Consider the following 55,931-nt stretch of genomic DNA (forward strand, 5'->3'; position numbering starts at 1 on the left):
GCCGCCAGGATCGCGGAGCCGGTCAGGAGTTCGAGCGTGTTGGAGGCCAGAAGCGGCGGCTGGGCCGTGCCGGCGTACATGTAATGCGGCTCTCCCTGCCAGAGCACGCGCGTCTCCAGAGGAGGGACCCGGATCGCGGTCAGGACGACGCACCCGTCACGCGTGGTGCACTCGGTGCGATGGGCGATCCGGTCGTGGACAGGGGGCCGGACGGCGCTCAGGCGCGGGCGGTGTGCCGCCGCCGGGCTCGCGATCACGACCTTGCCCTGGTCGTCGACGAGCTGGATGAGATCGATCCGGGGCGTCTTGGTTCGGATGGGCGTCGCGGGCGCGGAGCCGGGCCGCAGGGACCCGATCCACTCGGTGGCGACCGTTTCGGTCTCCTTGAAGATGGCGTTCTCGATCCGGTTGCGTACGGCCAGGTCGGCGCCGCCGCCGATGATCATGAAAGCCAACAGGGAGATGAATCCGGCGACCAGTGTGAAGCGCGCCTGGATCGAGCGCGCGCACAGATGCGGTAACACCGGTTGCCTCCTGTCGTGGTCGCTGAATCCGGCCGCTCCCTGAAGAGAACGACCAGCGGCACCCGGGTTCATGGCGCGCATGATGCCCAGGACCGAAAAACAGCCACAAAAACGAGAAATGCATGACCATTGCATTACCTTGCGCCCGTGAAACGACGAAAACGTGCAAATGTGATCTACCGCCCCGAGGAGGGCGTGCTGTTCGGTTCCTCTCCTCTCATGTGCGAAGGTAATCGGTTCGACACCGCGCTATTGCGAAGGCATCCGGGTATTGAGGCCTGAATCTGCGAGCGTATGGTGATTACGTGACGGTTCAGCGAGGAGTCACACCGCCGGGGTGCGCACGCCACCGCACCGGCCCGGTGGGCCTGAGACGGGCGGGGCGCGCGTGAACGCTCCGCCGGCGCACAACGCGATCTGCCTGGGCGGTCCCTGCCATGGCATGCTCACCCACATCGACCAGGACATCGGGGTGCTGGCGGTTCCGGTCCCACGGCGCTCGCCCGACGATCCCGAGGCCGTCGCGTCCTACCGGGTGACCCGTGAACGCGTGCACCACCCGTCCTGCTCCGATCCGTTCATCGCTCTGCACTGGGCGGACCAGGCCGCCCAGGTCTGCCCGTGCGGGTGTGAACGGTCGCTGCCCCGCTAACCCCGCGCCCACCTGGCCCGGCCGGCCACACATCGGGGCTCGAACGCCCCTGCCGCATGTGCGCGGGCGACCGATCTCGGTCCCGGGAATCTCATCCGCGGCGACGCCCGTTCATTCACGGCCCGCCGACGTGAAACTCATGTCGGCGTACCTGTCACCGGCGACCTGGGCGGCGAGCGGGTCGAGCCGCGCCAGTTCGTCGGCGGTGAGCATGACGAGCGCGCCGGCCGCGTTCTCGATCACCCGGTCGCGGCTGCGGGTGCCGGGGATCGGAACCACGGGCAGGCCGAACACGTCCTGCCGCGTGTGCAGCCACGCAAGGGCGATCTGCGCGGACGTCGCCTCGTGCGCGGCCGCGATCTCGCGCAGCGGGGCGAGCAGGTCGTGGTTGGCGCGGTCGTTCCCGCCGGCGAAACGCGGCATGGCGTGGCGGACGTCGCCGGCCTCCAGCCCCTGGAGGGTGGGGACGGCGCCGGTGAGGACGCCCCGGCCCAGCGGCGAGTACGGCACCAGCGCGGTCCCGAGCGCGGCGGCGGCAGGGACGACGTTGGTCTCGATGTCCCGGCTGAACAGCGACCATTCGGACTGCACCGCCGCGATCGGGTGAACGGCGTGCGCCGCCCGCAGTTCGTCGGCCGTGACCTCGCTGAGGCCCAGACGCAGCACCTTGCCGGCCGCCACGAGTTCCGCCATGACGCCGACGGTCTCCTCGATCGGTACGCTCACGTCGCGCCGGTGCATGTAGTACAGGTCGATGTGATCCACGCCCAGCCGCCGCAGGCTGCGTTCGGCGGCGGCGCGGATGTAGGCGGGATCGTTGAAGATCCCCGGCTTCTCGTTGTCCAGGCCGAACTTGGTGGCGATCGTCACGTCATCGCGGTGGGCGGCGAGGAACGGGGCGAGGAACTCCTCGTTGGCGCCGTTGCCGTACGCGTCGGCCGTGTCGAACAGGGTGATCCCGAGGCTGAGGGCCTGTTCCAGCGTGGCCCGGGCCTCGGACGCGTCGGTGCGGCCGTAGTAGGCGGTGTTGATGCCCATGGCGCCGAAACCCTGCCGCCCCACCAGCGGGCCGCCGGCGCCGAGCCGTACCTTGTCGAGCTTGAATTCGTTCATGTCCCCCACGCTGTCGCCGGCCGGGGCCGGCAGCCAGGGTCACGTTCAACATAGGCCTGGCAGAACCACGTCGGCCGCGGGAATCGCGCCTAGACTCGACGGATGAATGCCCAGCTCAGCGACTTTCTCCGGTCGCGGCGCGCTCGTCTCAGCCCGCAGGACGTCGGTCTCGCCGGCTACGGCAGGCGCCGCGTCCCCGGCCTGCGCCGCGAAGAGGTCGCGCAACTGGCCGGGGTCAGCACCGACTACTACATCCGCCTGGAACAGGGACGCGGCCGGCAGGTGTCCGACGCGGTGCTCGACGCGGTCAGCCGGGCGCTGCGCCTGGATCCCACGGAGCACGCCTACCTGCACGACCTGGCGCGGCCGCACCGCGCCACCGGCAGGGGCCGGCAGCCCATCCGCCGCAGCGTGCGGCATCTGCTGGAGAGCATGCGCGACACACCCGCGATCGTCGTGGACCACCGGATGGTCATCGTGACCGCGAACGCGCTCGGCGTCGCCGTGTTCGGCCTCACCGACGACCTCCGTTCCCGCGACAGGGCCCGCCAGTTCTTCCTCGACCCGAAATCCCGTGCGTTCTTCCCCGATTGGGCGGCCGACGCCGAATCCGTCGCCGCCGAGTTGCGCCTGCAGGCCGCCAGGCGTCCCGACGATCAGCGGCTCACCGCGCTGATCGGCGAGCTGTGCATCAAAAGCGCGGAATTCCGCACCCTGTGGGCGGACCACAAGGTCAGGGAGAAGACCCAGGGCCGCAAACGCATCAACCACCCGACCGTCGGCGAACTCGTCTTCACCTTCGAACGGCTCGCGCTGGCCGACGACGACGAGCAGACCCTGATCGTCTACACGGTCGAGCCCGGTTCCCCGACCGCGGAACGTCTCGCCGTGCTGGCGAGCTGGACCGCGGCCCATGACGCGGGCGCGGAGGCCGAATGGCGGAAGGACAACGACACGGCGGCGCACTGACCGGCGTCCGTGCGCCGGCCGCTCCTGATCGCCGTGATGAGACGGGGAGCCAGGCCGGCGGCCTGCGTGCGGATCTCCGGGATCGCCGTGGTCTCGTACCGGGTGCCCCGCAGTGTCGGACCCAGGGTGAAGATCCTGTCGCTGGGCCGCCCTCCGGCGTCCAGTACCGCGCCGGCGTCGTCGGCGTCCAGGCCGAGCCCCAGCGGATCCGGCCGGCCGAGACCGGCGGCGAAGAGGCCGGACAGGAAGGGATCGCGGGTCACGTCGGAAGAGGGCCCCGTGCCGTTGACCACCCAGCCGACGCGGAGGTCGCGAGGCGTCCCCTCCGCGTCGACGTGGGCGATCACCTCGCCGTCGGCGGACGTGGTCCCGGTGAGGCGGCCGCGGACGACCTCCAGGTGGCCCGTCACCCGCAGCCGGGCGATCAGGGAGGCAGTGGAAGGAGGGATCCGGTGCCGGTGGACCTCCCAGTAACGGGCCACCAGACCGAGGAAGCGGCGGCGGTCGTCGAGGCCGAGCCGTCCCCACAACGCGGGGACATGCGGGCGCAGGCCGTCGATCACCGCGTGCCAGTCGCCGTCGCCCGCCTTGACGGCGGCCCGTACGGCGGCCAGCAGATCGGCGAGCCGTGTCGCGTCGTCGGGTATCGACATCGGGATGGGCGGGCCGGCGGGACATCGATGCGCCCGGGGGAGCAGGCCGTGCCGGGACAACGCGTACACCGTCGTGTCCGGCCGTGACCGGGTCACGGTGATCGCCACATCGATCATGGTCAGGCCGGTTCCCACCACCAGGACCGGAGCCCCGTCCCCGATCTCGGCGAGCGCGCCCGGTGCCCAGGGGTCGTCGACGTAACGGGCCTGGACGTCCCGCACCACCTGGTGCAGGGGCGCGGGCCTGGAGTTCCCCGTGGCCAGGACGACGGCGTCGGCGTCGATCCGCCCGCCACCGGACAGGTGGACCACGGGGGCGCCGGAAGGCAACGACCGCGTGATGGCGGAGACCTCCGCGGTCACGCGCGTCACGTGGGCGTCGTGGGACGCCTGGCTCTCGGCGGCGGCCAGGACATCGCGCAGATAGCGTCCGTAGACCCTGCGCGGCAGGAAGTCGGAGCCCGCGATGTCCAGTCCGTCCCTCCGCGCCCACCTCAGGAGATGGCCGGGGTCGTCGGCGATCGCGCTCATCTTGTCCGCGCAGGCGTTGAGGAGATGACCGGGATCGTCGGTCGCGTAGGCCTGCCCCAGCCCGTGACGCCCGTACCGGTCGACCAGCACCACCCGCAGCGATGTGCGGGAGGTCACCGCCTGGCGAAGCAGGTGCACCGCGGCGAGGGTGCCGCTCGCACCGCCTCCCACGATCGCGACCACGGGGATACGGCCTTGAGGAGTTGAGGAATCCACCACACGTCCACAGTAACCCTCAATTCCTATGGGCTAAATAGGTAATTGCTGTGAGGTGCGGAAAGCTTTGACAGAGCAGTCCCTGAGAACAGAATCGACATGGCGGCGCTTCGGCCGCGGGCGCGCCGCGAGGTGGGTGCGCCGGCGCCCCGGCCTCCAGGGGCCTCGGCGCCAGGTCGAGCCCGATTGGCGCCCAAAGGGGGCAATGCCGCACCCAGGTAATGCCACACCCAGGCAAAACGCACCCTGGTGGTGCCGGGCCGCGCGGATGAACATGGGGGTACGGCCACTGATGTGAAGACACCAGGGCGTCGATGGGAGACAGCCAGATGTATGTGTACGGAATCGCGACCAGCGAGGAGGAAGTTCTCTTCCTCCTCCTCACTGTCCTGTTCTGGGTGGCCGTCGTCGGCGGCGTCGGGGCCGCGCTCCGGTCCAAGGCCAGGGGCCGCCGGGCGAGGACTCCCGAGGACGTCCTCTTCCAGAGGTTCGTCGCCGGAGAGATCGACGATGACGAGTACCGTCACGATCGGGAAGTCCTCCGCGGCGTGCCCCACCTCTGCGGCCGCGACGGCTCGTGACCCGCGGCGCGGGCCGTGCCGTCACTCGGGCCAGGGCGAGTTCTGGATGATCTCGACGAAGTCGCCGCGGGTGAACCCGGGAACGAAGTGCTGGAGGACGTCCGCCTTCACGTTCCCGAAGGTGGTCGCCGGCCTGGGAGCGATGCCCTCGGTGAACGCCTCGAGGATGCGCCGCTTGAACTGCGGCCGCGGGTGCAGCGCGACGATCTCGGCCCTGCTCTCCTCGGTGATGTCCGCATAGCCGATCCCCAGCACGTCGTACTCCACGCCGGCGGTGACCAGGGCGACCTCCGGCTCCATGAACTCGGGGATGCCTGGCGTGGTGTGCAGCGCGATCGACGTCCACACCCGCCGGATGCTGTCCTCGGGGACGCCGCGGCTCTGGAGGAAGCGACGGGCCTCGTCGGCGCCGTCGACCTCGAAACGGCGTCCACTCCCGCGGAACTCCTCGCCGAGACCCAGGTCGTGGAACATCGCCCCGATGTAGAGGAGTTCCGGGTCGAAGCTCAGCCTCCGGTTGCGGCCCTGCAGACTGCCGAACCAGTAGACGCGGCGGGAGTGGTGGTAGATCAGGTCGCCGGCGGCGTCGCGCACGAACTCGGTCGCCTCGGCGGCGAGCCTGGTGTCCGGGACGAACACTCCTGCGACGGCATGCTCCTGAACCTTCATGGTGAACTCCTGCTCTGGAGAGGAAGGCCGTCTCCGGCCTCGGTCCATGTCTCCACCCTGCCGGTCGGCCGGAGCCCCCGGCCATGTCTTCCGGGACCGAAACCCCACAGATAGGGACACGGCCTCAGGAGGCGGCGGATCCCCGCCGTACCCTGGGGAAATGCACGACCGACTCGGCGAACGCCGCCCGCACCGGGTGATCGTCTTCGCCTTCGACGGGGTGCGGCTGATGGACGTCGCCGCTCCGCTGGAGGTCTTCGCCACCGCTTCCGGCGGCGCCCGCGCGTACACCGTCGAGGTCTGCACCCCCGACGGGCGGGACGTCACCACCTCCACCGGCCTGCGCATATCGGCGGACCTGCCGTCCGCGCGAGTGGATCACGCGGGCACGCTCGTGGTTCCCGGCCCCGCCGACCTCGGCGCGCTCGAGGAGCGTCCCGCCCTCGTCGATCAGGTGAGACTGCTGGCGGGCAGGGCTCAGCGGGTGGCGGCGGTGTGCACGGGGGCGTTCGCTCTCGCGGCGGCGGGCCTGCTCCGCGGACGCCGCGCCACGACCCACTGGGAGCACGCCGCGGACCTCGCCCGGCGTCATCCGGACACCACCGTCACCCCGGACGCGATCTTCGTGCAGGACGGGCCGATCCTCACCTCGGCGGGAGTCACGGCGGGAATCGATGTGTGCCTGGCCCTGGTGGAGCAGGACCAGGGGCCGGAGGCGGCCCGCAGGGTCGCGCGTGACCTGGTCGTCTTCCTCCAGCGGCCCGGGGGTCAGTCGCAGTTCTCCGTGGCCTCCCGCACCTCCGCGACGGCACACCCGATCCTGCGCCCGCTCCTCGACGCGATCGCGGCCGACCCGGCGGCCGACCACAGCCCGCGCGCCCTGGCGAGGAACGCCGGTGTGAGCCCCCGCCACCTGTCCCGGCTCTTCCGGGAGCAGGCGGACACGACCCCGGCGGCCTATGTGGAGACCATGCGCCTGGAGGCCGCCCGGATCATGCTGGAACGCGGCGAGAGCGTGACCGCCACGGCCCGGCGCAGCGGGCTGGGCAGCGACGAGACCCTGCGACGGGTCTTCGCGCGCCACCTGAGCACCACCCCGTCGGCGTACGCGGCCCGCTTCCGCACGACCGGTACGGCGCACGCCGGCGTCTGATGGCCGTGGTCATCGCCCGGACGAACCGGCCGCTTCGCTGACGAACAGGCGGATGACGTACCCGTGGACGCGGGTCCGGGCCTCCTGGCGGTAGTCGTCGCGCAACAGCCGGAGTTTCGCCAGATCCTGCGGTGTGCTCAGGTGGGAGTCCTTGATGCGGGAGCGCTGGATCGCCCATACGCGCGGCACGCCGTCCAGCGCGGCCGCGACCTCGCGCGCCGGGATCTCCTGCGAGATCAGGGCACCCACCTGCGCGGCGGTGCGGGTCAGGGCGACCTCGCGGACCGCGGTGAAGTCCTCCGGGTACGCGTCGGCGACGATGCGCCGGCCCATCGGCAGGAACAGGACGGCGTCACCGGGCCGGGCGCCCTCCCGGATGACGCGCGCCGCGCCCGCCGGGTCGTCGTTGCGGCTGGCGATCCGTCGGACGTCGGCCTGGGACGGGAGGGCCAGGACGGTGGTGGCGCCCAGCAGCACGCACGCGACGACGATGCCGGGAGCGTTCCACCTGCTCAGCCGTCCGATGGCCGCGAGTCCCGCGCCGGCCAGCCACGCCAGCCCGATGACGGCGTAGAGGACGTAACGGTCCTGGTAGAAGGGCCTGACCTGGGAGACCGCGAGCAGTGCCGCCGGCGGGAGGATCGCCATGGGAGCGGCCAGAGCGAGCAGGGGGAGCCGTGGAGTCACCGATGCGGCGTCTTCCGCGGGGCGGCGCGGCAGGAAGGCGAGGACGACCAGACCGACTGTGATCACGAGCGAGGCCCCGGTCCCGGCGAAGCGGGTGACCAGGTCCGCCGCGGACTCCCAGCCGGGCCTCATGAGCCACCCGACCTGTCCCCGCTGCTCGCTGCTCACCCAGGCGAGCGGGGCGGCGGGCACCAGGCCGGCGGCGCAGGCGAGCGCCCACCGGCCCAACGCCACCCTGCCGGCCCGGCTCACGAGAAGCGTCACGGCATGGGCGGGGAGAGCGAACACGGCGAAGACGTTGAGCAGGCACCCGACGGCGACGGCCGCGCCGTACAGGGCCCACCAGCGCGGGCGCCGCGGCTCGGACACCGCCTTCGCCAGGAAGAGGGTGGCCAGGACGACGGCCGCGGTGACCATCGCGTACGACCGTCCCTCCTGGGCGTAGTAGCTGACCACCGGGGTCGTGGCGTAGGACAGGCCGGCGAGCAGGCCCGTCCAGGACGAGGCCGTGTGCGCCGCGACGGCGGCCACGCCGGCCGCGGCGACGCCCGTGGCCAGCACCGACGGGACCCGCAGCACGATCTCTCCGAGTTCGGGGCCGCTCACCAGGGCGAGTAGCGGGTGGAGCAGCAGGTAGTAGAGCCCATGGACCGCGTCGACCTGACCCAGCGTGTCCCAGAGGGCCGGCAGCGACCGGCGCGCCACGGTGAACGACGTCGCCTCGTCATGCCACATCGACCCGCGGTCGACTCCCCAGATGCCCGCGCCCAGCGCGACGACCGCCGGTATGACGACGGCCGTCCGTCCACGCAACACGTCGACGCTCACGAACCCCCCGTTCCGAGCTTCGTCCCCCGACAGGCCGGGGACCCCCTCCGTCTGGACACGGTCCGGGTCCTCGTACTGTTCAGACCTGCCGCGGGACCGTGTCCGTTTCCCATCGTGCGCCGCGACGACCGCGCACAAGGCCTGTTCTCTTGGACGTCGTGAGGTCCGTGCGGGTTCGGAGACCGGGATGACGCGCTTCGCCCGGAACGTTCCGGCGATCGGCCGAATGGACGGCCGAGGCGGAGGAGCCCGCTTCGCCTGCCGCCGGTCCGGCACGGGCACCGGCGTCCCGCTGATACTCGTCCAGCACTCCATGGGTAACCTCGACACGTACGACCCGGCGGTCACCGACGACGTCGTTCCCCTCTACACGGCGGAGTACGAACGCCAGGACACGAGGTCCCGGCCGAGGAGGACCATATGACCAGCAAAGACGTCAGGCTGCCCGGCCCGGACCACCCGATCACCGTCGAGCCGAGCACCGACGAGATCGTCGTCTCCGTCGGCGGGCGGGTCGTCGCCTCCACGCGCGGCGCGCTGATCCTGCGCGAGGCGTCCTACCCGCCGGTCCACTACATCCCGGTCGAGGACGTCGACTTCGAGCTGCTGGAGCGCACCGGCCACACGACCTACTGCCCCTACAAGGGCGAGTGCGGCTACTACAGCATCCCCTCCGGCGGGGAGAAGGCGGTCAACGCCGTATGGCGCTACGACGACCCCTATCCCGCGGTGGCCGAGATCAAGGACCACGTCGCCTTCTATCCGGATCGGGTCGACGAGATCACCGTTCGCGCCGCCGCCTGACTCTCACCCGGCGGTGAGGCCCAGTTCCGCGAAGACGGCCCGATGGTCGGTGGCGGGGACGGTGTGAACACTGAAATCCCGGACGGCCACGCCGGAGCTCACCATGACGTGATCGAGCGTCACGGTGGGGATGCCGAAGCCGTTGAAGTGCCACGGCTGGTACGGCCAGGTGGTCGTGAGGCCGTTCCCCGTGACGTCGGCGGCGTCCGAGTACCCCTCGTCCAGCAGATGGCGGACCCGCGCGTGGTCGAGGGTGGCGTTGAAGTCGCCGGCCAGGACACGTCTCGATCCGGCGGGTGAGGGGAGCGCCGCCAGGCCGTCCGCCCAGCACTGGTACCTGTCCTGGTAACGCGGCGCGCAGGGATGCACGGACACGATCTCGACCGGTTTCCCGTCAGGCGCGGTCACGACGGCCCGCGCCTGCCCGAAGCCGCCGATGTCGATGGCCTGGCCCGGTGTGACGGGGAACCGGGTGTAGATCCCGGAACCGCCGGTGCCGGGCCGCGAGCGATCCACCTTGTACGGCAGAAGCGCGCCGATCCCGGCCTCGTCCAGCCCGGCGGCGGCGGCCGGGGTCAGCTCCTGCAGGGTCAGCACATCGGGGTGGAGCCTCCGTACGAGATCGACCAGGGCGGGCGGGGGCACCGCGCCGATCATCAGGTTGGAGGAGAGGATCCGCAGCGACGGCCCGCCTCCGGCCGCGTCCGACGCCGTCGCCCGGGGCAGCACGCAGGCCGCGAGCGCAGCGGTGACGACGAGGCTCGCGGCCAGGGCCGTCCACCGGCGCGAGACCAGCGCGACGATCGGTCCGACGACCGACGCCAGTGCGGCGTACGGCGTGAAGCCGACGAGTTGCACCCAGCGGAAGTGCACGTCCGCCGGGACCAACCGGAGCACGGCCCAGATGGCGAACGGCGCCACCGTCAGCCAGGCGAGAACGCTCACCCAACGCCTCGGGCGGATCTCCGGGCCGGCCGGCGAGCCGTCCTGCTGTGCGATCAGTGTCAACCCGGGACTCCCCGTCGGCTCGATCATGCTCGGTGGGGCGATCCTAGGGCGATTCAGGTCGTGGCGGCCTCGTGATCGTGGCGCTCGCGGGCGGCCCGGATGTCGTCGCGATGTGCGTTGGCCCACTCGTCCAGCGCTGTGAGCGGGCCCAGCAACGTCCGGCCGAGTTCGGTCAGCTCGTAGTCGACACGTGGCGGCACGCTCGCGTGCACCGTCCTGCCGACCAGCCCGTCACGGGCGAGCGCACGCAGGGTGTGCGTGAGCATGCGCTGGCTGATGCCCTCGATGGCGCGGTTCAGCTCGCTGAAGCGGTGCGTACGCTGCCCGAGGAGCACCACGATCAGCACGCTCCATTTGTCGCCGACCCGGTCGAGGACGTCGCGAATCGGGCAGTCGTCCTTCAGCTGGATGGTGACAGGCACATCCGTGTGCGTGGGTGACATGGAAGTGCCTCCTTACGATCGCCGTTATTGTGACTCATGATGGTGTTACACACAATAAGTAACCAGGAGGGTTCGATGAGCGCACCCGCCTCGCAGGAGGCTCCGCGACCGGAGGCCCCCGCCGCCGAGACGTCCCCCGAGACGTCCGGTGGGGCGCCGCTTCTCACGCGGCCGGTGTCGCACGGGCCGGGGCTGGTGGTGCTGGGCGCCGAGGACGCCGAGGCGTGCTCGGACGGAACCTGCTGGTGAGCGAGGAGAAATCAGTGCGGGTCGAAGTGTGGTCCGATGTCGTGTGCCCGTGGTGCTACATCGGCAAGCGGCGGCTGGAGCGGGCGCTCGAGGGATTCGAGCACGCCGGCGAGGTCGAGGTGGAGTGGCGCAGTTTCCAGCTTGATCCGTCGCATCCCAAGGGCGTCAGGCAGCCGGTCTACGAGGCCCTGGCCCAGAAGATGGGCGGTTCGACGGCGCAGATCCGCGAGATGACCGGCCGGGTGAAGGCGCTGGCGGCGGAGGAGGGTCTCGAGTACGACTTCGAGAACTCCATCTCGGTCAACACGTTCGACGCCCACCGCCTGACCCATCTGGCCAAGGCGCACGGCCTGGGCGGGGACACGCACGAGCGGCTCATGCGGGCCCAGCTCATCGAGGGCGAGACGCTCGACGACGCCGAGACGCTCGTCCGGCTGGGCGCCGAGGTGGGCGTTCCCGCCGACGAGGCGCGACGGGTGCTGGCCGGCGACGACTACACCCGGGACGTCGAGGAGGACATCCGCGAGGCCCGCATGCTCGGCGCGAACGGTGTGCCGTTCTTCGTGCTCGACCGCGCGTACGGCGTCTCGGGGGCCCAGCCCGTCGAGATGTTCCTGTCCGCGCTCCGCACGGCCTACGAGCACGAGGACATCCCGGCCCGCTGACGAACGTCCCCGGCGTGGGAAGCCGGCGCGGCGGCCGCATGTGGCCGCCCGCGCCGGCCCCGCCTCGGGGGAGGGGACGATGTCGCTCTCCGGGAGGCGGGGGCGCGACCGGGGCTCTCAGCCGATCACCTCGACCACGTTTCCTTCCTGGTCGCGAATCCGCGACTCGACGATCTCCACGATGAGGCCCGGCGCGGTGCGGAGCACGTGCACCCCGGCCGTCGGGTGCAGCACCGTCGTCAGTTCCGAGAGGACGTCCGGCGGGATCTCGACCTCGACGTACCCGTCACCGGACTCCGTGACGGTGACGTGGTCGCCGGGTCGCAGTCGCACACCGCCGCCGGGCGCGGCGATCGACAGATCACGCCCGTACGGCAGGCGGCCGGCCAGCGCTTGCGCGATGCGCTCGGCCGCGTTCGCGCCGAAGGTCAGCACCGTCTTCTCCGGTCGGCTGTCGGTCTTCCAGCGCGCCTCCTGGACGTACAGGCCGCCCGTAGACGAACCGTCGCGCCGCGCGCCGTCTTCGATCGCGGCTGCGAGGTCCGGATCGTCGATCACACTGTCCCGTGTCAGGTCCGTGACCAGCAGCGGCAGCCGGGTTCGCAGGACGCCGAGCAGGCCGAGGGCGTCCCAGCGTCCGATCGCCTCGTATTCGCCGAGGGTGAGCCCGACGACCTGCAGGAAGCGCAGCCGCCCGTGAGGTGTGCCGATCGTGCCGAGTTCGGGATCCTCGGCGAAGGCGGCGGCCCGGATCGCCGTCTCGGGGTTCTCCTGCGAGATCGGACCGTTCAGATCGATATGGTGGCCGGGCGCGAACGGGTTGGCGGAGGAGAAGACGTAGCGGCCGAGGTTCTGCAGGAAGTCGGCGGCCCACATCGGCGGCTCGGCCTCGTCGTGGTCGCGGGCGACGCGGAAAGTGAACTCGAAACCCCATCCGGACTCCTCGGCGACCTCCGACTGTTTGTCGTACAGCTCGGACATGCCGTAGCTGACGAAATGCCAGTGGTCATCACGCGGATAGACGCTGATCCCGTCCAGCGGGTCGGGGCCGCCGAGGCTCCAGTTGAGAAGCGTTCCGTAGTGCAGGGGCGTCACCCCGGGATAGAGCCGCGCCAGCGCCGCGTCGATGGCGTCCCAGCCGGCGGCGATTGTGTCGTCGATCATGAGGCGCGACTCTATTCGATCCGATTGAGGGGTTCGATCGGGTCTCATCCGGCCGGCCTGTCCGTCAGTAGTCCCTGATGGTGATCGCGGTCGCGGCCTTGCGGATCGGCTCGGTGACCCGCTTGATCATGCGGTCCTTGCCCGGCAGGTGCGGCATGAGCCGCAACATCCCCATCTGGAACCGGATCTGGCCCGCCGACTTCAGCACCATTCCCTTGAGGTTGCTCGCGGCGAGCTTCTGGTTCTCCTCGACGAAGGGCCGCATGTCGTTCTCGTAGGCGGCGAACCCGGCCGCGTGGTCTCCCGCCGCGGCGGCGAGGGAGCCGGCCAGGACGTAGGCGCCGACCAGGCTCAGGCTCGTGCCCTGGCCCGACGCGGGGGAGGGCCCGTAGGCGGCGTCGCCGACGAGGACCACCCGGCCCGACGACCAGCGGTCCATGCGCACCTGGCTCATCGAGTCGAAGTAGAAGTCCGGCGCGTCCCACATGGAGTCGAGCAGGCGCGGGACGTCCCATCCCAGGTCGGCGAAGATCTTGGCCAGGAGCTTCTTCTGCTGGGTGACGTCCCTGCGGTCATAGGGGTCGGCCGGTGAGGTGAACAGGAACATCGCCTTCGCGTCGGTGCTCTGCCGCGTGCTGTACATCCCGACGCTCCGGCCCGGGGCCGGGTGCATCATCTCGGTGCGGTCGAGGCCGAGGTGGTTCGGGACCGTGAAGATCGAGATGTGGTGGCCCAGGTCGTGGATGAACCGGGACTCCTCGCCGAAGGTCAGCGCGCGCACGTTGGAGTGCAGGCCGTCGGCGCCCACGACGAGGTCGAACGTCCGCGCCGGGCCGTTCTCGAACGTGACGCGCACGCCGTCCGGCCGCTCCTCCAGGGCGGTGATGGAGTCGTCGAAGATGTACTCCACGTCGCCCTTGGTGGCCTCGTGGAGGATCTCGGCCAGGTCGCCACGCATGATCTCGACGTCGTCGCCCTCCCTGCCGCCGAACAACTGGGCGCTCATGGTCGCCCTCTGCCTGCCGTTCACGTCGACGAAGCGCGCGACCTGCATGTCCGTGCTGTGCCGCCGTACGTCTTCGAGTAATCCCATGCGGCCGACCACATCGAGGGCGGCGCCCCGGATGTCGATCTTGTAGCCGCCTTCTCTCAATGAGGGTGCGCGCTCCACCACCGTGGGGTGGAAGCCGTGCTCGCGGAGCCAGAAGGCGAGGGTGGGGCCGGCGACGCTCGCGCCGGAGATCAGAACGTTTGTCATGGCCCTGACTGTACAAACGTCTCAGATGATTGTCTAGGACAAATGTGCAAGACATTTGTTCAGGAAGGCGTTAGGCTGGTGGCCATGGGAAATCGGGAAGATCTGCTCGCCGGAGCCCGCCGGTGCCTGATGGAGAAGGGGTACGCGGGCACCACCGCCCGTGACATCTCGGCAGCCTCGGGCACCAGCCTCGCGTCGATCGGCTATCACTTCGGGTCGACGAAGGCGCTGCTGAACGCGGCCCTCTACGAGGCGATGGAGGAGTGGGGGAGCGAACTCGAGCAGGCCCTCGCCGGGGAGGCGTCGTCCGGGGCGACTCCCATGCAGCGGTTCGAGGAGACGTGGGTACGGATCATCGAGTCCTACGTCAGGCTCAGACCCCTGTGGGCCATCCAGTTCGAGCTCATCGCCCAGATGGACCGCATGCCCGAGTTGCGGGAGTCCTTCGCGAACGCCAACCGGCAGGCCCGGCTGGGGCTGGCGGCACTCTTCGACGGCCTGGACCCGGTCGCGGACGAGAAGAAGGCGCTGGCCGTCGGCGCGTTCCACCAGGCGCTGCTCGGCGGGATGGCGGCACAGTGGCTCGTCGATCCGGAGGGCGCGCCCTCGGCTCAGGACCTCGTCGAGGGACTGCGCACGATCACGGCCGGTCTCGCGCAGGCCTGATCGGCCCTTGCTCGACGACTTTGGGCGGAAATTTCGTCGTGGTTCATCGCATGTTCCGTTCGCCTGCGGAGGATCGGGCGACATCCCCCGAACATGAGGAGTGCGATGCGCCCCCTGACCGGACTGACCGCACTGGCCCCCGCAGCGCTGTCGCTCTGCGTGCTCGCCGCCGCCCTTCCGGCTGCGGCGACTGACCTGCCCACGGTGCGCCCACGGGTCGAGACCCCCGCGCTGTACGACGACGAGGCGGGCGGCAACGCCAACGGCGACGACCCGGCGATCTGGGTCCACCCCACCTCGGCGGGGGACAGCGTGATCGCCACCACCGCCAAGGAGGGAGGTCTGTACGTCTACGACCTGGACGGCAGGCAGCTCCAGCACCTTCCCGCGCCGGCCGCGCCCGGCGAGGACGACGAGCCGGGACGGCTGAACAACGTCGACGTCGTCTACGGCCGGCCCTCCGCCGCCGGGCGGTCGGACCTCCTCGTCGCCTCCGACCGCGGCTCCGACAAGCTGCGCGTCTACCGCGTCGATCCGGCGAAGGCGGCCCGCGGCCAGGCGCCGCTCACCGACGTCACCGACCCCGCCGCGCCGTTCGTCTTCAACGAGACGCAGGCGGAGGTGAACGACGCCGAGACGGTCTACGGTCTCGCGACCTGGAAGCGGGCCTCGGGGACGTACGTCGTGGTCAGCCGGCGGCACACCACGCGGCTCGCACTGCTGAAGCTCACCGACGCGCCCCACGGGAAGGTCGGGTACACGCTGGTCCGCACCATCGACCTGCCGTCGAGCTTCACCCTGCCGAACGGCAGGCGCTGGACCCCGTGCGACGAGCCGGGGGTCGGACCGCAGGTCGAGGGCATGGTCGTCGACGCGCAGACGGGCACGCTCTACGCGGCCCAGGAGGACGTCGGCATCTGGCGCATTCCCGCGGACCTCACCGGCCGGCCGGCGCTGATCGACCGCGTCCGCGAGTACGGCGTGCCGGCCACCTACGACGCGGACACGGAGGAGTGCGCACCCGGAACCGACCCGGGCTTCGGCGGACGCCATCTGACCGCGGACGCGGAGGGCCTGACCATCTACTACGGCAAGAACGGCAAGGGCTACCTGATCGCGTCCAGCCAGGGCGACGACACGTTCGCCGTGTACGGCAGGAGCGGCGGGAACGCCTACATCGGCTCGTTCCGGGTCGGCGACCACGGCGGCGTCGACGGGGTGCAGGCGAGCGACGGCGCGATGGTGGTCAACGTGCCGCTCGGCCGGAGGTTCCCCAAGGGCCTGTTCGTGACCCACGACGGGGCCAACACCCCCGTGGCGCTCGATCCCGACGGAGAGGTCCGCGAGAACACCGACTTCAAGTACGTGAAGTGGGACGACATCGCCCGCGGCCTCGGGCTGGACGTGGACACCAGGAGCGGCGACCCTCGCGGCTGACGCCGCTCCCGCCCGGCCGGCCGCGGTCGCTCACGCGTGTGCGGCCGTCCGGGGTGAGGTGAGCGGGCCGTACTCCTCGTTGAGCACCTCCATCGCGGCACCGGCGGCGATCACGTCGGTGCCGAGCGAGGACGTCGTGACCTCGGTGGTGAGCCAGTCGACGCGGGGCACCTCGGCGCGGACGGCCGCCAGCGCCGCGCCGAGGTAGGCGTCGGCGTGGGGGAGCAGATCCGCGCCGGCGAGCACCACGTGGTCGACGTCGATCGCCTGCAGCAGGTTGACGACACCGACGGCCAGGACACGGGCGGCGGCGTCGACGTCCCCGCGTGCGCGGGCCTGGTCGTGCACGATCTCCAGGCAGCCGCGCCGGCCGCACACGCACCGCGGGCCGTCGAGTTGGACGACCATGTGACCGAACTCGCCGGCGTTCGTGTGCGCGCCCCGGTAGGCGCTGCCGCCGAGCCACAGGCCGGAGCCGATGCCGGACTCGACCATGATCAATACGGCGTCGCGGAACGTCGTGCCGCGGCGCCACGCCTCGGCGGTGACGCCCGCCGTGACGTCCTTGTCCAGCAGGACCGGCATCCCGAGGCGCTCGGTGGCCAGGTCGCGGAGCGGCACGTCGTGCCAGTGCCGCAGCCGGTGCGCGTCGCGGACGACGCCTTCCGCATGGTCCAGCGGGCCGACCATGCCGATTCCGACGCCGACGAGGCGACCCGCCCTGCATCCGTCGGCCAGGGTCGTGACGCCTTCCGCGAGGGCGTCGAGCAGGTGCTGCGGGGTGAAGTCCTCGGGCAGGGGGGTGACGATCGTCCGCAGCACCTCACCGACCAGGTCGGTCAGCACGAGCCGGAGCGTGCGGCGGGCGACGTGCGCGCCGATGGCGTAGCGGCTGGTCGGGATCAGGCGGTAGACGGTGGTCGGCTTGCCGACACCTGTGCGCCGTACGCCGTCCGGCTCCACGAGGCCGGCCGCGAGGAGGCGTGCGACCACCTTGGAGACCGCCTGCGGCGTGAGACCCGTGCCGGCGGCGATCGTCGCGCGGTCGAACACGCCGGAACGCCGGGCGATGGCGACCACCAGCGCGTCGTTGTAGTCGCGCAGATAGTCCAGGTCGGCTGCCTTCTCCACCCTGCCAGGGTATTACGCAACAGCGTTGCTATTCTAGAGGCGCACTGACCACGAGCGCCTCAGCCGCCCTTCGACGACGCAAGGCGGGGTAGTGCTCCACCGATCACGAAGGTTTCGCATGAGCCCCCTCACCCCGTCGCAGCGCTGGTCCGCGCTCCTCGCGCTCGCCCTTGGCGGCTTCGCCATCGGCCTGACGGAGTTCGTCGCGATGGGCCTGCTGCCGGACATCGCGCGGAGCCTGCTGCCCACGCTCTACGCGCGGTCCACGTCCCAGGCCGTCGCGCACGCCGGCTGGATGATCAGCGTGTACGCGCTTGGCGTCGTCATCGGCGCCCCGCTGTTCGCGGCCCTCACCGCCCGCCTGCCGCGCAAGAAGATCCTGCTCGGCCTCCTGGTGATCTTCATCCTCGGCACCGCGGCCTCGGCGGCCGCCCCGACGTTCGGGCTCGTGCTCGCCGCCCGGTTCGTGGCCGCGCTGCCGCACGGGGCCTATTTCGGCGCGGCGGGACTGGTCGCCGCCTCGATCATGGGCCCGGGCAGCCACGGCAAGGGCTTCGCGGTCTCGCTCGGCGGCCTGACCGTGGCAAACGTCGTCGGCGTGCCCGCGATCACCCACATCGGCCAGACGGCCGGATGGCGGGTCGCCTACCTCATCATCGCCGTCATCTTCGTGCTGACGCTGTTCGCCGTGCTGGCGACCGTGCCGTCGGTCGCCGCCCACCCGAACGGGTCGGCCCGCAGCGAGTTGCGGGCCTTCCGCGCGCCGCAGGTCTGGCTCGTCGCGGGCATCGCGTCGATCGGCTTCGGCGGCTTCTTCGCGATCGACAGCTACATCGCACCGGTGACCACCCACGTCGCGGGCCTGTCGGCGTCGACGGTCCCCTGGGTCCTCGTCGCGGTCGGCCTCGGGATGACCATCGGCAACGCCGCCGGCGGCTGGGCGTCGGACCGCGACCTGCGCCGGGCCATGCTCGCCGGGTTCCCCGCCTTCATCGTCTCGATGGTCGTGTTCGCGCTCGTCGCGCACTGGACGGCCGGGCTGTTCCTCGGAGCCTTCCTGGTCGGCGCCGCGAGCCTGTTCCTCGGCCCCGCGATGCAGTCCCGCCTGATCCAGGTGGCCCCGGGCGCGCAGATGATGGGCGCGGCCGTCAACCAGTCCGCGATGAACATCGCCAACAGCCTCGGCGCGCTGCTGGGCGGCATGGTGATCGCGGGCGGCCTCGGCTACGTCGCTCCCAGCTGGGTCGGCGTCGGTCTGGGCCTCATCGGGTTCGCGCTCGCGGGCGTCAGTTTCGCGCTGGAGTCGTCCGCCAGGCGTACGGCGACGGCGGCGGGGGAGACGACACCGCTCCCGGAGTCCGCAGAGGCGCGGTGATCGGCTGGGTGTCGGCCGCCCTGGGATGATCCGCCGTACGGGGCGGGGGCGAGGGTCCGCTTTCGCGTTTCTCATGGAATCTCGGACGACTTCCGTGAGAAACGAAAAGGCCGAGACCGCATGAGCGATCGGCCACGGCCGCTGAGCAGATCAGGCGGTCGTGGCGTCTCCGGCAGCGCGGCGTCCCAGTTCCGCCTCGACCGCCTCGACCGACTCGGTGGCCTTGTCGCGGTGGTACTCGCGCCAGGAGTAGGCGATCGCGGCGGCCCAGACGACCGCGATGCCGACGTAGGCGGCGGCCTGCACGCCGCCGGTGGCGTCGACCAGGTCACTGCGCAGCAGGGTGCGGACGTTCGTCAGGATGATGACGCCGCCCACGGCCGATCCGAGGATCCGCGGCGGGATGTGGCGGACCAGCCAGGCCGCGATCGGCGCGGCGATCACGCCGCCGAGCAGCAGCACGCCGACCCAGGCGAAGTCGATGTTCTCCGAGCCGATGCCGACGAAGAATCCGACGCTGGCGGCGATGGCGACCAGGAACTCACTGGCGTCGATCGATCCGATCACCTTGCGCGGCGCGAGCCGCCCGCTGGCCAGGATGGCCGGGGTGCCGACCGGGCCCCAGCCACCGCCGCCGGTGGCGTCGATGAATCCGGCGACCAGTCCGAGCGGGGCGAGGAAACGCCTGCGCAGCGGCTTGCCCAGATTCCCGCGCGGCAGCCCGAACGTGGTGAAGCGGATGAGGACGTAAAGGCCGAGGGTGAGCAGGATGATCGACATGACCGGCGCCGCAACCTCGGTGGAGAGGCTGGACAGGAACGTCGCGCCCGCGAAGGCGCCGGCCGCTCCCGGCACGCCGATCCTGGCGACGACCTTCCAGTCGATGTTGCCGAAACGCCAGTGGGAGACACCTGAGGCGAGGGTGGTGCCGATCTCCGCCAGATGGACGGTGGCCGAGGCCGCGGCCGCGTTGGTCCCGATGGCGAGCAGGAGCGTGGTCGAGGTGACTCCGTATGCCATGCCGAGGGCGCCGTCGACGAGTTGGGCGGCGAAACCCACCAGTCCGAGCAGAATGAGCGAACGCACCCCATCCCCTTCCTACTATCTCAATCGTCAGAGTAGGAATTATCGTTAATTGCACCCTTCGTATCCGTCAAGTCACGTTTCGGATTTATTGGGAAACGGCTGGTGGGGCCTTGTACGCCGTTGATGGCCCACCGTTCCCCGAGCAGGCGGCCTCACACACGGGCGGGTCTTCACCGCTCACGGAGTCCTTCTGGTGCCCGTTCCGCGGGGCCGTCCATGGCGAGACGTGAGCGGCGCCGGTCCCTGGACTCATTCGGTCACCCGGCGTGCAGGTCGATCTCGACGCGACACATTCCAAGGGGCCCGTCGGAGGTCGCTTCGCGGGCCGTCCGGCCGTCCACCTTGATCCGGCACGTCAAGCTCTCATCGGTGCCCAGGTCCCGCATGGCCAGCAGCGACAGAGTCGAGATGCGACCGGGCACCTGGACGGTCCTGCGATAGGGAAGCGGCACGCTGCCCTTTCCCTTGATGCTCAAGTCCACGACCTGCATGATGGACCCCGCCCGGGCCGCGCCGTGCTCACCCTCCACCTCGAATGTCACAGCGTGAGCACCGGCCACGACCTTGGCCGGGTCGGCCTGGTAGAAGGACTCGCCGGTGGCCATGACGGCGGAGACCCACACCCAGTAGATGATCCACAACACGGTGAGGAGCCAGCCGAGAACGGTCCCGGCCAGGGCCATTCCGCGTCCACCGGTGTGATCGCGGCGGATCTGCCCAAGGGCGACGAGGCCGAGGACCGCCGCGAGGATGCTGGTGACCCCGCAGGTGATGAACCCGGTCAGTCCGAGGATGAGGGCGGTGACCGCCAGCCCGTTGGTCCGGCGGTAAGGACTCGCCGGTTGGTGGACGTAGGGCTGGCCGTACGGGGTGTACATGTACTGTCCGGGCCAGTACAGATAGACGTACCCCGGAGTGTCCGGCTGTCCTTCGGGCTGGTCGGGTCGCTCGGTCACGACGGAACGTTCCATTCACGGATGGCTGCGAAGCAGGTATCGAGGGAGCCGCAGCTCAACCCGGAAAGGTTGAGCACGGCCATCATGGACGAACAGTCCCTGCCAGTGGATCATCCAGCCGGTAAGGACGCGCAGAGTTCACCCGCAGTTCGAGCGACATCATTTCGAAACCGGTTCCAGGGCGGTTTCGGACGCACACGCCCCGGGCGCCTCTCGCTGGTGCCCGGGGCGTCGGGTCAGCACATCTAGCACTCGCTGTCGGCGAGGACCCAGTAGTTCGGGCCGGTCTGCTTGAGCGCGTGGACGGTGAAGGTGTTCCACAGGCCCATGGCGTCGTTGGAGCCGTTGGCGAAGGTGTTGCCGCCCGACTGGTGCGCCCGACCGGCGGTGGTGTGGGCGTAGTTGCTGGCCCGGACGCAGACCGCGGGCCCGGTCGGCGTGGGGGTCGGTGTGGGGGTGGGCGTGGGGGTCGGTGTGGGCGTGGTCGTCGGCGGCGGGGTGGGCTGGGTCCCGCCGTCCAGGCCGAAGAACCGCGCGTCGTAGTAGGCCGAGCAGATGGTGTCGAGGAAGTACGCCGCTGTGGCTCCGCACTGGTCGGGGGCGCCGCCCGGGTCGACCGGCAGGCCGTGGCCCATCCCGGCGATCTCGTACAACCGGACGGCGTCGTCGCCGTACACCTTCAGCGAGGTGCCGCCGGTCAGCGACTGGGTGGAGGTGGAAGTCTGCGAGACGCCGCGCACGTTCGTCCACTGGTCGCGCAACTGCGTGCCGTTGGCGGGGGTGACCGTGTAGTCCGACTGGCCCTGCCAGATGGCGACGCGCGGGTACGGGCCCGAGTAGCCGGAGTAGGCGCCCCGCACCAGGTCACCCCACTGCTGCGGGGTCTTGGTGGTGGCGTTGTACTGACACCCGGACGCCTGGAGCAGGGAGGCGGCGCAGCGGTAGGCGAGCCCGGCTCCGATCGAGCCGCCGGCGAAGACGTCCGGATAGGTGGCCAACATGACCGCCGTCATGGCCCCACCCGCCGAAAGCCCGCTGACGAAGACCCGCGAGGGGTCGCTTCCGTAGTTGGCGACCGCGTAGGCGACCATGGAGCGGATGGAGGCGGCCTCGCCCTGGCCCCGGGTGGTGTCGCCGGTCTCGAACCAGTTGAAGCAACTCGACGAGTTGTTGGCGCTGCTGGTCTGCGGCACCACGAGGGCGAAGCCCCACTGGTCGGCGTACTTGCGCCAGCCCGAGTTGGCGAAGTAGCCGGAGGCGTTCTGGGTGCACCCGTGCAGCAGCACCACGAGCGGGCGGCCGGTCGCGAGGCCGTCGGGGCGGTAGCCGTACATCGCGAGGTTGCCGGGGTTTCCGCCGAAGGAGCTGACCTGAACCAGTGACGCCGCCCTCGCGGGAGTCGCGTTCAGGGTCGTGCAGAGCAGGCCGGACAGTCCGAGGAGGACGGCCAGCAGGGTGAGGACCGCTCGTGACGGTCGCTCTGGGAGGGGTGTGGCCATGGGGGGGCTCCTTGTGACCTGGATCACTGGTCCTTTCAGCGCACGGTAAAGCTCGAGAAATTGTTCCGACATGTTCGCGAAACACACTTTTCGCCGCGATGTCATGGTTCCGATGGCGTGCCCGCCTCTGTGAACGGCAAGACATGACGCTTTGGTGAACCTCCCGTGAGGGTGGCCACGGGTGCGTCCGGGTACCGGCTCCAACACTGCGAGCCGGTCGCACCGTCGCGTGCGACCGGCGACGACGAAGGTTTCCATGATCAGTACAGTGCTCATCGGTCTCGCGGCGGCTTGTCTGCTCGGACTGGGCTTCGTGGCTCAGCAGCACGCCGCCTACGACGAGCCGCTCGGCGAGATGTTGCGCCTGCACCTGCTCCTGGACCTCATTCGCAAGCCCCTCTGGTTGTGCGGGGTCGGAGCGATGGTGGGCGGCCAGATCCTCGGCGCACTGGTCCTGCAGCGGGCCGACATCGCGCGGGTGGAGCCGCTCCTGGCGACCAACCTCATCTTCGCGCTCGGCGCCGCGGCCGTCGTTTACAAGGAGCGCCTGGGCTGGGCGGAATGGCTGGGCGCGGTGCTGGTCAGCGGCGGGGTGGCCGTCTTCCTGGCCTTCGGGCAGCCGCACGGCGGCGACGCGCCGGCGCCCGGGTCCCCCGTCTGGCTCTCCGTGCTGGTCGTCCTGATGGCGGCGGCGGCACTGGTCATGGTCGCGCTCCGGCTCGACCTGCAGACCAAGGCGATGTTGCTGGCCGCCGCGGCGGGCATGTTGTACGGACTCCAGGACGCCCTGACCCGCGGTTCGCTGCTCACGCTCGCGCGGGGGCCGCACGCCCTGGCGGTCACGTGGCAGCCGTACATGGTCGCCGTGGTCGCCGTGGTGGGCATCCTGCTCAACCAGAGCGCGTTCGACGCCGCGCCACTGCGGATCTCCCTGCCGGCCACGACCGCCGCCGAACCGATCACCGGGATCGTGCTCGGGGTCGTGATCTTCAGCGAGCACCTGCGCGTCGATCCCGGCGCGCTGACGGGGGAGATCCTCGGCCTGATCGCGCTCGTCGCGGGCATCGTCGTCCTCGGCCGATCGCCGTTCCTGGCCAAGTCGGAGCGGAACCCGGCCGAGAGCCGCGACCCCGAATGCCGATGACCGCCGCCGGCCGTCAGGCGGCGACCGAGTCCACGTCCCTGTCGAAGGTGCGGTGCTCGGCGATCGCGGCCGCGAACGCCGCCGCGAACTCGTCGCGGGTGGTCTCCGGGCCGATGACGCCCTGGCGTCCGGGCAATGCGGCGGCCTCCAGCAGGGCCTCGCCACCCGGGAGGGCGCCGATGGCCTTGCCGTGCTTGAAGGCCTCGCGGACGAAGTGCACCGCGTGGCCGTTCCCGGCGAGTTCCCCGTCGCCGACGAGCAGGACGGCGTCGTACAGCACGGAGGAGACCGCGCTGAGCTGCCTGTCCACGGTGACCGAGCCGACCTGTCCCTCGTGGGGCGCGACGATCTCGCAGACCGCCCCCTTCTCCTCCAGCGCCGCCCTGACCTGGCCCGCCCGGCCCAGGTCGGCGCCGTCGGCCACCAGGAACGCGATCTTGCGGGTGGCGATCGAGTCCCGCGGCGCGTTGGCCTGGCTGAGCGCCGGGGACGTCCTCCCGTGGTTGGGCGTGGTCACGGCGGGGGCGGGCATGCCGAGCCCCTCGGCGACCTGCCGGGCCAGGTCGCCGTCGACGTTGGCCAGCCGCTGGACGACCTGCTCCTTGATGTACCGGCGCTCCACGTGCCCGAGTTCGAAGAGAAACGCCTCGACGATGTGCCGCCTCTCCCAGCCGGACATGCTGTTCCAGAAGAGGGTCGCCTGGCTGTAGTGATCATCGAAACTGGGGCTGCGCTTGCGGATCTTGGCGCCGTCCACGCGTTCCTGGTAGTGCCGGTACACGCCCTCCATGTCCCCGCTCAGGACGCCGGACATCGGGCAGCCGCCGCTGATGGAGTTGGGCGCGTAGCTGGTCCTGCCCCGGTGGACGATCCGCTGGTTGTAGCCGTCGCGCTGGTCGTTGTGCACGGGGGCGACCGGCCGGTTGACCGGGATCTGCGCGAAGTTGGGCCCGCCCAGGCGGATGAGCTGGGTGTCCAGGTAGGAGAAGTTCCTGGCCTGCAGCAGGGGGTCGTTGGTGAAGTCGATCCCCGGCACGACGTTGGCGGTGTGGAACGCCACCTGCTCGGTCTCGGCGAAGAAGTTGTCCGGGTTCCGGTCAAGGACCATCCGGCCGACCACCCGGACCGGCACGGTCTCCTCAGGGATGATCTTCGTGGCGTCGAGCAGGTCGAAGTCGAAGCCGTGCTCGTCCTCCTCGGGAACCAATTGCAGGCCGAGCTCCCATTCCGGGAACGCGCCGCGCTCGATGGCCTCCCACAGGTCCCGCCTGTTGAAGTCGGGGTCGTTGCCCTGGATGCGCAGCACCTCGTCCCAGACGAGGGAATGGGTGCCGAGCACGGGACGCCAGTGGAACTTGACGAACGTTCCCCGCCCGTCGGCGTTGACCAGGCGGAACGTGTGCACGCCGAAGCCCTGCATCATGCGGAAGCTGCGGGGGATCGCCCGATCGGACATCAGCCACATGACCATGTGCGTGATCTCCGGCTGGAGCTGCACGAAGTCCCAGAACGTGTCGTGCGCCGACTGGGCCTGGGGGATCTCGTTGTGCGGCTCGGGTTTGACCGCGTGGACGAAGTCGGGGAACTTGATGCCGTCCTGGATGAAGAAGACCGGCATGTTGTTGCCGACCAGGTCGTAATTGCCCTGGCGGGTGTAGAACTTGGTGGCGAACCCGCGCACGTCACGGACGGTGTCGGCGGAGCCGCGCGACCCGGCCACCGTGGAGAAGCGGACGAAGACCGGCGTGCGCAGCGACGTGTCGCACAGGAAGTCGGCGGCGGTGAACTCGGCGAGCGACTCGTAGAGCTGGAAGTACCCGTACGCGCCGGCCCCCCGCGCGTGGACGACGCGTTCCGGGATGCGCTCATGGTCGAACCGGGTGATCTTCTCGCGGAAGTGGAAGTCCTCCAGGAGCGTCGGGCCGCGTTCGCCCGCCGATAGCGAGTTGTCGGTGTCGTCGACTCGCACACCCTGATCGGTGGTCAGACGGCTGCCCTCGGAATCGACCCGGTACCTGTCCAGTTGCCGCTGCTTCTCGTCGTTTCCGTCGGCCACGGGATCCCCCTCAGGAGTCGAGCTCTTCTAGGCACCCGTACCCCGCCCGACCTCGGAAAACGGCGGGGAGCGGTCCATGGCGGGGTAATTTGGGTCCTCGATCCCGGGGGGCGTGTCCTATTCCTCGTCCAGCCGGACGGCCTGCCCGATGTAGTTCCGCAGGGCCTCCGCGTTCACGGCGTCCGCTTTCTTGATCTTGACGTGCCTCGTGGTCTTGCCGGAGCCTTCCAGCAGGCCGAACGCGTCGTCGAACTCCGCGCCCCTGGCGAAGGCGAAGGTGATGTGCGTCTTGCTCGGGCTGATGATCGCCAGGAGCTTCTTCCCCTGCCACGCGGGGGAGCCCCGGCTGATCACCTCTTCCGCGCCGGGAGCGTTCTCCTTCATGAGCTCGCGGAGCGTGCCGACGATGCTCTGGTGTTCGGGCAGGACCTTGGTCCTGACGAACTCGTCGACGGCTTCGTTGGGCATGGGTGGGACCTCCGTTGCTTGCCGATTAGGGTCACTTGATCACGATGAGGTGAGGAAGCGCAACGCGTTCGGCGGGTTACGGAGCCGAACTGCGCACGGGCGAGGGGGCGCCGGGGCCGGCCCCGGCCAGGGCGTGCCGGGGGAGGAGAAGGCTCAGCGGGCAGGACAGCGCCGCCAGCCCCGCGGCGAGCAGCAGACTGTGGGCGCTCGCGTCGGCGTAGTGCGCGGGCTGATACCCGTGTTCCGGGGTCAGCAGGCCGAAGAACAGGGCGCCGAGTGCCGCGACACCGACCGCGGAGCCAAGCTGAAGGGTGGTGTTGACCAGCCCGGACGCCGACCCGGCGTGGTCGGCGGGCACGCCGGACAGGGTGATCGTCACGAGGGTGGCCGACACCAGGGCCAGCCCCAGGCCGGCGAGGACCAGGCTGGGAGCGAGGTGCCAGGCCTCCAGGGCGTCGCCCGCCCCGCCGACGGCGAGGATCATCCCGAGGATGCCCGCGGCCTCCACCACCGCGCCGGCGGTGACCACCGTACGGCCGAGCCGGGGGACCAGACGTGCCGCGGCGCCGGAGCCGACGACGACACCGAGGGCGAACGGCAGGAAGGCCAGCCCCGTTCGCAGGGCGCCGAAACCCAGTCCCGCCTGCAGGTGGAGCGTCAGGACGAAGAAGTAGCCGGTGGATGCGAAGAAGACCAGCGCGACCAGCAGCCCGGCGATCACCGGGCGCGAACGGAACAGCCGCGGGTCGGCCAGAGGGGAGGCGCCGACGCGGCCTCGGCGTCCCTCGTGCACCCAGAACAGGGCCAGCAGGGGAACGGACGCCGCCATGGCGAGGAAGGTCCAGATCGGCCAGCCGAGCTCACGCCCCTGAACGAGGGGGTAGACGAGGGCGAGGAGTCCCAGGGTGACGAGCACCGTGCCGAGCGGGTCGAGCCGTGGCCGCCGGTGCGCCCTCGACTCCGTCATGAGGACCGCGGACCCGGCGAGTGCGAGCACGCCGACGGGCACGTTGATCAGGAAGATGGACCGCCATCCCCAGCCGAAGAGGTCGGCCTCGGTGAGCAGGCCTCCCAGCAGCGGACCACTGACCCCGCCGAGCGCGAGCACCATTCCGTACAGGCCGAAGGCCCTGGGGCGTTCCGCCTGGCGGAAACCGACCTGGATGGCCGTGAGGAGCTGCGGAATCATGATCGCCGCAGCCGTGCCCTGCACCGCACGGGCGGCCACCAGCATGCCCGGCCCCGCCGCCAGGCCGGACAGGGCGGACGCGGCGGTGAAGCCCGCGATGCCGATCAGGAACATGGCCTTGCGGCCGTAGACGTCGCCGAGCCTGCCGCCGGTGATCAGGGCGAGGGCGAAGGCCAGGGTGTATCCGGCGGCGACCCACTGCAGGGCGGCGTCGCTCGCGCCGAGATCCCGCTGGATCGAGGGGAGCGCGACGGTGACGATCGTGGTGTCCAGCAGGTCCATGTACGCGGCGATGAGCATGACCGCCAACGCCGGCCAGCGCCTGGAGTCCATACCATATCCTCACTGCTCGAAGAGATTTAGCTTAGTGAGCTAAACTGCTTAGCAAGGTAAGGGGATATACGTGATGGTGTCAACGCCGGGGCGTGACGCGGTGCTGCGCGACGTCCACGAGGGGCTGCGGTCGTTCACGGCCTACGCGGTGCTCCTCAGTCATGCGGTGGCCGAACGGCTCGGCCTGAGTGCCACCGACTCGCGATGCGTCGACCTCCTGGACAGGCACGGCCCGATCACCGCCGGCCGGCTGGCCGAGCTGACCGGCCTGACCACCGGCGCGGTGACGGGGATCGTCGACCGCCTGGAGCGTGCTCACTTCGTGCGGAGGGAGAAGGACCCCGCCGACCGGCGCCGCGTCATCCTCCGGCTCGTGCCGGAGCGCGAGAGCGAGGCCTTCGCCGACCTCGCGTCCATGACCGGGCGGGTGGACGAGATCCTCGCCCGCTACGACGACAGGGAACTGGCCGCGATCGCCGACTTCCTCAGGCGGTCGGGGACGGGGACCGCCGAGGAGATCGCGCGGCTGCGCGAGGGGAACGGAAAATCTACAACGTAAAGGCAAGTGCTTCGGCCGCCGGCGCAACTCCCGTCACGTCGTCGCGAGACTCATCGTCGGATCGAGGTCGACGTGCGGCTCCAGCAACGGGAAGACGACCTGCCAGAGGAACAGCCCCGCGAGCGTGAGCAGAACCAGCGACAGGACGAGCTTGACGGCTGTTCCTCCGGGGAGGAGCCGCCAGATCCGGCTATACATGTGGGCCTCGCGCGTGTCCGGGATCATGCGACTGCTTGAAGGCCAGCACCCCGGAGACGAGGAGGCGCTGGCGGGCGGAGTATTCCGGATGGCAGGTGGTGAGCGTGATCGCGGCCCGGGTCGGCCGTAGTCCCGGCCGGCCGGGGACGGGGGCGATCGCGTCGAGGTCGGTGGGGTCCACCACCTTCGTCGACGTCACCCGATAGGTGTAACGGAAGCCGCGAGTGTCGATCAGGAGGTCGTCGCCCCGGCGGAGTTCGGCGAGCCGGTTGAACGGAGCCGCGTAGGTGGTGCGATGCCCCGAGACCACGAAATTGCCGGGCTCGCCCGGCAGGGCGGTTCCGGGATAGTGCCCGGGGCCTCGCCGCAGATCCTCCGCGTCGACGCCTTCGACGATCGCATAGTGATATCCGTCGCCGAAGCGGGGAATCCGGATGATCGCCAGTGCCCTGCCCGAATCGAGTTTCCGCGGATTCTTCAGCGCGTGGTCGGTGACGAGCCGCCGTTGCAGGAGGCGTTGATGTCCTTCCGTGTACGCGCTGGTGCCCCACAGTAAATAGGCGCAGAACAGAGCGAGGATCGCCCCCAGGGTGACGGCCAGTTCGGCGAGCATCCTCGCGGCGGACCTCATCCGGACCCCATGGGGACAGGCGTCGTGGTGGCCGGGGAGTCCGTCGCCGGTCGCCGTTCTGGTCGGCACATGAGGACTCCCTTCTCGAAGAACGCCGCTGACGTGCGTGCATTCATGCCCATATGCGAGAGCGTGAAAATTCCCGTCGTTCAAAATCCCGTACACAAATAAACGCGAGCAAAGCGGGCTAATGCCACATAACAGCGTATAGCGCTATATCGGTCGTTCAAATACGTGGAAAGTGGCTAATCGGTCACCGCGCTGAGAAGTCCCGGCTTCGGAACAGGACGGGGAGAGGTCATTCCTTCGATCGGAAATGGTCGGCGAAAAACGCGTGGTGTGCGAACTTTCCTTAAAAGCCGGGTGCCGTGCGGTGGGTGCCGGGATCGGGCGGATACAACTGGGGCGTTGACGTTTCGCTCGGCGGTCGGCGAGTTTCCGCATAATGCCGGACCGCTGTCATAGGAGGGTTCTGTAATGATTGGCAGATCCGCTGTTCCCGTTCTCCTCGCGGTGACCGTCGGCGGTGGGACGGCATATGGAATCGCCACTCCGGCCGTGGCGGAAAGAGTGCCGTCCGCCTTCTCCCAGGTTCCGCCCGCCAAGCCGTATCCACCTCAGCCCGTGGACCGCGAGGCCCCGACCGCGCCGGTGCTGAGCCTGACGCAGGTGGGGCCGTCGGCGATCAGGCTGGATTGGACTCCCGCCACGGACAACGTGGGTGTGACCGCCTACGAGATCTTCATCAGCACTTCGCCGTTCCGGTTGCTGGCGACCGTGGACGGCGACGTTCTCACCTATCTCGATCACAGAGGTCCGGACGTCACGGTGTCCTACTTCGTCAAGGCGAGGGACGCCGCGGGCAACGTGTCGCCGAGGAGCAACATCGTCACCCGGCCCGCGCGGGACGTGGAGCCCGCCCTCGATCACGACAGCGACGATCACCTGGTCGTCCAGGCGGGGGCGCCGCTCGGCGACACCGCTGACGACACGGCGGACGACGAGGCCGAGGGCCGGGACGACTCCCGGGATGAGGCGCACGGCGGCCGCTCCGACTCGTTCGGCGACAGTGACGGAGACGGTGGCGTGGCGGGCCACGGGCCCGGGCACGGGCCCGGCGGCGGGTCATGGGATGACGGGCCCGCGGGGGAGGGGCATGGTCTCGGCGCGCCGGGGAACGGCCAGGCCGTCCCCGCCGGTGAGCAGGCGGACGGGCAGTTGCCTTATACCGGGGCACCTGTGGCCACCATCGCGGGCGTGGCCGCGGCCCTGCTGGTCCTCGGTCTGGCCGGGATGAAGATCGTGACACGCCGCCGCCGGTCTGCCGATGGGGAATAGTCGCCGCCGTCGCGCCCTCGCCTTCGTGTCCGGTCACCGGCGCGTCGTCGCCGTCGCGTCGATCGGACTGCTGGTCACGTCGTTGCCGGTCGCGGGATGGTCGGTCCATCTCGGCCTGAGCGTGCGCGACCACTTGGAGGCGGCGCGGGCGGCGCTGGCGACCGTGCGTTCGGCGGCCGGCGCACGAGACATGGGCCGGATGACCGCAGCCCTCTCCGTCGCCCGGCGGGAGGCGGCCGAGGCCCGGCGCCTCGCCGGCGGGGTCGGCTGGTCGTTGATGACCCACGTCCCGCTGGTGGCCGATGCGGCGACGACCGTGCGGGTCCTCGCGGAGAGCGTCGGCGAGGTCGCCGACGTGCTGGCCGGCGTCGGGCAGGCCGGCAGGCCCTTCCTCACGGCCGAGCCCCGATCGCTGGGGGACATGGGTGTGCTGCTCGCGGATCTCCGTACGGCGGCGCCCTCGTTGGACGATGCCGTCTCCCGCCTCACGAGGGCCCGGGCCCGCCTGGCGGCCGCGCCGTCCCGCACCGGACTGGACGCGCTCGACCAGGCGCGCGGCACCGCGCTGCGGGAGATCGACGACCTGCACGGCTGGGTGGGGGGCGCCGCCACCGCCGCCGAACTGCTTCCGGCGATGCTGGGGAAGGACGGGCCGCGGCGCTACTTCCTGGCGTTCCAGACGAACGCCGAGGCGCGCGGCACAGGAGGCCTCGTGGGCGCGTTCGGCATCCTGCAGGCCGACCGCGGCAGGATCACCGTCGACCGGCTGTCGGCGGACACCGGCCTCCAGAGCACGCTCAGCCCCGTCGCCGACCACGGCCGGGCATTCCTCGCCCGGTACGGCCCGGCCGCCGCGAAGCTTCTGTCCGTCTCCAACCTGTCCCCGCACTTCCCTTTCGCGGCGGCGACCTGGACGGGCCTGTGGGAACGGCAGACCGGCCGGCGGCTGGACGGCTCGATCGCCATCGATCCGGTCGGGCTGTCCCATCTGCTCGCGCTGAGCGGTCCCGTCACCATCGACGGCGGCGAGCAGGTGACGGCCGCCAACGTCGTCGACCTGACCGAGCGCACCGCCTACGCCCGTTACCCCGACCCCGAGGCGAGAAAGCGTTTCCTCATCACGATCGCCAGAACCGCGGCCGAGGCCCTGTCCACGTCGTTCGCCGACCCGATCCGGCTGCTGCCCGTTCTGCGGACGATGGCGCAGGAGCACCGGCTGCAGATCTGGAGCCGCCACGAGCCGGAGGAACGTCTCCTGTCGGACACGCCGCTCGGCGGCGTGCTTCCCGAGGTGCCGGGACCCTACGCCGGGCTCGTGGTCAACAACTCGGCCGGGGGGAAGCTCGACTACTACCTCGACCGTTCACTCGACTACCGGCTGGGACCCTGCGTGAACGGACGGCGCTCCAGCACGGTGCGCGTCCGTCTCACCAACGACGTGCCCTCCGGAGGGCTGCCGGCATACGTGACCGGCAGGCTCGACGACCAGGGTCACCCGCACCCGGTGGGCTCCAACCTGCTGTGGGTGTCCGTGTACGCGGGTGTCGGCGCGGAGCTGGGAAGGGCCCGGATCGACGGCGCGCCCGCCCGGGTCATCACGGAGGCCGAGCGCTCCCACCCGGTCTTCTCCACGTTGCTCGAACTGGGTCCCGGGCAGTCGAGGACTCTGCGGCTCGACCTGACGGAGCCCGCCTCCGCGCGGCCGCCGACGGCGCCGGTTCAGCCGCTCGCGCGCTCCCAGCGGACCACGGTCAGCCAGGATTCGGCGGGCTGCACGCCCTGAGCCCCCGTCAGCGGTGGCGGGGCAGCGGTCATGCGGGATTTCCTTCCAGGGCGGATACGGCGCCGTCGTCGTCGGGAACGGCCGGGGCGGGTGCGGGGAGCGTGAAGCGGATGCGGGTGCCGTCCGTGTAGCCGGTGTCGATCCAGATCTCACCGCCGTGGAACTCGACGATCTTCTTGCAGAGGGCGAGGCCGATCCCGGTGCCGCCGTAGGCCTCCCTGGTGTGCAGGCGCTGGAAGATGATGAAGACCTTCTCGGTGAACTCCGCGCCGATGCCGATTCCGTTGTCGGTGACGCTCAGCCGCCACAGACCCGAGTCCGGCTCTTCGGCGCAGTCCACGCGGACGACCGGCGCACGGTCGGGGCTGCGGAACTTGATGGAGTTGCCGATGAGGTTCTGCCACAACATGGTCAGCAGGCTCGGATCGCCGACGACCTCGGGCAGGCGTTCCGGGCGCTCGACCCGGCCGTCCGACTCCTCGATCCCGCCGGCCAGGTTGGCCAGCGCCGTGTTCAGGGAGTCGTCGAGGGCGACCCGCACGCGCGCGTCGTTGAGGCGGCCGACACGGGAGAAGGTGAGCAGGTCGTTGATCAGGACCTGCATGCGCTTGGCGCCGTCCACGGCGAAGGAGATGTAGGTCAGCCCGCGCTCGTCCAGCTTGTCGGCGTAGCGCCGTTCCAGCATCTGGCAGAAGGACGCGACCTTGCGCAGGGGTTCCTGCAGGTCGTGCGAGGCCACGTAGGCGAACTGCTCCAGTTCGGCGTTGGACCGGCGCAGTTCGACGGTCTGGGCGTCCAGGTGGGCCGTCTGCTCGGTGAGGGCCGCCCTCTGGTCCTGCGACTCGAGCAGCGCCTCGACGATTCGCCGGCGCATGAGTTCGACGTCGCGGGCCACGTCACGCAGGTCGGCCGGGCCCTGGGCGGGGATGTGGTGGCCGAAGTCGCCCCAGGCCACCTTCCGGGACGCGGCGCGCAGAGTACGCAGGGGCCGGCCCACGGAGAGGTGGAACAGGACGGCGAAGGCCAGGCCCGTCAGGACGAACAGGCCGAGCATCGCGATGAACGCCCAGTCGCGCAGGTTCCGCATCCGCACGAGGTCGTCCCGGGCGTCCGCCCGGGTCTGGTCGAAGTGATCGGTCTGGGCCTGGAACAGGGCGCGGATGCGGTCGAAGGCGCGTTTGCTCGCGTCCAGTTGCGCGTCGTCGGGGTGGCCGCCGGCCTGTACGGCGGCGATGTTCGGCGCCGCGTACGTACGGCGCCATTCCGCGCCCGCCTCACGTATGGCGGCGAGATCGGCGGCCAACTCCGGCCGGCCGCCGACCAGTGCGGTTATCCGCGCCGCCTCGTCCTGTTCTGTGGCCACTCCCTCGGTATAGGGCTCGAGGAAGGCCGGCTGACCGGTCAGGAGGAACCCGCGCACACCGGTCTCCTGGTCGATCAGCGCGTTCTGCAGCCGGGCGGCCGAGGTGCGGGCGGGAGCGATGCGATCCACCAACTGGTCGGACACGCTTGCGGTCTGATTGAGCAGCCAGGCGCCGATCGCCGCGCAGATCAGCACGAGAACGGTCATGACGCCCAGCAGGACGTAGACCTGCGCCTGAGTGGTGAGCCGGTGCCGTCCGCGACCGGGGTCATCGGGAGGCACCCGCGCCGCGTCCTGCCGGTCCAGCGGTCCGATGTCGGCGCTCCCGTGCATGGGGGCAAAGATATCCGCCTCCCGGACTCGCACAACCCGCTCCGTCCGCCGGAGTGGAGGACGAGGGTTGACCGGGTCGCGATGATCGCGGAGGCTGCCCCCTGGACCGTTACGTCCCCGGATCTTTTGAGGAGCTCTCATGGCGCACATCCCCCTGGGCAACGATCTGCCGGGAATCACCAGCCTGTTCCGCTACCGGCCGGAGACCGCCCGCCCGCTGAGTGAGCTGGCCGAGGTGCTGCTACGCGGGGAGAGCTCGCTGTCCCGCGGGGAGCGGGAGCTGATCGCGGCGTACGTGTCGGCGCAGAACGACTGCCGGTACTGCTACTCCTCGCACGCGGCCCTCGCCGCCGCGCAACTGCCGGAAGGGACGGAGCCGGTCGGGCAGGTCTGCGCCGATCCGTCGTCCTCGTCGATCTCGGCCAAGATGAAGGCGCTGCTGGAGATCGCCGCCGTGGTGCGGGAGAGCGGGAAGTCCGTCTCGGACAAGCACGTGGCCGCCGCCCGTGCGGAAGGGGCCACCGACGTCGAGATCCATGACGTGGTGCTGATCGCGGCCGCCTTCTGCATGTTCAACCGCTACGTGGACGGCCTGGCCGCGTTCACCCCGGATGACCCGGCCGCCTACGAACTCATGGCCGAACGGGTCGTCCGGTCTGGCTACCTGAGCTCGCCGGCCGGCCCCGCGGCGGGGCCGGCCTGACGATTCGAACGTGGCGGCGCGGCGGCCCGTTCGAAGTCGTGGTCAGTAGGACTGCAACTCGATCAGGACGCCCTCGGGATCGCGGACGTGGGCGGTACGGAGGTTCGGCCCCCACTGCGGGCGGTCGGCGGCGTCGGCGGCAGGCTTCGCATCGTGGCGGAGGCAGAGGGCCAGCGCGGCATCCACGTCGTCGACCCGGCAGACGAACATCACGCCGTCCCGCGTCGGAGAGCCGGCGGCGGCGACGCCTCCCACAGCCGCCGCCATCGCGTCGGCGTCGAACAGGGACAGCAGGCCCTGCCCGTCGACGTCCCAGCCGGCGTACGGCCCCGCAGGGCCGCCCCTCGTCAACGTGGCGCCGGCCAGTCGCGGCAGGACGGCGTCGTAGAACTCGAAGCACTCGGCGAAGCGGGTCACGAGCAGGCGGGGGTGCAGCACGTCCATGAGGCTCCTCAAATAGTAGGTGTGAACCCACTATAGGGCTCGACCTACAATAGGGTCATGGTGATGTCCGATGCCGCACCGCCCAGCCTGCTCGGCCTGAGCACCTATCTGCTGTCCCTGACGGGCAAGGCCGCACGCGGCAGGCTGGCGGATCGACTGGCGGAGCGCGGGCTCCGCCTTTGGCACATGGCGGTGCTGGCCGCGCTGGCCGACTTCGGCCCGCACGTCCAGCGGGCGCTGGCGAATCGCCTGTCCTTGGACCCGAGTGACGTGGCGAAGGTGGTGGACGAGTTGGCCGTCGCCGGTCATGTCGATCGCGTCCGCGATGCCGCCGACCGGCGCCGCGTCGCGGTCAGCCTCACTCCCGCGGGCCGTGCCGTACTGGCCGAGCTGGACGCGGAGGCTCGGAGGGTTCAGGACGAGCTCTTGGCGCCGCTGAGCCAGGCCGAGCGGGCGGACCTACAGGAGATGCTGAGTAAGGTCTACGCCCGGATCCACTCCCAGTCCGCGGAGTGAGGAGTCAGGACAGGCAGCTGACGTGTGCCAGAGCCTGCTTCAGCAGAACGCCCTGGCCGCCGGTCATCTCCTGCTGCACGACCGGCGACGCGGCCTCCTCCGGCGTGAACCAGACCAGGTCGAGCGCGTCCTGCCGGGGACGGCAGTCGCCCGCGACGGGGACGACGTACACGAGTGACACGGCGTGCTGCCGGGGATCGTGGTACGGCGTGACGCCCTGGGTCGGAAAGTACTCGGCGATGGTGAACGGCTGGGGCGAGGCGGGGATGCGGGGGAGCGCCGTGGGGCCGAGATCCTTCTCCAGGTGGCGCATGAGCGCGTCGCGCACACGCTCGTGGTGGAGGACGCGCCCGGACACGAGCGCACGGCTGACCGTTCCGTCCGACCCGATGCGGAGCAGCAGGCCGACATGCGTCACCACGCCCGTGTCGTCGACCCGCACGGGCACCGCGTCGACGTAGAGGATCGGCATCCGCGCGCGGGTCGACTCGAGCTCGTCGGGACTGAGCCAGCCGGGCGTGGTTTCGGTCATTTCGGTCATTGATCGATGGTACCCGGCCTCCCGCGCTTGACTCCGGCATTGCCGGAACGCGCAGCGCGTGTGGCATTCTCGGCGCGTCCTATGGCGAAGGCTTTGAGGGCGGCGGCGGGGGATGGTGGCTGGCGGTAACGACAACGCGGCCACGCAGGGGGATCGTTGAACCTGGATACAGTATCCGGGTAGTTGTATACGGTCTTCGCCTGAAGGGAGCGAGCCGTGACCAGCAAGCCACTTGGAAACGGCCGGCTGCGGAGGGTGTCGCGCCACCTGCGCCCGCGGTCGATCCGTGGACGTCTCACCGCGCTGGTCACCCTCCTCGCGGTGCTCCTCCTGCTTCCCGCGGGCGCGGCGGAGGGCGCCGTGGGGCGCCAGGCCATCGGGGACGCCCTCTGGCTGGAAGTCCGGGAACAGGCCGACCTCACAGCGGCGGCCGACAGGCTTCACGAGCTGGGCGACCCCGTCGTCCCGCACGTCGCCGGCGTCGATCTGGTCCAGGTCGTCGCGCCGAACCACCGCGTCATCGACGCCTCGAAGGACGCCCTGGGGTTGCCGCCCCTGAGCTCGGCCTGGCCGAGGCCGGGCGATCCGGAGGAGGACGTGCAGACCTGCACCGCGACGCATCTGGGCTGCGTCCGGCTCTCCGCGCTCCGGGTCCAGGCCACGGCGAACTCGCCAGTGGTCTACGCGGGCCGTCTCGCGGCCGGTCTGACCTCGACCGGGATCTTCGCCCGGCTCTTCGGCATCCAGGACGTGGCGCTGGTCCTGCTGGCCGCGTGGGCGACCTGGAAGATCACCGGCCGTACCCTGAAGCCGGTCCGCGCCATTCGCGACGACCTCGCCGCGATCAACGGGAACGACCTGAGCAGCCGCGTGCCCGAGCCTCCGGGCCGGGACGAGATCGCCCGGCTCGCCAAAACCGTCAACGCCACCCTGAGCCGGATCGAGGAGGCCAAGCTGAACAGGGACGCCGTCCTCGCACGGCAACGGCAGTTCGTCGCCGACGCCTCACACGAGCTGCGCACCCCTCTCGCGGGCCTGCGCGCCGAGCTGGAGATCGGGCAGTTGCATCCGGACGACACCGACCTGAACACCCTGCTCAACAGCGCACTGGTGGACGTCGACCGGCTGGAGGCGATCATCACCGATCTGCTCCTGCTGGCCAGGGTGGGAACCGCCGGGGCCGCGGACAAGACTCAGCTGAACCTGTGCGACCTGGTCCGGGATGAGGTCTCCCGCAGGCTCGACCGCCTGCCGAACCGGCTGCGGACCGACCCGGACGTGCCCGTCACCGCCGTGAGCGTCCAGATCGCCCGTGCGCTGAAGAACCTGCTCGACAACGCCCAGCGGCACACCAGGAGCCTCGTCGAGGTCAGCGTGCGGCGCAACGGGTCCTTCGCCGAGCTGGCCGTCGACGACGACGGCGCCGGCATCCCCGAACCCGACAGGGAGCGTGTCTTCGAGCGGTTCACCCGGCTGGACACGGCCCGCAGCCGCGACCACGGCGGCACCGGTCTGGGGCTGGCGATCGCCCGTGAGATCGCGCATGCCCATCAGGGCACCCTGGAGGCGGTGGAGTCGCCCAGCGGCGGCGCCCGGTTCCTGCTCCGGCTGCCTCTCGCCGGCGGATAGGCCCGTCTCCGCACCCCGGACAGCCGGGCCGCCGTCTCAGCCCAGGCGGATGACGTTCCACGAGACCGGGGGCAACAACACGTGCAGAGGGTCGTGCTCGATGTCCGGGTTGGGGCGAGGCGCGATCCGGCCGGGGGCGTCGGCGGTGTTGCGGGCGTAGACGTCGGGATCGGTCAGGGTGGTGGCCTCGACGATCCGGGCGTCGCCGAGAGCCCGGGCGTCGATGACGAGGGAGAGCGGCCGGTCGGTCGACCGGTTGACCGCGAACAGGGTCGTGCCCTCTTCGGAGTGGGTGGCGACCGCGTGGAGCAGCGGCACCTCGCCGTACTCGGCCGTCTCGTACAGCGGTGAGACCGGTTCGACCCGCAGCACGTCGCCCGCCGCGTACCGGGACGCCTGGGCGAACGGATGGAAGGTGGTCTGCCGCCACGCCCGCCCGCCCGGCTCGGTCATGATGGGCGCGATGACGTTGACCAGCTGGGCCAGCGAGGCTGCGGTCACGCGGTCACTGTTGCGCAGCAGGGTGATCAGCAGGCCGCCGAGGGCCACCGCGTCCGCCAGGTGATAGTGGTCCTCCAGCAGCGGCGGAGCGATCGGCCAGTCCTCCCGGGGCCCGGCCTGCTGGAACCGGCTGAGGTACCAGACGTTCCACTCGTCGAACGAGACGTCGATCCTCTTGCGGGATCTGAGCCTCGCCCCGACGTGGTCGGCCGTGGCGACGACCGAGGAGATGAAGTACTCCATGTCGGTCGAGCAGGCCAGGAAGCTCCCCAGGTCCCCGTTCTTCTCCTCGTAGTAGGCGTGGCAGGAGATGTAGTCGACGACGTCGTAGGCCTCCTCCAGCACGGTGGCCTCCCAGGCGCCGAAGGTCGGCATGGAGGACCCGGAGCTGCCGCAGGCGACGAGCTCCAGGCCGGGGTCGACCATGCGCATGGCGCGGGCGGTCTCGGCGGCGAGCCTGCCGTACTCCCGGGCCGTCTTGTGGCCCGTCTGCCAGGGGCCGTCCATCTCGTTGCCGAGGCACCAGATCCTGATGCCGTGCGGCTCCGCCGTCCCGTTGGCGACGCGACGGTCGGACAGCGCCGTGCCCGCGGGGTGGTTGCAGTACTCCAGTAGGTCGAGGGCCTCGGTGATGCCGCGGGTGCCGAGGTTGACCGCCATCATCGGCTCGACCCCGGCCTTACGGCACCAGCGCACGAACTCGTCGACGCCGACCTCGTTCGTCTCGGTGCTGTGCCAGGCCAGGTCGAGCCGTCGCGGCCGCCCGGAGACCGGCCCGACACCGTCCTCCCAGCGATATCCGGAGACGAAGTTGCCCCCTGGGTAGCGGACCGTGGAAACGCCGAGCTCTCTGGTGAGGGAGAGGACGTCGCGGCGGAAGCCGTCCTCGTCGGCGGCCGGATGGGACGGCTCGTAGACGCCGGTGTATACGCAGCGGCCGAGATGCTCGATGAACGTGCCGAAGGTGCGACGCCGCACCGGTGCCACCTGGAACGCGGGGTCGATCGTGAGATGTGCCTCGTGCACGGTGAGACTCCTCTGTGGGGAGACGCGGAGGCCTCAGGCGCGGTTCAGCGGGGCGGATAGTCGCCGAGGCCGTCGCGGAGCCGGTCGAAGACCCGGCGGACGTCGTCGTGGTGGGCCCGCTCGACCGTCTCGTCGTCGCCGCCCGCGGCCACCCGCTCGCGCAGCCGGCGGTACAGCGCACGCTGCGCGCCGATCAGGGTGGAGGCGACGATCGACGGGATGGGATCGTCGGGATCCGCTTCGGCCTCGGCCGCCACCGCCTCGGCGAGAGTGCTCACGAGATGAGCGTTGACCTCGTACATCTTCCGCTGCAACGACGGATTGGCGTTCACCAGGTCGAAGAACCCGCGGGGGTGCGCCTGGTCCCGCCGGATGCCCGCCACGAGCCGGGTCTGCGACAGGCACAGCTGCCGGAAGGAGTCGAGGATCGAGACGCCGGGCGCCCGCTCCCTGACGGCGGCCAGTGACATGGCCTCGCGTTCATCCGCCCGATAGAAGACCAGGTCCTCTTTCGTGGGGAAGTGGTTGAACACCGTCTTCTTCGACACCTGGGCGACCGCGGCGATCTCGTCCACCGTCACGTCGTCGAAGCCCCGGGCGCGAAAGAGCGAGGCGGCGGTGTCGGCGATGAGCTGACGCGTCTGGCTCTTCTTCATCTCACGCAGCCCGCCCGGTCGCATGGGCACAGCGTAGCGGTTCATACCTTGCTCCCGATTTGACTACACTAAGGGCATTATTACACTTGGAGTACTTAAATCAGGAGATCTCATGACGCAACCGGCGGTCGCCACGACCCGCCTGACCAAGCGCTACGGCGATTTCGAAGCGGTGCGGGGCATCGATCTGACCGTCGAGAGCGGCGAGACGTTCGGTTTCCTCGGCCCGAACGGCGCCGGGAAGTCCACGACCATCAGCATGTTGTGCACCCTCGTGACCCCGACGGGAGGAACCGCGAGCGTCGCCGGGCACGACATCGTGCGCGAGCGCGACGAGGTGCGCCGCAACATCGGGCTGGTATTCCAGGACACCACCCTGGACGGCTATCTCACCGCCGAGCAGAACCTCCGGCTGCACGCCGGCCTGTACGGCGTGCCGAAGAGCGAACTCGACGCCCGGCTGCGGCAGGTCCTCGACATGGTCGGCCTGTGGGACCGGCGCGCCAGCAAGGTGAACACGTTCTCCGGTGGGATGAAACGGCGGCTGGAGATCGGCCGCGGCCTGCTCCACTCGCCCCGCGTGTTGTTCCTCGACGAGCCGACCGTCGGCCTCGACCCCCAGACGCGCAGCTCCATCTGGGCCTACATCCGCGAACTCAAGCAGGCCGAGGAGATCACGATCTTCCTGACGACCCACTACATGGACGAGGCCGAGAACTGCGACCGGATCGCGATCATGGATCACGGTCAGATCATCGCCCTCGACACCCCCGAGGCGCTGAAGGCGGGCGTGGGCAAGGACCGCGTCCGGATCGAAACCGAGGACGACGACAAGGCGATCGCCGTACTGGCCGAGCAGTTCGGGCTGGAGGCGACCGCGTCCGAGGGCGCCGTCACCTTCTTCGTGGAGCAGGGCGAGAAGTTCGTCCCCACGCTCTTCGGGGAGTTCCCCCTGTCGATCCGGGCCGTCAACGTCGCCCGCCCGAGCCTCGACGACGTGTTCATGTCCTACACAGGCAAGACCATGCGTGACGCGGAGGCGACCGCCGGCCAGCGTGGCCGGGACACCATGGCGAAGTTCCGAGGAGTGCGCCGATGACCGCCGTCCAGACCGCGCCGGTGTCGCGGATCCGGGTTCCCCGCCGCAGCTTCGCCGGTGAGCTGCGCGCCATCAAGATCGTCTGGCAGCGGGAGCTCATCCGGTTCTTCAGCGACCGGCTGCGGATCCTCACCTCGCTGGTGCAGCCGTTCCTGTTCCTGTTCGTGCTGGGCACCGGCCTGTCGCAGCTGACGTCCGGCGGTACGGGCGGCCTCAGCCTGCGTACGTTCCTCTACCCGGGCATCCTCGCCATGGCCGTGCTGTTCACCGCGATGGCCTCCGCCGCCTCGATCGTCTGGGACCGCGAGTTCGGCTTCCTGCGCGAGATGCTGGTCGCGCCGGTCCGCCGCAGCTCGATCGTCATCGGCAAGTGCGCGGGCGGCGCCACCGTCGCCGCCTTCCAGGGCGTCATCGTCATCTGCATCGCCGGCCTCGTCGGCGTGCCGTACGCGCCGGGGCTCGTGCTCGGCGTGTTCGGCATCCAGCTGCTGCTGGCGTTCACCATCACGGCCTTCGGGGTCATGATGTCCGCCCGGATCAAGCAGATGCAGTCGTTCATGGCGCTCACGCAGATGCTGATCCTGCCGCTGTACTTCCTGTCCGGCGCCGTCTTCCCGGCGTCGAACCTGCCCGGGTGGCTGACCGTTCTCAACCGCATCGACCCGCTCGCCTACGCGGTGGACCCCATCAGGCGCATCGTGTTCTCGCACCTGACGATGGATCCCGCCGTACGGCAGCGGCTCGACGCGGGCATGACCTGGGGGAGCTGGCGGGTGCCCACCCTGCTCGAGGTCGGCGTCGTGGCGGCCATCGGGGCCGTCCTGCTGGCGATCGCGATCGCGGAGTTCAGCAAGACGGACTGAGCGGCCAGGCCGACGCCGGGCACGCGGAGGCGGAGGTCGACGACGACGCCCCGGCGGGCCTACGTCGACGAGACGGACGAGACAAGGGATCGACATGTGCGGAATCACGGGCTGGGTGTCGTTCGAGCGTGACCTGGGGGAGGCGCTGCCCACCCTCGAGGCGATGACCCTGACCATGGCCCGCCGAGGGCCGGACGACCACGGGACCTGGGTGGCCGGGCACGCGGCCCTCGGCCACCGCCGTCTCGCGATCATCGACCTGCCCGGGGGACGGCAGCCGATGAGCGTGCGCACCCCCGAGGGCGACGTCGCGCTCGTCTACTCCGGCGAGACGTACAACTTCGCCGAGTTGCGGCGCGAGCTCCTGCGGCGCGGGCACACGCTGCGCACGACATCCGACACCGAGGTGGTGCTGCACGGCTACCTGGAGTGGGGCGAGGCGGTGGCGGAGCACCTGAACGGCATGTTCGCCTTCGCGATCTGGGACGGCCGGCGGGACACGCTGGTGATGGTCCGCGACCGCATGGGGGTCAAGCCGCTCTTCTACCACCCGACGTCCGACGGGGTGCTGTTCGGTTCCGAACCCAAGGCCATCCTCGCCAACCCGCTCGCCGAGACGGCCGTCGGGCTCGACGGGCTGAGGGAGCTGTTCGCCTTCGTCAGGACGCCCGGTCTGGCGATCTGGAAGGGCATGCGCGAGGTCGAGCCGGGGACCGTCGTCAGCGTCGGCCGGGACGGGATCCGCGTCGACAGGTACTGGTCCCTGCGGACGGCGCCCCACACCGACGACCGGGAGACGACGGTCGCCCGGGTCCGCGACCTGCTCGAGGACATCGTCGGCCGGCAGCTCGTCGCCGACGTCCCGCGCTGCACGCTCCTGTCCGGCGGGCTGGACTCCTCGGCCCTGACGGCGATCGCCGCCCGGCGGTTGTCGGGCACGGGGGAGACGCTGCGCAGCTTCGCGGTCGACTTCGCCGGGCAGGAGGAGAACTTCGTCGCCACGGAGCACCGCGCCACACGCGACGCCCCTTACGTGCACGACGTCGCCAAACTGTCCGGCACCGACCACGAGGACGTCGTGCTCGGCTCCGCCGCTCTCGCCGATCCCGGGACGCGGGCCGCCGTCATCCGCGCCCGGGACACCCCCGTCGGGCTGGGGGACCTGGACGCCTCACTCCATCTGCTGTTCTCGGCCGTCCGCCGCCACTCGACCGTCGCGCTGTCGGGGGAGTCCGCCGACGAGGTGTTCGGCGGATACCGGCAGTTCTTCGATCCCAAGGTCAGACAGGCCGACACCTTCCCCTGGCTGGCGTCCTTCGCGGGCGGCTCACGGCCGCGCACCTTCCTCGACCCCGGCCTGAGCCGCGCGCTCGACCTCGGCCGCTACATCGGGGACGCGTACGGCACGGCCGTCGCCGGGGTCGAGCGGCTGGACGGCGAGAGCGACCTCGAGCACCGGATGCGCCGGATCTCCTACCTCTACCTGACCCGGTTCGTCCGCGTCCTGCTGGACCGCAAGGACCGCGCCAGCATGGCCGTGGGCCTCGAGGTGCGGGTGCCGTTCTGCGACCACCGGCTCGTGGAGTACGTCTACAACGTCCCCTGGGCGCTCAAGTCGTACGACGGGCGCGAGAAGAGCCTCCTGCGCGGCGCGACCGCCGACCTGCTGCCGCAGTCGGTGGTGGACAGGACGAAGAGCCCCTATCCCTCCACGCAGGATCCGGCGTACACGGCCACGATGCGCGGCAACGCGCGCGACCTCCTCGCCGACCCGGCCGACCCGGTCTTCGGGATCATCGACCGCGACGGCCTGCGCCGCGCCGTCGACGCGACGGACCCGCGGGTCGCGCCCCTCGCCCGCCGCCTGTTCGAGCGCGCCCTCGACGTGTCCCTCTGGCTCCGGATGTACAAGCCGGTCATCACGACGTCATAGGGCGCGTACGGGACGACGAGGCCCCCGCACTCGACGGAGTGCGGGGGCCCGATCGTTCGCGGAGGTTACGCGAGGCGGTAGCCGACGACGAAGGTGTCGGTCGGGAACGCCGTCTCGCGGAGGGGGATGGTGGTGCGCGGGGCCTCGATGATGGTGATCGAGGAGCCGCTGACCTTCGAGACGATCACCGTGTGCGCGGGTCGTCCGCTCGAGTCGGGACGGCTGAGGATCAGGTCGCCCGGCTGCAGGTCGGAGACCCGGTGGATGGTGTAGGCGAAGATGGACGGCCGGTGGTTGTACAGGTCGTAGGTCGTCACGGGACCGATGTCGACGCTGGTTCCCTGGTAGAAGGCCCAGCGCATGAGCCCGGAGCAGTCGAAGCCGATCCGCAGCGACGCGGCGCAGTGGCCCGGCGTGTCGTATCCGTTGATCCCGTCACAGAAGCCGCGGGTCGGGCCCGGGTGGGCGCCGTGGCCGCCGCCCCACGCGTACAACGGGTGGTTGGTGATCTCGGCGCGGGCGGCCGCGATCGCCGCGTTGACCTTCTCCTGATGGGTGGAGGACGGCGGAGCCGGCGAACCGGGGTCCCAGCCGGACGGGTCGCCGCCGGCGGGCGGAGGCGTGTTGTCGCAACGCGGCAGGCCGGCGACGAAGCCGTCCGTCCCCGTCTTGACGTAGTAGTCGACGACCCAGAGGCCGTCGGTGGTCTTGTCCCAGATGGCCGAGCCGCCGTAGGTGAACTCACCGTACGCCTGGCAGGTGATCGTCACCGTGCTGCCCGACGGGTACTTGTCCGGGTAGGCGTGGTTGCTGAGGCTCTTGGCCGTCCGGCCGTCCAGAGTGGCCGTCACCACGTAGGAGTGGCCGCCCGTGGAACCGCCGCCGCCCGACGTGCAGCGGGGGAGCTTGCTGGAGAAGCCGGTGGAGCCCGTGCTCACGTAGAAGTCGGGGATCCACAGGCCCTCGTAGGTGAGGTCCCAGATCGTGCTGCCGTAGGCGGACGGGCCGCTGTCCTGGCAGGTGATCTCGACGTACTGGCCGTCGAAGTAGCGGTTGGGGTAGGCGTGGTTGTCGACGTCCTTGACCGTGCGGCCGTCCAGGGTCGCGGTGACCGGGAACGAGTGCGGGCCGGTGCCGGGCGGGTCGGTCTCGTCGCCGCTGCAGCGCGGAAGCTGCGGGGTGGGGCCGCTGTAGCCGGTCTTGACGTAGAAGTCGGGGACCCACAGGTTGTCGTCGGTGTAGTCCCACAGGTTGCTGCCGTACGCGTCGGGCCCCGTGGTCTGGCAGGTGATCCAGACGACGCTGCCGCTCGGGTACTTGTCCACGTACGCGTGGTTGTTGACGTCACGCTCGGTGCGTCCGTCGAGGGTGGCCGAGACGGTGTACGGCCGGCCGGAACCGCTGCCCGGAGCGCCGCCGTTGACGCAGCGGGGCACCTCGTCGGTGAAGCCGGAGTGCCCGGTCTTCACGTAGAAGTCGGTGACCCAGAGGTTGTCGGACGTGCGGTCCCAGACGGTGCTGCCGTAGGCGTCCGGCCCGCTGTCCTGGCAGACGACCGTGATGGTGCTGCCGTTGGGGTACTTGTTCGGGTACGCGTGGTTGTTCAGGTCCTTGGCCGTGCGCCCGTCCAGGGTCGCGGTGACCGTGTAGGAGTGCGACCCGACGGCGGCCTCGGCCGCGCCGGGCGCCACGAACAGCGCGACGAACATCGCCGCCGCGCCGACCAGCGGCGCGCATAACTTGCGCAGCCGCGAAGGTCCAGGCTTCAAAGGGGGTCCTTTCACAAGAGCGGCGTCAGCCGCGGAGAACGTCGCCCGGTTGGGAGCGGGCGTGCTCGTGGGAGGCGCCGGCGGCCGTCATGGGGAACCGCCCGGGCACCGGAGTGCCTCGTCAGCAGCGCTCGCTCGTCTTGGCGCTCGCCCCGTCGGGGATCCAGCCGATGGCCTGCGTGCACACCGACAGGGTGTTGGTGCCGAGCGACCAGACCTCGGTCGTGTGGGTCCTGCACTGGGTGCCGTTCAGGGTGCTGTTTCCGGGCGTGCCGACGGCGACGCACGCGTCCCACGTGCTGTGCGTGCTCCGGTAGCCCTCCCACACGTAGAGGTAGGCCCAGTTCTTCCCGCACCCCTTGAACTGCTTCACCGACGCGAAGGTCGTGCCGCCCGAGGTGATGTACGCGGTCGAACCGATCTGCGTGGTCCCGCTGCATCCCGGAGCCGATTCCGCGTGGGCGGTCCCCGAGATTCCGGCGACCGCCGGAGCGCACAGCAGCGCGATGATCGCGCCCTTCGCGAAACGTCCTGCCTTCAAAGGTGCCGCCTTTCTGGCGATGGACTCCCCGGCCGCTTGTCGGCCGGTCAAGGGTCGGAGTCATCATGGGCGGCGATCTTCGTTGTCAGGTACCGCGTCTTACAGGTTCTGACATGCTCTGACACCCGTCATTGCGCGACGTTGACGACGAAGTAGACCGGGCGCGAGCCGGGGAGGAACGGCCGGTCCTCCCCGTCGACCATCTTCCAGCCGACCCAGCAGGAGCCGGGAGTGTCGGGGGCCATGACCGTCACGCTGATGCGCACGTGCGTGCCCGGCTTCGTGTCCGGGATCGGAACCTTGCTCGGCGTGGAGCACGTCCCGTTGTCGGCGGGCAGCGCGACGCGCTCAAGGAAGCGGCCGTGCCACGGGACGGTCCCGATATTGGCGATCTCCCAGGTCTTCGTGAACTGCTGTCCGGGCTCCACGACGGTGCCGTCGGGAATCGTGACGTCGGCAACGAACAGGCTCTGGTCGCCCTTTATCCGGGGAACCGTCAACTCCGGTGTCGCGGTCGCCGGTGTCGCCGGTGCCGTCGTCGGTTGCGGACTCGATTTGGCGCGAATCGGTGTCCTCTGGCCGTGCCACGGCTGCAGATAGGCCACGGTGCCGGCGGCGGCCACCGCCGTGCATCCCGCCAGGATCAGCGCCGCGCGCCGGTGCCGCCTTCGCGTGGGGACCGGATCGGCCGCTGTCGTCGCGGTCGCGGTCGCGGTCTCGGCCGGCGGTGCGCCGGATCCCGGTTCGCCGACGGGGACTGCGGGGGTGCCCGCCACGAGGCCCGGGGCGGCTTCTCGGGTGCCGGCCTGCGGCACGTCCGAGCCCCCGTGGCCGTGCGGTCCCGCGGCGCCCCCGTGGCCGTGCGGTCCCGCGGCGCCCCCATGGCCGTGCGGTCCTGCGGCGCCTCTGTGGCCGTGCGGCCCGTCCGCCGGAACCTCCGGATCGCCTCCGTGGCCGTGCGGCTCGTCAGAAAGGTCGTCGCTCTCGCCCGGGGGGTCCGGCGTGCTCTCCGGCTTGTGCGAGGGCGTCTCCGGCCCGTCGGCCGCCGTCCGCGGCTCGGACGCGGCCGTTTCGGGTGTGCGTGGCTCGGGCGTGGCCGTCTCAGGCTCGCCCAGTGCCTCGCGCCACCGCGTCCGCCAGTCGTCGACGTCTCCTCCGCACGCCTCGACGAACGCCTCCGTGGTCAGCCAGCTGGGGAAACGCGTCCCCTTTGCCGCCTCGTGCAGCGTCGCGTGGCTGACGGTGTGCGACTTGGCGGCCATCACCCGGAATGACGGATTCCCCGCCTCCGCACGCAGCCCCCGCAGCTCCTTGGCGAAGCGTTCCTGACGTTCCCGCTTGCCTGACACCGCATCATGCACAGCGGCCTCCGTCCTGGCTGTCCGATCACAAGTGTTCCGCGACCGCCGAGAATCTAGCCCCTGCCTTTTAAGCGATCAAACCGGCTTGAAAGGGCCGTGTCAGAGGTCGTGTCGATCATGCCGGACGCGTCCGCCGGGCCGTACACCGGGGCCGATTCCGCCAGCGGCGTAAGGCTCATCCGATCGAGCGGCCGTCCGTGTCCGGCGCTTCTGTGAGCCGATCGCCACCCACCGATGCCGGCACGGCCGGGCGGTCTTCCTGACTTGTCTGTCAGGCCGCCGGGTGTTCACCGGAGGCGCCATGAAGCGACTCGGCGGCGGCACGGGATGATGCGGCGGCGGGGCCCCTATCGTTGACGCATGACCGAACAGCGACGGCTCCACGCCTCCATGCCCGAGAAACCGACTCTCGACGGCCTGGAGTCGGTATGGGTAGCCCGCTGGGAGGCCGAGGGGACCTACCGGTTCGACCGGTCGAAGCCGCGCGGACAGGTCTACTCGATCGACACCCCGCCGCCCACCGTTTCCGGCTCGCTGCACGTGGGCCATGTGTTCTCCTTCACCCATACCGACCTCATGGCCCGCTACCAGCGGATGAACGGCAAGTCGGTCTTCTATCCGATCGGGTGGGACGACAACGGCCTGCCCACCGAGCGCCGCGTCCAGAACGTCTACGGCGTGCGGTGCGACCCGTCACTTCTCTACGACCCGGACTTCGTGCCGCCGGAGAAGCCCGGCAAGCGCGACGTGTCGATCTCGCGGCGCAACTTCGTGGAGCTCTGCCACAAGCTGACCGCCATCGACGAGCAGGCGTTCGAGGCGGTGTGGCGGCGGGTCGGCCTGTCGGTCGACTGGTCGCTGCTCTACACGACGATCAGCGACGAGGCGCGCGCCGTCTCGCAGCGGGCCTTCCTGCGGAACCTGGGCCGGGGCGAGGCCTACCTGGCCGAAGCTCCCACGTTGTGGGACGTGACGTTCCGTACGGCCGTCGCCCAGGCCGAGCTGGAGGACAGGGAATGGCCGGGCGCCTTCCACCGTGTTTCCTTCCGCGGAGACCGGGGGCCCGTCTGGATCGAGACGACGCGACCCGAGCTGATCCCCGCCTGTGTGGCGCTGGTCGCGCATCCCGACGACGAGCGCTACCGGCCGCTGTTCGGCACGAGCGTGCGCACCCCGTTGTTCGACGTGGAGGTGCCGGTCCTCGCCCATCGCCTGGCCGAGCGGGACAAGGGCTCGGGCATCGCGATGATCTGCACGTTCGGTGACGTCACCGACGTCACCTGGTGGCGGGAGCTCGGGCTGCCGACCCGTCCGGTCATCGGCTGGGACGGCAGGCTGCTCGCGGACCCGTCCGCGGGCGTGGCGGCCGAGCCGTACAAGGAACTGGCGGGAAAGACCGTGCACAGCGCGCGCGAGCGGATCGTGGAGCTGCTGCGCGAGTCCGGCGACCTCGACGGCGAGCCGCGGCCGGTGTCCCGCCCGGTCAAGTTCTACGAGCGCGGAGACAAGCCGCTGGAGATCGTGACCACCCGGCAGTGGTACATCCGCAACGGCGGGCGTGACGCGGGCCTGCGGGAACGGATGCTGGACCGGGGGCGCGAGCTCTCCTGGCATCCGCGGCACATGCGCGTGCGCTACGAGAACTGGGTCGAAGGGCTCGCGGGAGACTGGCTGATCTCCCGGCAGCGGTTCTTCGGTGTGCCCTTCCCGGTGTGGTACCGGCTCGACGACGCCGGAGAGCCGGTGTACGACGAGCCGATCACACCCCCGGAGGACGCGTTGCCGGTGGATCCCACCTCCGACGTGCCGCCCGGGTACACGGAGGACCGGCGAGGAGTGCCCGGCGGGTTCATGGCCGACCCCGACGTGATGGACACCTGGGCCACCTCGTCGCTGACACCGCAGATCGCGGGCCGCTGGGAGACCGACGGGGATCTGTTCGGACGGGTCTTCCCCCCCGACCTGCGCCCGCAGTCGCACGAGATCATCCGGACGTGGCTCTTCGCGACGGTGGTCAGATCGGACCTGGAGTTCGGCGGCCTGCCCTGGAGCGACGTCGCGATCTCCGGGTGGATCCTCGACCCCGATCGCAAGAAGATGTCGAAATCCAAGGGCAACGTCGTCACCCCGATGGACCTGCTGGAGCAGCACGGTTCGGACGCGGTGCGCTACTGGGCGGCCAACGGCCGTTACGGCGTGGACACCGCCTTCGACGCCGGGCAGCTCAAGATCGGCAGGCGGCTGGCGATCAAGATCCTGAACGCGTCGAGGTTCGTGCTCGGGCTGGGCGACGGCGACGGGGAGATCACGGAGCCGGTCGACCTTTCCATGCTGGCGCAACTGGCGGATGTCGTGCGCGAGGCGACGGACGCCTTCGAGGCCTACGACCACACCCGGGCGATCGAGGTGGTCGAGCGCTTCTTCTGGATGTTCTGCGACGACTATCTGGAACTGGTGAAGGGACGGGCCTACGGCGGAGCCGACGCCCCGGCGGCGTCCGCCCGCGCGGCCCTGCGGCAGGCGCTCGACACGTTGTTGCGGTTGTTCGCCCCGTTCATGCCGTTCGTCACCGAGGAAGTCTGGTCATGGTGGCGTGAGGGCTCCGTCCACCGCGCCCCGTGGCCGGCGCCGGAGCGCGGCGCGGGCGACCCCGCCGTGTTGTCGGCGGCGGGGGAGGTGCTCAGGCACGTGCGCAAGGCGAAGTCCGAGGCGAAGGTGTCGATGCGCGCCGAGGTCTCCGGTGTGACCGTCAGTGGGCGTGGGGCCGACCTCGTCCGCCTGGGCGAGCAGGATGTGCGCGCCGCCGGCAACATCGGGGATCTCGTCCTCGCCGAGAATGGCGGAGACCTCGCGGTAGAGGTCGTCCTGGCCTGAGCCGCAGGAGGGCGCCGGTCCGGCGGCTTCCCGCTCCGATCGAACGACTGAGGGGCCCGGCTCATGCCGGGCCCCTCAGTTCGATGCGATGTACGGCCGGGGCCGTACCTATGTCCTGTACGGCCGGGCCGTACGGAACCTGGTCAGTGCGCCATCACCGGGACCGTCGTCGAGTCCTGCTGGCCGTCCTCGCTCGAGGAGGACACCACGGTGCCGCCCTGGCGCCCGGTGTTGATGAAGGTGGCCGCGATGATCGCCGACACCAGCAGGATGCCCACCGCCCACCAGATCGCGGTGGCGTAACCGTGCACCGCGGCCTCGTTGGCGAAGCGGACCTTGCCGAGGATGACCGCCTGGGCACGGTGGGAGGCGACCCAGCTGGTCACCGCGCTCGCGGCGATGGTGTTGAGCAGAGCGGTGCCGATGGCGCCGCCGACCTGCTGCGAGGTGTTGACCATCGCGGAGGCGACGCCCGAGTCGCGCGGCTGGACGCCGTACGTCGCGAGGCTCATCGCCGGCATGAACGCCGTGCCCATGCCGAGGCCGAGCAGGATCTGCGCGGGCAGCACCAGGCCGGCGTAGGAGCTGTCGGTCTGCATCTGGGTCAGGATCAGCATGCCGATCGCGGCGGTCAGGAAGCCCGGCGCCATCAGCAGGCGCGGCGGCACGCGGGTCATGAGGCGTGCGCCGATCTGCGTCGACCCGGTGATCATTCCGGCGATCATCGGCAGGAAGGCGAAGCCCGTCTGGACGGGGGAGTACCCCTTGACGACCTGCAGGTAGTAGGTCAGGAAGAGGAACAGGCCGAACATCGCGATGATGGCCAGGCCGAGCGACAGGTAGACGCCGCCGCGGTTGCGGTCGGTCACCACACGCAGCGGCAGGAGCGGAGACCGCACCTTGCCCTCGACCAGCGCGAACGCGGCGAGCAGCACGACGGCCCCGACGAACAGCCCGATGGTCACGCCCGCGGTCCAGCCGTCGGTCTCGGCGCGGGTGAAGCCGTAGACCAGGGAGACGAGACCGAGGGTCGCCAGGATGACACCGGGGATGTCCAGGCCGTTGCTGTTGCGGCTGCCCGCCGGCTCGCGGATGACGAGGAACGCGCCGGTGGCGGCGACGGCCGCGAACGGGATGTTGACGAAGAACGTCCAGCGCCAGTCGAGGTACTCGGTGAGGAAGCCGCCGAGGATCAGACCGAGGGCGCCGCCGCCACCGGCGATGGCACCGTAGATCCCGAACGCCTTGGCGCGCTCCTTCACCTCGGTGAACGTGACCGCGAGCAGCGAGAGCGCGGCGGGCGCGAGCAACGCGCCGAACGCACCCTGCAGCGCGCGGGCGCCGAGCAGCATCGCTTCGTTGGCCGCGGCGCCCCCGATGGCCGAGGCGGTGGCGAAACCGATGAGACCGATGGTGAAGGCGCGCTTGCGCCCCCAGAGGTCGGAGATGCGGCCGCCGAAGAGCAGCAGCCCGCCGAATGCCAGGGCGTAGGCCGTGATGACCCACTGGCGGTTGGTGTCGGAGATGCCGAGATCGACCTGGGCGGAGGGCAACGCGATGTTCACGATGGTTCCGTCGAGAACGACCATCAGCTGGGCTATGGCGATGAACGCAAGGGCTTTCCAGCGCCGCGGGTCCGGCTGGACCTGGGCCGTTTCAGGCATGGAGATACTCACTAACGATGTAAGAAAGGCGAAATTGCAGGTGAACAGCAGATGAGGGATGAAGAGCCAGAGGGTGGTCGGCGTGGTCAGTTCTGGCCGCGAAGGTCCTCGAACGTCGCGGCGGCGCCGGGCAGGGGAGAGCGCGCTGGAGCGCGGAGCCCGTCGAGGAAAAGCTCGAGGTGACGATCGATGAACCGGCCGAGGTTCAGGCAGCCGGTGCCGGGCAGCGGGCGGGTGAGCTGCGGCAGTGCGATCAGGATGTCTCCGGGGCCGACGTCGGGGCGTAACACCCCTGCGTCGCGTGCCCGGTCCATGATGCTCTGCACCGCCTGCTCGAGACGATCACGTTTGTCGGTGAACTCCGCCGGCATCGGCGGGCAGCCATCGGACAGGATCGGGCACAGAGCCCCGATCCGCTCGTCGGCCGCGCCGTGGACGAAGCGCCGCAGCGCCTCGAACGCGTCGGGCTCCTCGGTGAGCGCCGACTCCGCCAGCTTCACGATTCGGTTCATGACCTCCAGGGTCACCTGACGGATCAGTTCCGTGCGATCGGCGAAGTGCCGGTAGATGGTGGCGTTCCCCACCCCGGCCCGCCGCGCGATCTCATCGAGGGTCACGTCCGCGCCGAACTCCACGAACGCCTCACGTGCGGCTGCCACGATCCGCTCCCGATTGCGCGACGCGTCCGCCCGCAGTCGGGGAGCACCGCTCCGCTCGACGGTCGTGCTCGCGGCACCCACGGCGACCCTCCGTTGCCTCTTGTATGGACTTTCGTCATCTGTCGTACATAAGTGGGGAAGTTCTCCCCGTTTCTGTGACGTACGTGCAAACAGGGAGACCGTCCCCGGTTATTTCGTGACCCCGCTATGAGCTGTGTCACACAACCGACGGGCGGGTCATGTACCAGGAATGGTCCGCCTACCGGCCCGGCAAGACCGCTGACGACGACCCGTTCGTGGAGAAGTGATCAGCCTGGCTGCCAGGGGCGGGGAGCCCTTCACCGGCGGTCGCGGGCCCGTTCGGTCCCCGGCCGGGTGGGCTACTCGAACGGGTCCCACACCGTGGCGTAGCGCAGGAGCGAACGCGCGAGGTCCTCATGCCGGGCGATCCACATGTCGTCGAACAGGAACCACTGCTGGTGGCCGAAGAAGCCGCTCAGGTGGATCGACAACTGCGCCAGGTGCTCGTCGCTGCGCATGAGCGTGCGGCCCGGATCCCGGCCGGAGAACACGCCGGGGCCCACCAGTTGCGCGAGCGCGAAGCGGTGCGCCTCGTCGTGCTCGCCGTACAGCTCGGCCGGCCCGCCGTCGAACGAGGGCCACAGGTTGCGCCGCTCGAGCGCGGGGCCGAGGTCGTCGTCTTCCGGGGCGACCAGGGCCCGGAGTTCCAGCAGCTCGACCGGCCACCTCTTCAGGTCGTCGGTCGTGGTGCGAAGGTGCGCCGCCAGGCCGGGCAGGCGCACGTCGGGGAAGGTGAAGGGCGGCTCCTGGCAGATGCTGTCGCCGTCGTAGAAGGTCAGCAGGACGGCATGCGTGGCGCCGGCTCCCGGCACTTCGGCGGCGTCGGAGGGCAGCGGCCAATCGTGCAGCAGGTACGCCACCTCACCGGTGCGGGTGTCGTCGAAGAAGAAGTACGGCAACATGACCTCGTCGTCGTCGGTGAGCACCCGCACGCTGTGTGCGTCGACACGCAGCTCGCCCTCGAAGTAGAGATGCTCCTGGAGGAGGTCGCGCAGCTCCTGCCAGGACTCCGGCGCGGCGAGGCCGTGTTCGCGGGCCCGATCGAAGATCGTGTGCAGGCCGTACACGTCACCGCCTAACTCCGCTCCGAGCCAGGTACCGACGTCCTGAGTCTGGCCGGTCACCACCTCGGCCCACCCCCGGCGGAACCAGCTGAGCACGGTGGCGTCGGGCAGCCGGCGGACCCTCTTGCTGAGCGGGCCTTCGTAGTGGGCGCGGTAGACGAAGAAGATCATGCGCTGAACCTGCCAGACGCCCCCGACAAAACCCGGCCGGCGGAGATCAGTGCGGAAAACGCCCAGGGAGACGGCCGCCCCTAGTCAGGCGGGCGGAATCGTCGATCCGGGGACCGGCCGTTCGTATGGACAGTGAGAGGCAGACCGCACCGATGTCCGGGAGGATCACACCTGACGGAAGTGGGGTCGTTCAAGGGGGACAAGGAGGACTGACATCCGCCATGGCGCATCCGTCCACCTCGGAGATCGACGGTGTGTTCCGCCGGGAGTACGGCCGGGCGGTGGCCGTGCTGGTCCGTGTCTTCGGTGACATCGACGTCGCCGAGGAGGCCGTCCAGGACGCCTTCACGACGGCGGTGCAACGCTGGCCCTCCGACGGTCCGCCTCCGAGTCCGGCGGGCTGGATCATCACCACCGCCCGGAACCGGGCGATCGACCGCCTGCGGCGTGAGGCGTCCCGTGAGGACCGGCACGCCCAGGCCGCCCTGTTGCACGCCGGGAACGAACCGGCCGAGGAGGGGCCCGTGCACGATGACCGGCTGCGCCTGATCTTCACCTGCTGTCACCCCGCGCTCGCCCCCGCCGTCCAGGTGGCGCTGACGCTGCGGCTCCTGGGCGGTCTGACCACCGCCGAGATCGCCGGGGCCTTCCTGGTGCCCGAGCCGACCATGGCCCAGCGGCTGGTCCGGGCCAAGGGCAAGATCCGTGACGCGCGCATCCCGTATCGGGTACCGAGGGAGGCCGACCTCCCCGGGAGGCTCCAGGCCGTGCTCGCCGTGGTCTACCTGATCTTCAACGAGGGCTACACGGCCAGTTCCGGCGATCACCTGGTCCGTGAGGACCTCTGCGCCGAGGCCGTGCGGCTGGGCCGGCTCCTGGCCGAGCTCATGCCCGACGAGCCGGAGGTCATGGGGCTCCTCGCGCTGATGTTGCTCGTCGAGTCCCGGCGGGATGCCCGAACCAACCCGGCCGGCGACCTCGTCCTGCTGGCCGACCAGGACCGCGGCCGGTGGGACGGTGACCTCGTCGCCGAAGGACAGGGACTCGTCCGCCGGTGCCTCCGCCGGGACAGGCCCGGGCCGTACCAGATCCAGGCGGCGATCAACGCCGTCCACAGTGACGCGGGCACCGCGTCCGCCACCGACTGGCGGCAGATCCTCGAGCTGTACGACCTGCTCATGACGCTCGCCCCGACTCCGGTCGTGGCTCTCAACCGCGCGGTCGCCGTGGCCGAGGTGGACGGCCCGGAGCCGGCGCTCACGCTCGTGGACGATCTCGAGCTGGACGCGTATCACCTGTTCCACGCCGTCCGCGCCGACCTGCTCCGGCGTCTGGGCCGGGACGGGGAGGCGGCGCGGGCCTATGATGCGGCGATCGCCCGAGCGCACAACGCCGCGGAGCGCGCCTTCCTGTGCCGCCGCCGCGACGCGATCACCCGGATGTGAGGAAGAGCCGGTCGAGGTGGTAGTCGACCGTCGCGACCACCTCCTCCGGAGGGAGGTGGCCGATCAGGGCGGGGTTCACCAGCCCCTGGGCCATGGTGTACAGGATGACCGCCTCGATCCGCGGGTCGAGGTCCGCGTGCACCTCGCCGAGTGCCTGCGCGGCGCGGATCTGCTCGGCGTAGAAGCCGATGACGTACGGCAGGGCGGCGCGCAGGAGACCCGCCAGATCATCGGCGACGACTGATCGGGCCAGATAGGCGAGGCCGATGCGGGACTCCGAACGGCGCTCGTCGTCGAGCGGGAGGAGCTCCAGGATCGCGGCCCGCAGGAACGCCCGCGGCGACGGGGCGTCCATGGCGGCGGCCACCCGTTCACCGATCCGGGCGTTCAACTGGGTCAGAGCGAACATGAGCATCTGGTCCTTGGTGTCGAAATAGTGCTGGACCATCCCCATCGACACGTCGGCCTCGGCCGCGACCTCCCGCAGGCTCACCGCGTCCAGTCCGTCCCTGGATGCGATGCGGAGCAGGGCGTCGGCGATGTGCCGCCGCCGCGCCTCGTGATCGACGATCTTGGGCATCTCCGGTCTTTCCAATGCAGTCGTATTGATTCACCGGTTGGCGCACTTTACGATGCGAGTGCATTGTAATCGCCCTGAGAGGACGAACCATGCTCATCG

52 protein-coding genes and 1 pseudogene are annotated in these 55,931 nt (G+C 70.3%); 23 read left to right on the top strand and 30 right to left on the bottom strand.

Annotated elements, in window-relative coordinates; genetic code table 11:
• The coding region (locus Psi02_RS36930) for a hypothetical protein (RefSeq protein WP_203980517.1) at window positions 1-524 on the bottom strand (524 nt) is incomplete at its 3' end.
• A 388-nt stretch (window positions 525-912) separates the two neighbouring features.
• Here Psi02_RS36930 and Psi02_RS36935 point away from each other — a divergent pair.
• Complete coding sequence (locus Psi02_RS36935; protein ID WP_203980518.1) at window positions 913-1,176, top strand: hypothetical protein; 264 nt, start codon at window positions 913-915, stop codon at window positions 1,174-1,176.
• Between the two features lie 111 nt (window positions 1,177-1,287).
• On the opposite strand, the gene Psi02_RS36940 is transcribed toward Psi02_RS36935, so the two are convergent.
• Window positions 1,288-2,289, bottom strand: a complete 1,002-nt coding sequence (locus Psi02_RS36940; RefSeq protein WP_203980522.1) for an aldo/keto reductase — start codon at window positions 2,287-2,289, stop codon at window positions 1,288-1,290.
• A gap of 102 nt (window positions 2,290-2,391) precedes the next feature.
• Here Psi02_RS36940 and Psi02_RS36945 point away from each other — a divergent pair, with 102 nt between their 5' ends.
• The gene (locus tag Psi02_RS36945) at window positions 2,392-3,258 is read left to right on the top strand and encodes a helix-turn-helix domain-containing protein (protein WP_203980524.1); all 867 of its coding nucleotides are present in this window, start codon (window positions 2,392-2,394) and stop codon (window positions 3,256-3,258) included.
• Window positions 3,259-3,980: 722 nt separating this feature from the next.
• On the opposite strand, the pseudogene Psi02_RS40495 reads toward Psi02_RS36945, so the two are convergent.
• Window positions 3,981-4,661: pseudogene (locus Psi02_RS40495) on the bottom strand (FAD/NAD(P)-binding protein); the annotation flags it as partial.
• 311 nt (window positions 4,662-4,972) lie between these two features.
• Between Psi02_RS40495 and Psi02_RS36950 the strand changes: the two are divergent.
• Window positions 4,973-5,239, top strand: a complete 267-nt coding sequence (locus Psi02_RS36950; protein ID WP_203980525.1) for an SHOCT domain-containing protein — start codon at window positions 4,973-4,975, stop codon at window positions 5,237-5,239.
• Window positions 5,240-5,260: 21 nt separating this feature from the next.
• Here Psi02_RS36950 and Psi02_RS36955 read toward each other — a convergent pair whose 3' ends face one another.
• Complete coding sequence (locus Psi02_RS36955; RefSeq protein WP_203980530.1) at window positions 5,261-5,908, bottom strand: HD domain-containing protein; 648 nt, start codon at window positions 5,906-5,908, stop codon at window positions 5,261-5,263.
• A 160-nt stretch (window positions 5,909-6,068) separates the two neighbouring features.
• On the opposite strand from Psi02_RS36955, the gene Psi02_RS36960 reads away from it, so the two are divergent.
• Window positions 6,069-7,061: a GlxA family transcriptional regulator gene (locus tag Psi02_RS36960; RefSeq protein WP_203980535.1), complete on the top strand. Its 993-nt coding sequence runs from the start codon at window positions 6,069-6,071 to the stop codon at window positions 7,059-7,061.
• Window positions 7,062-7,070: 9 nt separating this feature from the next.
• On the opposite strand, the gene Psi02_RS36965 is transcribed toward Psi02_RS36960, so the two are convergent.
• On the bottom strand, window positions 7,071-8,576 hold the full coding sequence (locus Psi02_RS36965; RefSeq protein ID WP_203980537.1) for a glycosyltransferase family 39 protein: 1,506 nt from the start codon (window positions 8,574-8,576) through the stop codon (window positions 7,071-7,073).
• Window positions 8,577-8,763: 187 nt separating this feature from the next.
• On the opposite strand from Psi02_RS36965, the gene Psi02_RS36970 reads away from it, so the two are divergent.
• Window positions 8,764-9,000, top strand: a complete 237-nt coding sequence (locus Psi02_RS36970; protein WP_203980539.1) for a hypothetical protein — start codon at window positions 8,764-8,766, stop codon at window positions 8,998-9,000.
• On the top strand, window positions 8,997-9,380 hold the full coding sequence (locus Psi02_RS36975) for a DUF427 domain-containing protein (RefSeq protein WP_203980540.1): 384 nt from the start codon (window positions 8,997-8,999) through the stop codon (window positions 9,378-9,380). Before Psi02_RS36970 ends, Psi02_RS36975 begins: the two co-directional genes overlap by 4 nt.
• A 3-nt stretch (window positions 9,381-9,383) precedes the next feature.
• Here Psi02_RS36975 and Psi02_RS36980 read toward each other — a convergent pair whose 3' ends face one another.
• Together Psi02_RS36980 and Psi02_RS36985 are read right to left on the bottom strand one after the other, a co-directional pair.
• Window positions 9,384-10,388 carry an endonuclease/exonuclease/phosphatase family protein gene (locus Psi02_RS36980; protein ID WP_203980547.1) on the bottom strand — a complete coding sequence of 335 codons (1,005 nt, stop codon included), beginning with the start codon at window positions 10,386-10,388 and terminating at the stop codon, window positions 9,384-9,386.
• A 53-nt stretch (window positions 10,389-10,441) separates the two neighbouring features.
• Window positions 10,442-10,831 carry a winged helix-turn-helix transcriptional regulator gene (locus Psi02_RS36985; RefSeq protein ID WP_203980549.1) on the bottom strand — a complete coding sequence of 130 codons (390 nt, stop codon included), beginning with the start codon at window positions 10,829-10,831 and terminating at the stop codon, window positions 10,442-10,444.
• Window positions 10,832-10,906: 75 nt separating this feature from the next.
• On the opposite strand from Psi02_RS36985, the gene Psi02_RS36990 reads away from it, so the two are divergent.
• Together Psi02_RS36990 and Psi02_RS36995 are read left to right on the top strand one after the other, a co-directional pair.
• A complete protein-coding gene (locus tag Psi02_RS36990) occupies window positions 10,907-11,080 on the top strand; it encodes a hypothetical protein (RefSeq protein ID WP_203980551.1) in 174 nt (57 codons plus the stop codon).
• Between the two features lie 14 nt (window positions 11,081-11,094).
• Window positions 11,095-11,745: a DsbA family oxidoreductase gene (locus tag Psi02_RS36995; RefSeq protein WP_203980553.1), complete on the top strand. Its 651-nt coding sequence runs from the start codon at window positions 11,095-11,097 to the stop codon at window positions 11,743-11,745.
• A gap of 117 nt (window positions 11,746-11,862) precedes the next feature.
• Here Psi02_RS36995 and Psi02_RS37000 read toward each other — a convergent pair whose 3' ends face one another.
• The gene (locus Psi02_RS37000; RefSeq protein WP_239095478.1) at window positions 11,863-12,909 is read right to left on the bottom strand and encodes a suppressor of fused domain protein; all 1,047 of its coding nucleotides are present in this window, start codon (window positions 12,907-12,909) and stop codon (window positions 11,863-11,865) included.
• Window positions 12,910-12,973: 64 nt separating this feature from the next.
• Window positions 12,974-14,167 carry an FAD-dependent monooxygenase gene (locus tag Psi02_RS37005; protein ID WP_203980556.1) on the bottom strand — a complete coding sequence of 398 codons (1,194 nt, stop codon included), beginning with the start codon at window positions 14,165-14,167 and terminating at the stop codon, window positions 12,974-12,976.
• Window positions 14,168-14,251: 84 nt separating this feature from the next.
• Between Psi02_RS37005 and Psi02_RS37010 the strand changes: the two genes are divergently transcribed.
• Together Psi02_RS37010 and Psi02_RS37015 are read left to right on the top strand one after the other, a co-directional pair.
• A complete protein-coding gene (locus tag Psi02_RS37010; RefSeq protein ID WP_203980558.1) occupies window positions 14,252-14,833 on the top strand; it encodes a TetR/AcrR family transcriptional regulator in 582 nt (193 codons plus the stop codon).
• A 105-nt stretch (window positions 14,834-14,938) separates the two neighbouring features.
• Window positions 14,939-16,270, top strand: a complete 1,332-nt coding sequence (locus Psi02_RS37015) for a phytase (RefSeq protein ID WP_203980563.1) — start codon at window positions 14,939-14,941, stop codon at window positions 16,268-16,270.
• Between the two features lie 30 nt (window positions 16,271-16,300).
• On the opposite strand, the gene Psi02_RS37020 is transcribed toward Psi02_RS37015, so the two are convergent.
• Window positions 16,301-17,401, bottom strand: coding sequence for an ROK family transcriptional regulator (locus tag Psi02_RS37020; protein ID WP_203980564.1), 1,101 nt, complete (start codon window positions 17,399-17,401; stop codon window positions 16,301-16,303).
• Window positions 17,402-17,519: 118 nt separating this feature from the next.
• Here Psi02_RS37020 and Psi02_RS37025 point away from each other — a divergent pair, with 118 nt between their 5' ends.
• A complete protein-coding gene (locus Psi02_RS37025; protein WP_203980565.1) occupies window positions 17,520-18,776 on the top strand; it encodes an MFS transporter in 1,257 nt (418 codons plus the stop codon).
• Between the two features lie 150 nt (window positions 18,777-18,926).
• On the opposite strand, the gene Psi02_RS37030 is transcribed toward Psi02_RS37025, so the two are convergent.
• The 3 genes from Psi02_RS37030 to Psi02_RS40940 form a co-directional block, all read right to left on the bottom strand.
• Window positions 18,927-19,862 (bottom strand): sulfite exporter TauE/SafE family protein, encoded by a 936-nt coding sequence (locus Psi02_RS37030; RefSeq protein WP_203980566.1) that lies wholly within the window; start codon window positions 19,860-19,862, stop codon window positions 18,927-18,929.
• 257 nt (window positions 19,863-20,119) lie between these two features.
• The gene (locus Psi02_RS37035) at window positions 20,120-20,818 is read right to left on the bottom strand and encodes a DUF4190 domain-containing protein (protein WP_239095479.1); all 699 of its coding nucleotides are present in this window, start codon (window positions 20,816-20,818) and stop codon (window positions 20,120-20,122) included.
• A gap of 245 nt (window positions 20,819-21,063) precedes the next feature.
• Window positions 21,064-22,317, bottom strand: coding sequence for an extracellular catalytic domain type 1 short-chain-length polyhydroxyalkanoate depolymerase (locus tag Psi02_RS40940; protein ID WP_203980569.1), 1,254 nt, complete (start codon window positions 22,315-22,317; stop codon window positions 21,064-21,066).
• Between the two features lie 256 nt (window positions 22,318-22,573).
• Between Psi02_RS40940 and Psi02_RS37045 the strand changes: the two genes are divergently transcribed.
• Window positions 22,574-23,461, top strand: a complete 888-nt coding sequence (locus Psi02_RS37045) for a DMT family transporter (protein ID WP_203980571.1) — start codon at window positions 22,574-22,576, stop codon at window positions 23,459-23,461.
• Window positions 23,462-23,474: 13 nt separating this feature from the next.
• Here Psi02_RS37045 and Psi02_RS37050 read toward each other — a convergent pair whose 3' ends face one another.
• The 3 genes from Psi02_RS37050 to Psi02_RS37060 form a co-directional block, all read right to left on the bottom strand.
• Window positions 23,475-25,517 carry a catalase gene (locus Psi02_RS37050; protein ID WP_203980573.1) on the bottom strand — a complete coding sequence of 681 codons (2,043 nt, stop codon included), beginning with the start codon at window positions 25,515-25,517 and terminating at the stop codon, window positions 23,475-23,477.
• A gap of 117 nt (window positions 25,518-25,634) precedes the next feature.
• Window positions 25,635-25,985: a DUF1801 domain-containing protein gene (locus Psi02_RS37055; RefSeq protein WP_203980574.1), complete on the bottom strand. Its 351-nt coding sequence runs from the start codon at window positions 25,983-25,985 to the stop codon at window positions 25,635-25,637.
• 76 nt (window positions 25,986-26,061) lie between these two features.
• Complete coding sequence (locus Psi02_RS37060) at window positions 26,062-27,507, bottom strand: MFS transporter (protein WP_203980576.1); 1,446 nt, start codon at window positions 27,505-27,507, stop codon at window positions 26,062-26,064.
• A 73-nt stretch (window positions 27,508-27,580) separates the two neighbouring features.
• Here Psi02_RS37060 and Psi02_RS37065 point away from each other — a divergent pair, with 73 nt between their 5' ends.
• Entirely contained in the window at window positions 27,581-28,066 is a 486-nt protein-coding gene (locus Psi02_RS37065; protein ID WP_203980578.1) for a MarR family winged helix-turn-helix transcriptional regulator, read from the top strand.
• 33 nt (window positions 28,067-28,099) lie between these two features.
• On the opposite strand, the gene Psi02_RS37070 is transcribed toward Psi02_RS37065, so the two are convergent.
• Window positions 28,100-28,264, bottom strand: a complete 165-nt coding sequence (locus Psi02_RS37070; RefSeq protein ID WP_203980580.1) for a hypothetical protein — start codon at window positions 28,262-28,264, stop codon at window positions 28,100-28,102.
• Window positions 28,257-28,964, bottom strand: a complete 708-nt coding sequence (locus tag Psi02_RS37075) for a class E sortase (protein WP_239095480.1) — start codon at window positions 28,962-28,964, stop codon at window positions 28,257-28,259. The genes Psi02_RS37070 and Psi02_RS37075 overlap by 8 nt, the downstream gene beginning before the upstream one ends.
• Window positions 28,965-29,372: 408 nt before the next feature.
• Between Psi02_RS37075 and Psi02_RS37080 the strand changes: the two genes are divergently transcribed.
• A complete protein-coding gene (locus Psi02_RS37080) occupies window positions 29,373-30,233 on the top strand; it encodes a fibronectin type III domain-containing protein (RefSeq protein ID WP_203980582.1) in 861 nt (286 codons plus the stop codon).
• A gap of 25 nt (window positions 30,234-30,258) precedes the next feature.
• A complete protein-coding gene (locus tag Psi02_RS37085) occupies window positions 30,259-32,016 on the top strand; it encodes a DUF4012 domain-containing protein (RefSeq protein WP_203980584.1) in 1,758 nt (585 codons plus the stop codon).
• 28 nt (window positions 32,017-32,044) lie between these two features.
• On the opposite strand, the gene Psi02_RS37090 is transcribed toward Psi02_RS37085, so the two are convergent.
• Complete coding sequence (locus Psi02_RS37090; RefSeq protein WP_203980586.1) at window positions 32,045-33,712, bottom strand: sensor histidine kinase; 1,668 nt, start codon at window positions 33,710-33,712, stop codon at window positions 32,045-32,047.
• 139 nt (window positions 33,713-33,851) lie between these two features.
• On the opposite strand from Psi02_RS37090, the gene Psi02_RS37095 reads away from it, so the two are divergent.
• The gene (locus Psi02_RS37095; protein ID WP_203980588.1) at window positions 33,852-34,415 is read left to right on the top strand and encodes a carboxymuconolactone decarboxylase family protein; all 564 of its coding nucleotides are present in this window, start codon (window positions 33,852-33,854) and stop codon (window positions 34,413-34,415) included.
• A 42-nt stretch (window positions 34,416-34,457) separates the two neighbouring features.
• Here Psi02_RS37095 and Psi02_RS37100 read toward each other — a convergent pair whose 3' ends face one another.
• Window positions 34,458-34,859 carry a VOC family protein gene (locus Psi02_RS37100; protein ID WP_203980590.1) on the bottom strand — a complete coding sequence of 134 codons (402 nt, stop codon included), beginning with the start codon at window positions 34,857-34,859 and terminating at the stop codon, window positions 34,458-34,460.
• A gap of 57 nt (window positions 34,860-34,916) precedes the next feature.
• On the opposite strand from Psi02_RS37100, the gene Psi02_RS37105 reads away from it, so the two are divergent.
• The gene (locus tag Psi02_RS37105; RefSeq protein WP_239095481.1) at window positions 34,917-35,375 is read left to right on the top strand and encodes a MarR family winged helix-turn-helix transcriptional regulator; all 459 of its coding nucleotides are present in this window, start codon (window positions 34,917-34,919) and stop codon (window positions 35,373-35,375) included.
• Between the two features lie 4 nt (window positions 35,376-35,379).
• Here Psi02_RS37105 and Psi02_RS37110 read toward each other — a convergent pair whose 3' ends face one another.
• Window positions 35,380-35,916: an NUDIX hydrolase family protein gene (locus Psi02_RS37110; protein WP_203958220.1), complete on the bottom strand. Its 537-nt coding sequence runs from the start codon at window positions 35,914-35,916 to the stop codon at window positions 35,380-35,382.
• A gap of 216 nt (window positions 35,917-36,132) precedes the next feature.
• Between Psi02_RS37110 and Psi02_RS37115 the strand changes: the two genes are divergently transcribed.
• Entirely contained in the window at window positions 36,133-37,545 is a 1,413-nt protein-coding gene (locus tag Psi02_RS37115; RefSeq protein WP_239095482.1) for a sensor histidine kinase, read from the top strand.
• Between the two features lie 36 nt (window positions 37,546-37,581).
• Here Psi02_RS37115 and arfA read toward each other — a convergent pair whose 3' ends face one another.
• A complete protein-coding gene (arfA, locus tag Psi02_RS37120) occupies window positions 37,582-39,072 on the bottom strand; it encodes an arabinosylfuranosidase ArfA (RefSeq protein WP_203980592.1) in 1,491 nt (496 codons plus the stop codon).
• A 44-nt stretch (window positions 39,073-39,116) separates the two neighbouring features.
• Entirely contained in the window at window positions 39,117-39,773 is a 657-nt protein-coding gene (locus Psi02_RS37125) for a TetR/AcrR family transcriptional regulator (protein ID WP_203980594.1), read from the bottom strand.
• 67 nt (window positions 39,774-39,840) lie between these two features.
• Between Psi02_RS37125 and Psi02_RS37130 the strand changes: the two genes are divergently transcribed.
• From Psi02_RS37130 to asnB, 3 genes are all read left to right on the top strand, one after another.
• A complete protein-coding gene (locus Psi02_RS37130; RefSeq protein ID WP_203980599.1) occupies window positions 39,841-40,827 on the top strand; it encodes an ATP-binding cassette domain-containing protein in 987 nt (328 codons plus the stop codon).
• Complete coding sequence (locus Psi02_RS37135; protein ID WP_203980600.1) at window positions 40,824-41,690, top strand: ABC transporter permease; 867 nt, start codon at window positions 40,824-40,826, stop codon at window positions 41,688-41,690. Before Psi02_RS37130 ends, Psi02_RS37135 begins: the two co-directional genes overlap by 4 nt.
• A gap of 94 nt (window positions 41,691-41,784) precedes the next feature.
• Window positions 41,785-43,623 (top strand): asparagine synthase (glutamine-hydrolyzing), encoded by a 1,839-nt coding sequence (gene asnB, locus Psi02_RS37140; RefSeq protein WP_203980601.1) that lies wholly within the window; start codon window positions 41,785-41,787, stop codon window positions 43,621-43,623.
• A gap of 65 nt (window positions 43,624-43,688) precedes the next feature.
• Here the strand turns inward: asnB and Psi02_RS37145 are convergent, their stop codons facing one another.
• From Psi02_RS37145 to Psi02_RS37155, 3 genes are all read right to left on the bottom strand, one after another.
• On the bottom strand, window positions 43,689-45,392 hold the full coding sequence (locus tag Psi02_RS37145) for an NlpC/P60 family protein (protein ID WP_203980602.1): 1,704 nt from the start codon (window positions 45,390-45,392) through the stop codon (window positions 43,689-43,691).
• A 121-nt stretch (window positions 45,393-45,513) separates the two neighbouring features.
• A complete protein-coding gene (locus tag Psi02_RS37150) occupies window positions 45,514-45,933 on the bottom strand; it encodes a hypothetical protein (protein WP_203980604.1) in 420 nt (139 codons plus the stop codon).
• 128 nt (window positions 45,934-46,061) lie between these two features.
• Window positions 46,062-47,294, bottom strand: a complete 1,233-nt coding sequence (locus tag Psi02_RS37155; protein ID WP_203980606.1) for an NBR1-Ig-like domain-containing protein — start codon at window positions 47,292-47,294, stop codon at window positions 46,062-46,064.
• A 360-nt stretch (window positions 47,295-47,654) separates the two neighbouring features.
• On the opposite strand from Psi02_RS37155, the gene valS reads away from it, so the two are divergent.
• Window positions 47,655-50,168 (top strand): valine--tRNA ligase, encoded by a 2,514-nt coding sequence (gene valS, locus Psi02_RS37160; RefSeq protein ID WP_203980608.1) that lies wholly within the window; start codon window positions 47,655-47,657, stop codon window positions 50,166-50,168.
• 143 nt (window positions 50,169-50,311) lie between these two features.
• Here valS and Psi02_RS37165 read toward each other — a convergent pair whose 3' ends face one another.
• From Psi02_RS37165 to Psi02_RS37175, 3 genes are all read right to left on the bottom strand, one after another.
• On the bottom strand, window positions 50,312-51,832 hold the full coding sequence (locus Psi02_RS37165; protein ID WP_203980610.1) for an MFS transporter: 1,521 nt from the start codon (window positions 51,830-51,832) through the stop codon (window positions 50,312-50,314).
• Window positions 51,833-51,918: 86 nt separating this feature from the next.
• On the bottom strand, window positions 51,919-52,572 hold the full coding sequence (locus Psi02_RS37170; RefSeq protein WP_203980612.1) for a TetR/AcrR family transcriptional regulator: 654 nt from the start codon (window positions 52,570-52,572) through the stop codon (window positions 51,919-51,921).
• Window positions 52,573-52,871: 299 nt separating this feature from the next.
• Window positions 52,872-53,807, bottom strand: coding sequence for a hypothetical protein (locus Psi02_RS37175; protein ID WP_203980614.1), 936 nt, complete (start codon window positions 53,805-53,807; stop codon window positions 52,872-52,874).
• A 221-nt stretch (window positions 53,808-54,028) separates the two neighbouring features.
• On the opposite strand from Psi02_RS37175, the gene Psi02_RS37180 reads away from it, so the two are divergent.
• Complete coding sequence (locus Psi02_RS37180; protein ID WP_203980616.1) at window positions 54,029-55,252, top strand: RNA polymerase sigma factor; 1,224 nt, start codon at window positions 54,029-54,031, stop codon at window positions 55,250-55,252.
• Here Psi02_RS37180 and Psi02_RS37185 read toward each other — a convergent pair.
• The gene (locus tag Psi02_RS37185; protein ID WP_203980618.1) at window positions 55,239-55,832 is read right to left on the bottom strand and encodes a TetR/AcrR family transcriptional regulator; all 594 of its coding nucleotides are present in this window, start codon (window positions 55,830-55,832) and stop codon (window positions 55,239-55,241) included. The two genes, Psi02_RS37180 and Psi02_RS37185, sit on opposite strands and share 14 nt — an antisense overlap.
• Between the last annotated feature and the right edge of the window lie 99 nt (window positions 55,833-55,931).

This window comes from Planotetraspora silvatica (assembly GCF_016863315.1).
In the GTDB taxonomy this organism is placed as follows: Bacteria; Actinomycetota; Actinomycetes; order Streptosporangiales; family Streptosporangiaceae; genus Planotetraspora; species Planotetraspora silvatica.

Excerpts from the sequence above, each read along its gene's own strand:
- Psi02_RS36940 (WP_203980522.1), bottom strand. The coding sequence starts at position 2,289 with ATGAACGAATTCAAGCTCGACAAGGTACGGCTCGGCGCCGGCGGCCCG.
- Psi02_RS36945 (WP_203980524.1), top strand. The coding sequence starts at position 2,392 with ATGAATGCCCAGCTCAGCGACTTTCTCCGGTCGCGGCGCGCTCGTCTC.
- Psi02_RS36950 (WP_203980525.1), top strand. The coding sequence starts at position 4,973 with ATGGGAGACAGCCAGATGTATGTGTACGGAATCGCGACCAGCGAGGAG.
- Psi02_RS36955 (WP_203980530.1), bottom strand. The coding sequence starts at position 5,908 with ATGAAGGTTCAGGAGCATGCCGTCGCAGGAGTGTTCGTCCCGGACACC.
- Psi02_RS36960 (WP_203980535.1), top strand. The coding sequence starts at position 6,069 with ATGCACGACCGACTCGGCGAACGCCGCCCGCACCGGGTGATCGTCTTC.
- Psi02_RS36970 (WP_203980539.1), top strand. The coding sequence starts at position 8,764 with ATGACGCGCTTCGCCCGGAACGTTCCGGCGATCGGCCGAATGGACGGC.
- Psi02_RS36975 (WP_203980540.1), top strand. The coding sequence starts at position 8,997 with ATGACCAGCAAAGACGTCAGGCTGCCCGGCCCGGACCACCCGATCACC.
- Psi02_RS36985 (WP_203980549.1), bottom strand. The coding sequence starts at position 10,831 with ATGTCACCCACGCACACGGATGTGCCTGTCACCATCCAGCTGAAGGAC.
- Psi02_RS36990 (WP_203980551.1), top strand. The coding sequence starts at position 10,907 with ATGAGCGCACCCGCCTCGCAGGAGGCTCCGCGACCGGAGGCCCCCGCC.
- Psi02_RS37000 (WP_239095478.1), bottom strand. The coding sequence starts at position 12,909 with ATGATCGACGACACAATCGCCGCCGGCTGGGACGCCATCGACGCGGCG.
- Psi02_RS37005 (WP_203980556.1), bottom strand. The coding sequence starts at position 14,167 with ATGACAAACGTTCTGATCTCCGGCGCGAGCGTCGCCGGCCCCACCCTC.
- Psi02_RS37010 (WP_203980558.1), top strand. The coding sequence starts at position 14,252 with ATGGGAAATCGGGAAGATCTGCTCGCCGGAGCCCGCCGGTGCCTGATG.
- Psi02_RS37015 (WP_203980563.1), top strand. The coding sequence starts at position 14,939 with ATGCGCCCCCTGACCGGACTGACCGCACTGGCCCCCGCAGCGCTGTCG.
- Psi02_RS37025 (WP_203980565.1), top strand. The coding sequence starts at position 17,520 with ATGAGCCCCCTCACCCCGTCGCAGCGCTGGTCCGCGCTCCTCGCGCTC.
- Psi02_RS40940 (WP_203980569.1), bottom strand. The coding sequence starts at position 22,317 with ATGGCCACACCCCTCCCAGAGCGACCGTCACGAGCGGTCCTCACCCTG.
- Psi02_RS37045 (WP_203980571.1), top strand. The coding sequence starts at position 22,574 with ATGATCAGTACAGTGCTCATCGGTCTCGCGGCGGCTTGTCTGCTCGGA.
- Psi02_RS37055 (WP_203980574.1), bottom strand. The coding sequence starts at position 25,985 with ATGCCCAACGAAGCCGTCGACGAGTTCGTCAGGACCAAGGTCCTGCCC.
- Psi02_RS37060 (WP_203980576.1), bottom strand. The coding sequence starts at position 27,507 with ATGGACTCCAGGCGCTGGCCGGCGTTGGCGGTCATGCTCATCGCCGCG.
- Psi02_RS37065 (WP_203980578.1), top strand. The coding sequence starts at position 27,581 with ATGGTGTCAACGCCGGGGCGTGACGCGGTGCTGCGCGACGTCCACGAG.
- Psi02_RS37070 (WP_203980580.1), bottom strand. The coding sequence starts at position 28,264 with ATGTATAGCCGGATCTGGCGGCTCCTCCCCGGAGGAACAGCCGTCAAG.
- Psi02_RS37080 (WP_203980582.1), top strand. The coding sequence starts at position 29,373 with ATGATTGGCAGATCCGCTGTTCCCGTTCTCCTCGCGGTGACCGTCGGC.
- Psi02_RS37090 (WP_203980586.1), bottom strand. The coding sequence starts at position 33,712 with ATGCACGGGAGCGCCGACATCGGACCGCTGGACCGGCAGGACGCGGCG.
- Psi02_RS37095 (WP_203980588.1), top strand. The coding sequence starts at position 33,852 with ATGGCGCACATCCCCCTGGGCAACGATCTGCCGGGAATCACCAGCCTG.
- Psi02_RS37100 (WP_203980590.1), bottom strand. The coding sequence starts at position 34,859 with ATGGACGTGCTGCACCCCCGCCTGCTCGTGACCCGCTTCGCCGAGTGC.
- Psi02_RS37105 (WP_239095481.1), top strand. The coding sequence starts at position 34,917 with ATGGTGATGTCCGATGCCGCACCGCCCAGCCTGCTCGGCCTGAGCACC.
- Psi02_RS37110 (WP_203958220.1), bottom strand. The coding sequence starts at position 35,916 with ATGACCGAAATGACCGAAACCACGCCCGGCTGGCTCAGTCCCGACGAG.
- Psi02_RS37125 (WP_203980594.1), bottom strand. The coding sequence starts at position 39,773 with ATGAACCGCTACGCTGTGCCCATGCGACCGGGCGGGCTGCGTGAGATG.
- Psi02_RS37130 (WP_203980599.1), top strand. The coding sequence starts at position 39,841 with ATGACGCAACCGGCGGTCGCCACGACCCGCCTGACCAAGCGCTACGGC.
- Psi02_RS37135 (WP_203980600.1), top strand. The coding sequence starts at position 40,824 with ATGACCGCCGTCCAGACCGCGCCGGTGTCGCGGATCCGGGTTCCCCGC.
- asnB (WP_203980601.1), top strand. The coding sequence starts at position 41,785 with ATGTGCGGAATCACGGGCTGGGTGTCGTTCGAGCGTGACCTGGGGGAG.
- valS (WP_203980608.1), top strand. The coding sequence starts at position 47,655 with ATGACCGAACAGCGACGGCTCCACGCCTCCATGCCCGAGAAACCGACT.
- Psi02_RS37165 (WP_203980610.1), bottom strand. The coding sequence starts at position 51,832 with ATGCCTGAAACGGCCCAGGTCCAGCCGGACCCGCGGCGCTGGAAAGCC.
- Psi02_RS37175 (WP_203980614.1), bottom strand. The coding sequence starts at position 53,807 with ATGATCTTCTTCGTCTACCGCGCCCACTACGAAGGCCCGCTCAGCAAG.
- Psi02_RS37180 (WP_203980616.1), top strand. The coding sequence starts at position 54,029 with ATGGCGCATCCGTCCACCTCGGAGATCGACGGTGTGTTCCGCCGGGAG.
- Psi02_RS37185 (WP_203980618.1), bottom strand. The coding sequence starts at position 55,832 with ATGCCCAAGATCGTCGATCACGAGGCGCGGCGGCGGCACATCGCCGAC.